The organism is Kitasatospora sp. NPDC097643, assembly GCF_040302625.1.
Classification (GTDB): Bacteria; Actinomycetota; Actinomycetes; order Streptomycetales; family Streptomycetaceae; genus Kitasatospora.
In genome coordinates this window covers 1-57671 of the sequence record NZ_JBEOSA010000051.1, presented here as the reverse complement: position 1 = coordinate 57671, position 57671 = coordinate 1, and the positions used below count along the sequence as shown (strand labels likewise).

46 protein-coding genes and 1 pseudogene (1 of these 47 running past the window's edge) are annotated in these 57671 nt (G+C 74.1%); 27 read left to right on the top strand and 20 right to left on the bottom strand.

Going from position 1 to position 57671, the window contains the following annotated elements:
* From ABTY15_RS27775 to ABTY15_RS27750, 6 genes are all read left to right on the top strand, one after another.
* Positions 1-1378, top strand: the 3' portion of a protein-coding gene (locus ABTY15_RS27775) for a sensor histidine kinase (RefSeq protein WP_350601174.1). The gene continues 131 nt to the left of window position 1, outside the view; 1378 of the gene's 1509 nt are visible here — the last part of the coding sequence; its start codon lies beyond the left edge, outside the window; the stop codon is at positions 1376-1378.
* 187 nt (positions 1379-1565) lie between these two features.
* Positions 1566-2540, top strand: coding sequence for an LAETG motif-containing sortase-dependent surface protein (locus ABTY15_RS27770; protein WP_350601171.1), 975 nt, complete (start codon positions 1566-1568; stop codon positions 2538-2540).
* A gap of 225 nt (positions 2541-2765) precedes the next feature.
* Positions 2766-3395 carry a Uma2 family endonuclease gene (locus ABTY15_RS27765; protein ID WP_502893607.1) on the top strand — a complete coding sequence of 210 codons (630 nt, stop codon included), beginning with the start codon at positions 2766-2768 and terminating at the stop codon, positions 3393-3395.
* 11 nt (positions 3396-3406) lie between these two features.
* Positions 3407-4120 (top strand): hypothetical protein, encoded by a 714-nt coding sequence (locus tag ABTY15_RS27760; protein ID WP_350601165.1) that lies wholly within the window; start codon positions 3407-3409, stop codon positions 4118-4120.
* 181 nt (positions 4121-4301) lie between these two features.
* A complete protein-coding gene (locus tag ABTY15_RS27755; RefSeq protein WP_350601163.1) occupies positions 4302-5267 on the top strand; it encodes an LAETG motif-containing sortase-dependent surface protein in 966 nt (321 codons plus the stop codon).
* A gap of 306 nt (positions 5268-5573) precedes the next feature.
* Positions 5574-6938, top strand: coding sequence for an oxygenase MpaB family protein (locus ABTY15_RS27750; protein ID WP_350601160.1), 1365 nt, complete (start codon positions 5574-5576; stop codon positions 6936-6938).
* 9 nt (positions 6939-6947) lie between these two features.
* Here ABTY15_RS27750 and ABTY15_RS27745 read toward each other — a convergent pair whose 3' ends face one another.
* Positions 6948-7733 (bottom strand): nucleotidyltransferase domain-containing protein, encoded by a 786-nt coding sequence (locus ABTY15_RS27745; protein ID WP_350601158.1) that lies wholly within the window; start codon positions 7731-7733, stop codon positions 6948-6950.
* 66 nt (positions 7734-7799) lie between these two features.
* Here ABTY15_RS27745 and ABTY15_RS27740 point away from each other — a divergent pair, with 66 nt between their 5' ends.
* The 6 genes from ABTY15_RS27740 to ABTY15_RS27715 all read left to right on the top strand — a co-directional run bounded on the left by ABTY15_RS27740 (position 7800) and on the right by ABTY15_RS27715 (position 17295).
* A complete protein-coding gene (locus ABTY15_RS27740; protein WP_350601156.1) occupies positions 7800-8465 on the top strand; it encodes an MOSC domain-containing protein in 666 nt (221 codons plus the stop codon).
* Positions 8466-8551: 86 nt separating this feature from the next.
* The gene (locus tag ABTY15_RS27735; protein ID WP_350601152.1) at positions 8552-8935 is read left to right on the top strand and encodes a VOC family protein; all 384 of its coding nucleotides are present in this window, start codon (positions 8552-8554) and stop codon (positions 8933-8935) included.
* A 375-nt stretch (positions 8936-9310) separates the two neighbouring features.
* A complete protein-coding gene (locus ABTY15_RS27730; RefSeq protein ID WP_350601149.1) occupies positions 9311-10855 on the top strand; it encodes a cytochrome ubiquinol oxidase subunit I in 1545 nt (514 codons plus the stop codon).
* Between the two features lie 36 nt (positions 10856-10891).
* On the top strand, positions 10892-11917 hold the full coding sequence (gene cydB, locus ABTY15_RS27725; RefSeq protein WP_350601147.1) for a cytochrome d ubiquinol oxidase subunit II: 1026 nt from the start codon (positions 10892-10894) through the stop codon (positions 11915-11917).
* 4 nt (positions 11918-11921) lie between these two features.
* Positions 11922-15416: a thiol reductant ABC exporter subunit CydD gene (gene cydD / locus ABTY15_RS27720; RefSeq protein WP_350601143.1), complete on the top strand. Its 3495-nt coding sequence runs from the start codon at positions 11922-11924 to the stop codon at positions 15414-15416.
* A gap of 46 nt (positions 15417-15462) precedes the next feature.
* Entirely contained in the window at positions 15463-17295 is a 1833-nt protein-coding gene (locus ABTY15_RS27715) for a sensor histidine kinase (RefSeq protein WP_502893606.1), read from the top strand.
* Positions 17296-17404: 109 nt separating this feature from the next.
* On the opposite strand, the gene ABTY15_RS27710 is transcribed toward ABTY15_RS27715, so the two are convergent.
* Positions 17405-18250, bottom strand: a complete 846-nt coding sequence (locus tag ABTY15_RS27710; RefSeq protein ID WP_502893605.1) for an HAD family hydrolase — start codon at positions 18248-18250, stop codon at positions 17405-17407.
* A 186-nt stretch (positions 18251-18436) separates the two neighbouring features.
* Here ABTY15_RS27710 and ABTY15_RS27705 point away from each other — a divergent pair, with 186 nt between their 5' ends.
* Positions 18437-18658 (top strand): hypothetical protein, encoded by a 222-nt coding sequence (locus tag ABTY15_RS27705; RefSeq protein ID WP_350601134.1) that lies wholly within the window; start codon positions 18437-18439, stop codon positions 18656-18658.
* 4 nt (positions 18659-18662) lie between these two features.
* On the opposite strand, the gene ABTY15_RS27700 is transcribed toward ABTY15_RS27705, so the two are convergent.
* Both ABTY15_RS27700 and ABTY15_RS27695 read right to left on the bottom strand, forming a co-directional pair.
* Positions 18663-19550, bottom strand: coding sequence for an LLM class flavin-dependent oxidoreductase (locus ABTY15_RS27700; RefSeq protein ID WP_350601128.1), 888 nt, complete (start codon positions 19548-19550; stop codon positions 18663-18665).
* Positions 19551-19685: 135 nt separating this feature from the next.
* The gene (locus ABTY15_RS27695; RefSeq protein ID WP_350601125.1) at positions 19686-20609 is read right to left on the bottom strand and encodes a serine/threonine-protein kinase; all 924 of its coding nucleotides are present in this window, start codon (positions 20607-20609) and stop codon (positions 19686-19688) included.
* 87 nt (positions 20610-20696) lie between these two features.
* On the opposite strand from ABTY15_RS27695, the gene ABTY15_RS27690 reads away from it, so the two are divergent.
* The 4 genes from ABTY15_RS27690 (at position 20697) to ABTY15_RS27675 (ending at position 25710) form a co-directional block, all read left to right on the top strand.
* Entirely contained in the window at positions 20697-21242 is a 546-nt protein-coding gene (locus ABTY15_RS27690; RefSeq protein ID WP_350601122.1) for an RNA polymerase sigma factor, read from the top strand.
* The gene (locus ABTY15_RS27685) at positions 21239-22096 is read left to right on the top strand and encodes a hypothetical protein (protein WP_350601119.1); all 858 of its coding nucleotides are present in this window, start codon (positions 21239-21241) and stop codon (positions 22094-22096) included. The genes ABTY15_RS27690 and ABTY15_RS27685 overlap by 4 nt, the downstream gene beginning before the upstream one ends.
* A 94-nt stretch (positions 22097-22190) precedes the next feature.
* Complete coding sequence (locus tag ABTY15_RS27680; RefSeq protein ID WP_350601116.1) at positions 22191-22880, top strand: hypothetical protein; 690 nt, start codon at positions 22191-22193, stop codon at positions 22878-22880.
* A gap of 214 nt (positions 22881-23094) precedes the next feature.
* Positions 23095-25710, top strand: coding sequence for an RICIN domain-containing protein (locus ABTY15_RS27675; protein ID WP_350601113.1), 2616 nt, complete (start codon positions 23095-23097; stop codon positions 25708-25710).
* Between the two features lie 112 nt (positions 25711-25822).
* Here the strand turns inward: ABTY15_RS27675 and ABTY15_RS27670 are convergent, their stop codons facing one another.
* Positions 25823-29161, bottom strand: coding sequence for an ATP-binding protein (locus ABTY15_RS27670; RefSeq protein ID WP_350601111.1), 3339 nt, complete (start codon positions 29159-29161; stop codon positions 25823-25825).
* 150 nt (positions 29162-29311) lie between these two features.
* Between ABTY15_RS27670 and ABTY15_RS27665 the strand changes: the two genes are divergently transcribed.
* From ABTY15_RS27665 to ABTY15_RS27625, 9 genes are all read left to right on the top strand, one after another.
* Positions 29312-29704, top strand: a complete 393-nt coding sequence (locus ABTY15_RS27665; protein WP_350601108.1) for a DUF4267 domain-containing protein — start codon at positions 29312-29314, stop codon at positions 29702-29704.
* Positions 29705-29911: 207 nt separating this feature from the next.
* Positions 29912-30838 (top strand): MarR family transcriptional regulator, encoded by a 927-nt coding sequence (locus ABTY15_RS27660; protein ID WP_350601106.1) that lies wholly within the window; start codon positions 29912-29914, stop codon positions 30836-30838.
* Positions 30839-30944: 106 nt separating this feature from the next.
* A complete protein-coding gene (locus ABTY15_RS27655) occupies positions 30945-31343 on the top strand; it encodes a roadblock/LC7 domain-containing protein (RefSeq protein ID WP_350601104.1) in 399 nt (132 codons plus the stop codon).
* Between the two features lie 82 nt (positions 31344-31425).
* Positions 31426-31857, top strand: a complete 432-nt coding sequence (locus ABTY15_RS27650) for a hypothetical protein (protein ID WP_350601206.1) — start codon at positions 31426-31428, stop codon at positions 31855-31857.
* A gap of 105 nt (positions 31858-31962) precedes the next feature.
* Entirely contained in the window at positions 31963-32574 is a 612-nt protein-coding gene (locus ABTY15_RS27645; RefSeq protein ID WP_350601101.1) for a hypothetical protein, read from the top strand.
* Positions 32575-32776: 202 nt separating this feature from the next.
* A complete protein-coding gene (locus ABTY15_RS27640; RefSeq protein ID WP_502893604.1) occupies positions 32777-33868 on the top strand; it encodes an ABC transporter ATP-binding protein in 1092 nt (363 codons plus the stop codon).
* Positions 33852-34754, top strand: a complete 903-nt coding sequence (locus ABTY15_RS27635; RefSeq protein WP_350601095.1) for an ABC transporter permease — start codon at positions 33852-33854, stop codon at positions 34752-34754. The genes ABTY15_RS27640 and ABTY15_RS27635 overlap by 17 nt, the downstream gene beginning before the upstream one ends.
* A 27-nt stretch (positions 34755-34781) precedes the next feature.
* A complete protein-coding gene (locus tag ABTY15_RS27630) occupies positions 34782-35699 on the top strand; it encodes an ABC transporter ATP-binding protein (RefSeq protein WP_350601093.1) in 918 nt (305 codons plus the stop codon).
* Between the two features lie 64 nt (positions 35700-35763).
* Positions 35764-36477 carry an ABC transporter permease gene (locus ABTY15_RS27625; protein WP_350601089.1) on the top strand — a complete coding sequence of 238 codons (714 nt, stop codon included), beginning with the start codon at positions 35764-35766 and terminating at the stop codon, positions 36475-36477.
* A gap of 35 nt (positions 36478-36512) precedes the next feature.
* On the opposite strand, the gene ABTY15_RS27620 is transcribed toward ABTY15_RS27625, so the two are convergent.
* The 15 genes from ABTY15_RS27620 to ABTY15_RS27550 form a co-directional block, all read right to left on the bottom strand.
* Positions 36513-37802 carry a CynX/NimT family MFS transporter gene (locus ABTY15_RS27620; RefSeq protein WP_350601086.1) on the bottom strand — a complete coding sequence of 430 codons (1290 nt, stop codon included), beginning with the start codon at positions 37800-37802 and terminating at the stop codon, positions 36513-36515.
* 64 nt (positions 37803-37866) lie between these two features.
* Complete coding sequence (locus tag ABTY15_RS27615; protein WP_350601083.1) at positions 37867-38598, bottom strand: FadR/GntR family transcriptional regulator; 732 nt, start codon at positions 38596-38598, stop codon at positions 37867-37869.
* Between the two features lie 108 nt (positions 38599-38706).
* On the bottom strand, positions 38707-41403 hold the full coding sequence (locus ABTY15_RS27610) for a discoidin domain-containing protein (RefSeq protein WP_350601081.1): 2697 nt from the start codon (positions 41401-41403) through the stop codon (positions 38707-38709).
* A 2-nt stretch (positions 41404-41405) separates the two neighbouring features.
* On the bottom strand, positions 41406-43208 hold the full coding sequence (locus ABTY15_RS27605; protein WP_350601078.1) for a GAP1-N2 domain-containing protein: 1803 nt from the start codon (positions 43206-43208) through the stop codon (positions 41406-41408).
* 5 nt (positions 43209-43213) lie between these two features.
* Positions 43214-44320, bottom strand: coding sequence for a TRAFAC clade GTPase domain-containing protein (locus tag ABTY15_RS27600; RefSeq protein ID WP_350601076.1), 1107 nt, complete (start codon positions 44318-44320; stop codon positions 43214-43216).
* 5 nt (positions 44321-44325) lie between these two features.
* Positions 44326-46980 carry a hypothetical protein gene (locus ABTY15_RS27595; RefSeq protein ID WP_350601073.1) on the bottom strand — a complete coding sequence of 885 codons (2655 nt, stop codon included), beginning with the start codon at positions 46978-46980 and terminating at the stop codon, positions 44326-44328.
* Positions 46981-46999: 19 nt separating this feature from the next.
* Positions 47000-48580, bottom strand: a complete 1581-nt coding sequence (locus ABTY15_RS27590; RefSeq protein ID WP_350601070.1) for an Hsp70 family protein — start codon at positions 48578-48580, stop codon at positions 47000-47002.
* A 57-nt stretch (positions 48581-48637) separates the two neighbouring features.
* On the bottom strand, positions 48638-49186 hold the full coding sequence (grpE, locus tag ABTY15_RS27585; protein ID WP_350601067.1) for a nucleotide exchange factor GrpE: 549 nt from the start codon (positions 49184-49186) through the stop codon (positions 48638-48640).
* A 120-nt stretch (positions 49187-49306) separates the two neighbouring features.
* Positions 49307-50164: an HAD family hydrolase gene (locus ABTY15_RS27580; RefSeq protein WP_350601064.1), complete on the bottom strand. Its 858-nt coding sequence runs from the start codon at positions 50162-50164 to the stop codon at positions 49307-49309.
* 66 nt (positions 50165-50230) lie between these two features.
* Positions 50231-51505 (bottom strand): serine--tRNA ligase, encoded by a 1275-nt coding sequence (gene serS, locus ABTY15_RS27575; protein WP_350601061.1) that lies wholly within the window; start codon positions 51503-51505, stop codon positions 50231-50233.
* Between the two features lie 506 nt (positions 51506-52011).
* Positions 52012-52947, bottom strand: a complete 936-nt coding sequence (gene pheA, locus ABTY15_RS27570; RefSeq protein WP_350601059.1) for a prephenate dehydratase — start codon at positions 52945-52947, stop codon at positions 52012-52014.
* Positions 52948-53058: 111 nt separating this feature from the next.
* Positions 53059-54324, bottom strand: coding sequence for an iron uptake transporter deferrochelatase/peroxidase subunit (gene efeB / locus ABTY15_RS27565; RefSeq protein WP_350601057.1), 1266 nt, complete (start codon positions 54322-54324; stop codon positions 53059-53061).
* A 5-nt stretch (positions 54325-54329) separates the two neighbouring features.
* A complete protein-coding gene (locus ABTY15_RS27560) occupies positions 54330-56402 on the bottom strand; it encodes a copper resistance CopC/CopD family protein (RefSeq protein WP_350601054.1) in 2073 nt (690 codons plus the stop codon).
* A 19-nt stretch (positions 56403-56421) separates the two neighbouring features.
* A complete protein-coding gene (locus tag ABTY15_RS27555) occupies positions 56422-56931 on the bottom strand; it encodes a copper chaperone PCu(A)C (RefSeq protein WP_350601052.1) in 510 nt (169 codons plus the stop codon).
* Complete coding sequence (locus tag ABTY15_RS27550; RefSeq protein WP_350601049.1) at positions 56928-57617, bottom strand: SCO family protein; 690 nt, start codon at positions 57615-57617, stop codon at positions 56928-56930. Before ABTY15_RS27550 ends, ABTY15_RS27555 begins: the two co-directional genes overlap by 4 nt.
* Here ABTY15_RS27550 and ABTY15_RS27545 point away from each other — a divergent pair.
* Positions 57574-57671, top strand: a pseudogene (locus ABTY15_RS27545) (3-isopropylmalate dehydratase small subunit); the annotation flags it as partial. The gene ABTY15_RS27550 and the pseudogene ABTY15_RS27545 sit on opposite strands and share 44 nt — an antisense overlap.

Genomic DNA, 57671 nt, shown 5'->3' with positions numbered 1-57671 from the left:
ACAGCTCGACGAACAGCTCCAGCGGTACGGGCTGCCGCTGTCGCACCGGGCCCCGGCCCGGACCGGCACGCTCGACCCCGCCCGGCCCGTGGTCACCGGCCGGCGCAGCATGCTGCCCAGCCAGTACCTGGTGCAGTACCTCACCCCGGACGGCCGGGCGCAGTCCACCCTGCGCCAGCCCGTCTCGGACAACGACCCGGTGCCCCAGCTGGCCGCCCTCGACCCGGCCCGCATCACCCTCGACGTCCCCTTCGACCTGCTCGAACTGCGGAGCCACCGCAGGTGGCGCGCGCTCGTCCTGCCGATCCAGGCGCCCCGCGGCAGCGCCTCCGGCACCAACGCGTACGCCTCGCCCTCGGCCACCCCCACCTACGTGATGGTCGCCGTCTCCCGCGAGGACATCGACGCCACCGTCGGCAGACTGCGCACCTCCTTCCTGGCCATCGGCGGCGCCGTGCTGCTGCTGATCGCCGCGCTCGGCTTCTTCGCCGTCCGGGCCGGGCTGCGGCCGCTGCGGCGGATCGAGGCCGGTGCCGAACGGATCGCGGCCGGCGAACTCTCCCACCGGATGCCGGAACTCTCCCCGCGCACCGAGGTCGGCCGGCTGTCCATCGCGCTCAACGGGATGCTCACCCAGATCGAGGCCGCGTTCGCCGCCCGCGCCGAATCCGAGGCCCGGATGCGGCGCTTCGTCGCCGACGCCTCGCACGAGCTGCGCACCCCGCTGGCCGGCATCCGCGGCTTCGCCGAGCTCTACCGGATGGGCGCGCTGCCCACCGACGGGGACGTCAGGCGCACCATGAGCCGGATCGAGAGCGAGGCCGTCCGGATGGGCGCGCTCGTCGAGGACCTGCTGGTGCTCGCCCGGCTCGACGAGGAACGCCCGCTCGACCTCGCCCCGATGGACCTGCGCACCCTCGCCGCCGATGCCCTGCACGACCTCACCGCCCTCGACCCCAGCCGCCCGGTCGCGCTCACCGGCCCGGCCGGCACCGGTGCCCCGGGCGCGGCCCCGGTGCTCGGCGACGAGGCCCGGCTGCGCCAGGTGGTCACCAACCTGGTCGGCAACGCCGTCAAGCACACCCCGCCCGGCACCCCGGTGCGGATCGGGGTCGGCGGCGACGACGGGGTCTGCCTGCTGGAGGTCGCCGACGCCGGCCCCGGCCTCACCGAGGAGCAGGCGCAGCGGGTCTTCGACCGCTTCTACCGGGTCGACGCCTCGCGCAGCCGGCACGACGGCGGCGGCGCCGGACTCGGCCTCGCCATCGCCACCGCGCTCACCCGCGCCCACGGCGGGACCCTCAGTCTGCACACCGAGCCGGGCGCAGGGGCCACATTCCGGGTCGAACTACCCGTCAACGGCGACCGGGCTTCCTAGGGTGCTCGTCGACTCGTCCGTCGACTCGTCAATTTCCGTGCGAACCGCGCAATGTGACGGACCTTTCGTTGCCGGGACCCGGAATGGAGGGTGCGGAATCCGTGTGCCTATGATCGGCGACGCCGGGCGGGTGATCCCTCGCCCGAACCACGGCATTTTGCTTTTTACCGACCCGAAAGGGGTCTTCGTGAAACTCCGCCGTTCGCTGGTCTCGGCCGCCCTCGTCGCCGCCGTGATCGCACCCGCAGCCATGTTCTCCGCGGCACCCGCCTTCGCGGAGTCGGCTCCGGCGGCCCAGACCCAGAACGACACTTCGATCGCCGCGCTGGAGAAGGCGGCCGCCGACGCCGCCAAGGCGTACCAGGACGCGGTGGCGGCCGACGCCGCGGAACAGGCCGCGTGCACGGCCTTCATGAACAACTCCGAGCCCTACCTGGGCCAGCTCAAGGCGGCCCAGGCCGCTGCGGAGAAGGCCACCGCGGCCAAGGCGGCCGCGGACAAGGAGGCCGAGGAGGCCTCGGCCGCGTACCGCACCGCGAAGGAGGAGGACCGCCCCAAGATCAAGGAGTGGATGGAGAAGGCGTTCGCCGCCGCCAACGCCGCCACCGCCGAGGAGACCAAGGCCAAGGCCGCCGCGACCGCCGCCGGCAAGGCCCTGGACGACGCCCGGGTCGACGAGCTCCGCAAGGTCGCCAAGGCACAGGAGGCGGTCAAGACCACGGCCGCTGCGAAGGCCGCCGCGGAGAAGGCGCTCGCGGATGCCCGCGCGGCTGCCGTCGAGAAGCCGGTGGAGAAGCCGGTCGAGCAGCCGGTGGAGAAGCCCGCCGAGAAGCCCGTGGAGAAGCCGGTCGAGCAGCCGGTGCAGCAGCCGGTCGCCGTCGCCCCGGTCTCGGACACCACCGCGGCGGCTGCCACGACCACCAACAGCAGCACCAGCACCACCACCGCGTCGACCGCGTCGACCAGCCAGGCGAAGTCGACGACCTCCGGCACCACCGCGGCCACCACCACGACCACTACGGCCACCGGCTCGACGGCCGAGCTCGCCGAGACCGGTGCCAACCCGGCCACCCCGTACCTGGCCCTGGGCTCCGGCCTGGCCCTGAGCCTCGGCGCCGCTGCCCTCTGGGTCTCCCGCCGCAAGGCCTCCAGCACCTCCTGACCCACCCGGTCCGCGCCCACTCGGGAGGAGGCCGCGTACCACCCCGCCGCAGGGCAGACCACCCGGTCTGCCCTGCGGTTTTGCAATCCCCAGCCCTCAAACCGCCTGATCGAGTGAACCTCTGACCGTTCACCCGGTCGGCCCCTCGGTCGTGTGCGACCGTGCTGCCGTTGCTTGTGCGAGCTCGCGCAGGCTCATCACACTGGACGGGAAAGAGGTGTCCCAATGAGCGTGCTCGTCGTCGAGGAGACCGTCGTGAACCTGGACCAGCAGCTGTGGCAGGCGTGGAAGTCCATGGATGTGCCCGAGGGCTTCCGAGCGGAGATCATCGAGGGGACGATCACGTTGTCACCGACCGGCAGCAGCCGCCATTTCGACGTCAACAACCGGGTCCTGGAAGGCCTGTTCGTTCACCTGCGCGGCGGTGACTGGCGGCCGGGAAACGACTGCAACGTCATTGACGGGTTCAAGGTGCTCATCCCTGATGTGTTCGTCGCTCGGAGGGACATCGAGGCGATCGACCACCCGGACGGCAAGGGCCTGCTCGCTTCCGGTGTCACTCTCGTCGTCGAGACCGTTTCCCCCGGCGCTGAGAACCGCCGTCGCGACCGCGTCCTCAAACACCGCGCCTACGCGGCCGCCGGAATCCCGGTCTACGTCATCATCGACGACTACGACGACGGCGGAGCCGTCACCATCCTCACCGGCCCCGACCCCGAGCGCCGGGCCTACGCCTCCGCGACCCGTGTCCCGTACGGCAAGGAGGCCGTGATTCCGGAGGGTCCGGTCAAGGGGTTCGTGATCGGGCCGGAGATCACCGGCGAGCGGCGGGTCGGGAGTGGCGCGGCGTCCTAGGATCGTTCGCCATGGGGGAGAGCTTTCGGGTGGGGGACGTGTTGCGGGTGGCGTGTCCGTTCACCGAGGTGAGGGTGGCGGGCTTCGGGTACGACCACGTCGCGGTGGAGTGGCCGTGGTGGGAGGTCGATCCGGACTGCGACTGGATCGTGTGGAACGGGCAGGTGGCGTTGCCGCTGGACCAGGACGGGGACGGCGGGCTGTTCCGGACCGACCCGGCGCCCGGGCGGCTGCGGGCGGGGGAGGTCTGCCGGGTGGGGATCCCGCCGACGGTCGTCCAGGTGATCGACGTCGCGCACTACGACCCGCCGCAGGAGACCGGCCGGCTGCCCCGGCCGCGGCTGGAGCTGGTGGTGCTGCCGTACGGGGAGTCGCAGCACCCGGAGTTGGAGTACCAGGGCGAGGGCCTGAACCCCGGTGACGGCATCCCCGTCGCGTACGAGCTGTTGTTCCGCCCCCACGCCTGGCTGGTGGAGGGCGACGAGGTGGCCGATGCGGCGGGCCGGGCCTGGCGGTTCGACGGGCCGTGGCGCTGGTACCCGTTCGACGGGGTCGCGGAGGAGCCGCCGAGCTGGCCGCTGACCCTGCTGACCAGGGACGGCCGGGAGCCCACCCCGGCGCAGGCCGAGGCGGTGGCCCGGGCGACGGCGGCCGGCGACCACGCAGGCGAGTCGGCCCGGTGGTCGGAGCTGACCGGGGCTACGCCTCCCCCGCCGGGGCGCTGAGCATTTCCCGCGAACGGCCAGCGGGTTCTCGCGGTCTTTGTCGACTCATCAATTCCTTCACCGTTCCGGGAATCTGAATGGAATGTGGAGATCGCCGTGTCTATGATCAGCTCGCTCCGGGCGGTCAAGAACGGCCCGGAGCACGGACTTTGCCTTTCCATTCGTCCCGAAAGTGGTCATATTGAACCTCCGCCGTACGCTGGTGTCGGCCGCCGTCGTTGTCGCCGTGGTCTCGCCCGCAGCAGTGTTCTCCGCGGTCCCCGCCTTCGCGGAGTCGGCTCCGGTGGCCCAGACCCAGAGCGACACCTCGATCGCCACGCTGGAGAAGGCCGCCGCCGACGCCGCCAAGGTGTACGAGGCTGCGGTCGCCGCCGAAGCCAAGCTCCAGGCCGAGACCACGGCCTACCTGAACGACACCCAGCCTTACCAGGGCAAGTACGACGCCGCCGCGGCGGCCGCGGTGAAGGCCGCTGCCGACAAGGCCGCCGCCGACAAGGAGCTGGCCGAGGCCAACGCCGCACTCGCGGCCGCCAAGCCCGAGGACCAGGCCGCGGCCGCCGAGCGGGTGAAGAAGGCCGACGCCGCCGCCCAGGCCGCGGCCACCGCCGCCCAGGCCGCCCAGGACGCGCAGATCGCCGCGCGTACGGACCTCGACGACGCCCGGGTCGCCCAGAGCCGCAAGCTCGCCGTGGCGCAGGAGGCGGTCAAGACCGCGGCCGCCGCCAAGACCGCCGCCGAGAAGGCGCTCGCCGACGCCCGTGAGGCCGCTGCCCAGAAGCCGGTGGAGCCGCCGGTGGAGAAGCCGGCCGAGAAGCCCGTGGAGCAGCCGGTCGAGCAGCCGGTGCAGCAGCCGGTCGCCGTTGCCCCGGCCTCGGACACCACCGCGGCCGCCGCCACGACCACCAACAGCAGCACCAGCACCACCGCGTCGACCAAGTCGACCTCGGCGACCGGCCAGGCGAAGTCGACGACCTCCGCCACCACCGCGGTCACCACCACCACGGCGGCCACCGGTTCGACGGCCGAGCTCGCCGAGACCGGTGCCAACCCGGCCACCCCGTACCTGGCCCTGGGCTCCGGCCTGGCCCTCAGCCTCGGCGCCGCTGCCCTCTGGGTCTCCCGCCGCAAGGCCTCCAGCACCTCCTGACCCACCCGGTCCGCGCCCGCCCGGGAGGAGGCCGCGTACCACCCCACGCACCCCGTACACCGCAGGGCAGACCACCCGGTCTGCCCTGCGGTTCTGTTTCCGGACCCGGAACGCCCCGATCGGGTGAACCCCGTGCCGTACACCCGCTCGGCCGCCCGGCCGTGTGTGACGGTTCTCGTGATCACGCGAGACACCAGGAGGCGGCCGTGGGCACTGATCAGAGGCGGGCGGAGACCGACGAGGTATGTCCCCTGCCACTGAGGAGTGCGACCACCTCCCGGAACGCCGCGCTCACGGGGGAGCGTCATGACTGAGCCCGCGGTGTCCTTCCGGCGGGACCTCTCCGAGTGGCGGATCGTCCTCGTCGCCTGGCGGTTGCTGGTGCTACAGGCGGCGGACCCGGTGGTGGGGGCCGGAATGAGCGAGCACTCCACGTACCGTGCGCATCCGTGGCGGCGTGTGGAGCACACCCTGGGCAGTGGACGGCGGCTGTTCTACCAGGACGCGGAGTCGCTGCGGCGGGAGGTCGCGCGGCTGGAGCGGGCGCACAAGCGGATCAGCGGGACGGCGCCGGACGGGCGGCCGTACGACGCCGGGGACCCGGCGACCCGGGCGTGGGTGCTACTGACGCTGTTCGAGTGCGTGGTGGCGATGCGGCGCCTCGGTGGTGAGCCGTACGACGGCGATCAACTGGAGGCGGTGTACGCCGAGTTCACCGAGGCGGTCGCCGTCTTCGGTCTGCCGGAGGGGGAACTGCCCCGCACCGCGGCCGATCTGCCCGGCTACTTCGCCCGGTACGCCCGCGAGCGGCTGGAGTTCACCGAGGCGGCGCGCTACCTGCTGTACGACATCCTGCGCGAGGCGCCGTGCCCGCGCCGGCTCCGGTTCCTCGGGGACGCCGGGTGGCGGGCGGTGCGCGGGGTGGTGGCCCGGGTGGTCACCGCGCTGACGGTCGCGGACCTGCCACCGGTGGTGCGGGAGCGGCTCGGGCTGGTCCGGACGCGGCGGGCCGCGCTGCTCTCCCGGCTGCTGCACCGGGGTGCCGGCGCCGTCGTCCCGCTCCTGCCGGACGGGCTGCGCTACCGGTCCCCGGAGGAGCGGCGCGGGTCGTCCCGGTGGCGTCCGCCGCGCCGGGACGCCCGCGGGCCCCGGCTGGAGCGGTTCTTCCGCGAGGTGCTGGACCAGACCGGGGACGGCTTCATCACCGTGCACGACCTGCGGGCGATGGCGCACAACGTGTGCTGGCAGCTGGAGCTGGACGAGGCCGCCGAGGCGCGGGTGTACCGGGCCTTCGACGGCTGGTGGGAGCAACTGCGCACGGCGATGGACGCGAACGGGGACGGCCGGGTCAGCCGGGAGGAGTTCGTGGCGGCCACCGTCGCAGGCTGCGACCGGGATCCGGCCTACCTGGAACAGGGGCTGCTGCCCGCGCTGCGGGCGGTGTTCACCGCCGCGGACACGGACGGCAGCGGCTTCCTGGAGGCGGACGAGTACCGGGTGGTGTTCGGCGGCCCGCGCGTTCACCCGGCCGAACTCTCGCACGGATTCCGCCAGTTGGACGTCGACGGGGACGGGCGGATCACCGTGGAGGAGTTCCTGCACGGCTTCACCGAGTTCTTCACGGCCCGCGCCGACTCCACGCCCGGCACCCAACTCCTCGGCCGCGCGTAGGCACGACCGTCACTCCCGGAGCGCCGCGATGGTGTCGGCGACCAGGGTGCGGGCCTCGGTCACGGTGGCGGTCAGTGCGGCGGGGTCGGGGCCGAGGGCGGTCAGCAGGGCCTCGGCTCGGTGGGCGAACCAGGGTGGGGTGGCGGCGAGTGCGCCCTTCTCGTTGAGGCACCAGCGGCGGGCGTCGGCGTGCAGGGCCTGCACCAGGATGCCGATGGCGCGGGAGAGGCTGAGCGAGACGTACAGGACGTCGCCGCGGGCGGCGCCCTTGACGGCGCCCGCGGTGAGGAAGTCGGCCTCCCAGGCGGCGGCGGTGAGCGCGGTGCGCAGGGCCTCCGGGTAGACCGCCATGCCGGCCCGGAGTGTCGTCAACTCCCCGGTGGGGTCGGCGAGCAGGCGGCCGAGGGCGAGCTCACCGGCGTAGCAGGGGGACCAGAAGCCGAGCGGGTGGCCGACCTGGACGCCGACCTCGTAGCGGCCCTCCCGGCAGTCGGCCCAGACCCGTTCGACCCGGTCGAGGTCGCGCAGGATCCAGTCGACGGCGACGCCGCCAACGGTGAGCCAGGCACCGCCGTTGACCCATGGCCCCCAGTCGCCGGGGCCGGCGACCTCGACCCCGGGGCCGGCCAGCGCGCGCAGGGCGGCGAGGTCGACTTCGCCGCGGTAGTAGACGCCGAGGTCCCAGTCGGAGTCCGTCCGGTGTGCGCCGCGGGCGCGGCTGCCGCCGAGGGCCACCCCGACCACTCCGGGCACCCGGGCCAGCCGCTCGGCCATCTCCGCGACGATCGTCCGCATGCGCGCGAGTCTGGCACGGACGGTAATCCGTTCGCCCGGAATTTCCGGCCGCCGTACCGTCGGGGTATGGACGTGTCCGCGCAGGTGCTCTCGGTCAACATCGGCAGGCCCCGGCCGAACCCGTGGAAGCGGGGCGTCGGCCTGACGGGGATCGACAAGCGCCCGGTGGTCGGTCCGGTCGCGGTGTCCGCGCCGGGGGTGCCGGGGACGGGTGCGGTCGGGCTGGCGGGGGACCGGGTGTTCGACGTCAAGAACCACGGCGGCGACGACCAGGCGGTGTACGCCTACGCCCGGGAGGACCTGGACGGCTGGCAGGACGAGCTGGGCCGGGAGCTCGGCAACGGCTCGTTCGGGGAGAACCTGACCACGCTCGGCCTGGACGTGAACGGCGCGCTGATCGGCGAGCGCTGGCGGATCGGTCCGGACGTGGTGCTGGAGGTGTCCTGCGCGCGGGTGCCGTGCGGCACCTTCCAGGGCTGGCTGGAACGGGACGGCTGGATCCGCCGCTTCACCGAGGCGGCGCTGCCGGGCGCCTACCTGCGGGTGATCGAGCCGGGCGAACTGCGCGCCGGGGACGCCGTCGAGGTGGTGCACCGGCCGTCCCACGATGTCACGGTGGCCCGGTCGTTCCGCGCGGTGACCACCGAACCGGAGCTGTTGCCAAGCCTGTTGGCGGCCGAGGCGCTCCCGGAGGAGATCAAGGACCTGGTGCGCCGCCGGGTCGGAGCCTAGGATCGGCGGTACGGCATCGCGTGTCGGTCACCGGCTGGGTGAGGCATGGAGGTAGCCCGTGAGTGCCTTACGGAGGCATTCCGCACATGGCAGTCCAGTTCAACCACACCATCGTTTCCGCCCGGGACAACCGGGAGTCCGCCGAGTTCCTGGCGGGGATCCTCGGGCTTGAGGTCGGCACCCCGTGGGGGCCGTTCGTCCCGGTGGCCACCGACAACGGGGTCACCCTCGACTTCGCGAGCGTTCCGCCGGAGTCGATCGTCCCGCAGCACTACGCGTTCCTCGTCTCGGACGAGGAGTTCGACGCGGCCTTCGCCCGGATCGAGGCGGACGGCGTCCGGTACTTCGCCGATCCGCGGATGGAGCACCCGGAGGAGATCAACCACCACCACGGCGGCCGGGGGCTGTACTTCCTCGACCCGGCCGGGCACGGGATGGAGATCATCACCCGGCCGTACGGGAGCCACTGAGTACCGGAGCCGCTGAGGCGTAGCGTCCGTCGTTCTGCCCCGCGTCGTCGCTGATGGCGCGGGGCACCGCCGTGTCAAGTGCCGGTACGTCCAAGATCGCGCCGACGGCTGCCCGGACGTTCGTTGTCGTGGCCGTGGACGGCTCCGCAGACTGTGCGCACCGCCCCGCACCGCCGCCACACCGCCTTCGCACGGCCACCGCCGTCCAATCCCACCCCGCCTGCGATTCCCTCGTAAGGATGATGGATACTGCTCCTTGTGAACGTGTTCACGTTCACAAGCGGACAAGCTTGCGCGGTTAGGCAGCGGTCTACGGCTATAGATGAAGTTTGTCCGAAACATGCCCATTCAAGGGCCGGTTGGAGAGAGGGCGACGTGGAACTGGCAATCGCTCACGAGACCATCGCGCGATGGCAATTCGGCATCACCACCGTCTACCACTTCCTCTTCGTTCCGCTCACCATCAGCCTGGCCGCCGTCGTGGCCGGACTGGAGACCGCCTGGGTGCGGACGGACAAGGAGAAGTACTTCCACGCCACCAAGTTCTGGGGAAAGCTCTTCCTCATCAACATCGCCATGGGCGTGGTCACCGGCATCGTGCAGGAATTCCAGTTCGGCATGAACTGGTCGGACTACTCCCGTTTCGTCGGCGACGTCTTCGGCGCCCCGCTCGCGATGGAGGCGCTGATCGCCTTCTTCTTCGAGTCCACCTTCATCGGCCTGTGGATCTTCGGCTGGGACAAGCTGCCGAAGAAGCTGCACTGCGCCTGCATCTGGATGGTGGCGCTGGGCACCGTGCTCTCCGCCTACTTCATCCTCGCCGCCAACTCCTGGATGCAGCACCCGGTCGGCTACGCGATCGACCCGGTCACCGGCAAGGCGCAGCTCACCGACATCGCCAAGGTGCTGTTCCAGAACACCACCCTCACCGTCGTCGCGCACACCCTGACCGCCGCCTTCCTCACCGGCGCGGCCTTCATGGTCGGCATCGCCTCCTTCCACCTCTGGAAGGCCAAGCGCAAGCCGGAGACCGCAGACCCGAAGAAGACCGCCGTGATGCGCACCTCGCTGCGGCTCGGCCTGGTGCTCGCGGTCGTGTTCGGCCTGGGCACCGCGCTCAGCGGCGACTCGCTCGCCAAGGTCATGTTCGAGCAGCAGCCGATGAAGATGGCCGCCGCCGAGGCCCTGTGGGACACCCAGTCCCCCGCGCCGTTCTCGATCTTCGCGGTCGGTGACGTCAGCAAGGGTCACAACTCGGTCGAGCTGGAGATCCCGGGGATACTGTCCTTCCTCGCCAACAGCGACTTCAGCTCCGCCGTCCCCGGCATCAACGACACCGCGAACGCCGAGGCCGCCAAGTACGGCGGCGACCCCAAGGACTACATCCCGAGCATCTTCGTCACCTACTGGGGCTTCCGCCTCATGATCGGCTTCGGGATGACCTCCTTCGTGGCCGGCGTGATCGGGCTCTGGACCACCCGGAAGAAGCGCTTCCTGGCCCCCGAGTTCCGCACCGGCGAGACCGAGGTGCCCCGGCTGATGCTCACCCCCAGGCGCGAGCTCGGCCCGTTCCTCACCAAGTGGAGCTGGCGGATCGGCATCCTGACCATGGGCTTCCCGCTGATCGCCAACAGCTTCGGCTGGGTGTTCACCGAGATGGGCCGCCAGCCCTGGGCCGTGTTCGGGCTGATGACCACCGCCAACGCCGTCTCCCCCAACGTCGGCGTCGGCACCCAGATCGGGGCGCTCACCACCTTCACCGTGCTGTACGCGATCCTCGCCGTGGTCGAGGTCCGGCTGCTGGTCAAGTACGCCAAGGCCGGCCCGGTGGTGACCGAGCGGCCGCCCGCCGAGGACCCGTCGCTGCGCGGCCCGTCCTCGGGCGAGGACGCCGACAAGCCGCTCGCCTTCGCGTACTGACGCCCACCGGGACCCCTGCGGAACTGAGGATCTGACATGCAACTCCACGACGTCTGGTTCGTGCTGATCGCGGTCCTGTGGATCGGCTACTTCTTCCTGGAGGGCTTCGACTTCGGGATCGGCATCCTGACCAAGCCGCTCGCCCGCGACACCGCCGAGAGACGGGTGCTGATCAACACCATCGGCCCGGTCTGGGACGGCAACGAGGTGTGGCTGCTGACCGCCGGCGGCGCGACCTTCGCGGCCTTCCCGGACTGGTACGCGACGCTGTTCAGCGGCTTCTACCTTCCGCTGCTGGCGATCCTGGTCTGCCTGATCGTGCGCGGCGTGGCCTTCGAGTACCGGGCCAAGCGCTCCGGCGCGCGCTGGCAGCGGAACTGGGAGGAGGCCATCTTCTGGACCTCGCTGATCCCGGCCTTCCTCTGGGGCGTGGCCTTCGCCAACATCGTGCGCGGCGTCGACATCGACGCGCAGAAGAACTACGTGGGCGGCCTCGGCGACCTGCTCAACCCGTACGCGCTGCTCGGCGGGCTGGTGACGCTCAGCCTGTTCACCTTCCACGGCGCGGTGTTCGCCGCGCTCAAGACGGTCGGCGACATCCGCGAGCGGGCCCGCCGGGCGGCGCTCGGCGTCGGTGTGGTGACGGCGGTGCTGGCGCTGGCCTTCCTGATCTGGACCCAGCACGACAGCGGCAACGGGCGCAGCCTCGTCGCGCTGGCCGTCGCCGTGCTCGCCCTGGTCGGCGCGCTGGTGGCCAACCAACTGGGCCGCGAGGGCTGGGCGTTCGTCCTCTCGGGCGCGACCGTCGTGGCCGCGGTGGCGATGCTCTTCCTGGCGCTCTTCCCGAACGTCATGCCGTCCACCCTGAACCCGGCCTGGAGCCTGACCGTCGGCAACGCCGCGTCCTCGCCGTACACGCTGAAGCTGATGACGGTCGTGGCCGCCGTGTTCACCCCGCTCGTGCTGCTCTACCAGGGCTGGACGTACTGGGTGTTCCGCAAGCGCATCGGCGTCCAGCACATCCCCGGGCACGACCCGGCGGCCGCACTCGACCAGGCCTGACGCCGTGAAGCCCGTCGACCCCCGACTCCTCGGGTACGCCCGCACCACCCGGGCCTTCCTCGCCGGTTCCGTGCTGCTCGGCGCGGCGGGCGCGGCCCTGGTGGTCGCGCAGGCCGGACTGATCGCCGAGATCGTCGTCCGCGCCTTCCAGCAGCAGGCCGGAATCGGCGAGTTGAGCACCCCGCTGGTGCTGCTCGCGCTGACCGCGGTCGGCCGCGGGCTGGTCGGCTGGCTCACCGAACTCACCGCGCACCGGTCCGTCGCCCGGGTGAAGTCCACCCTGCGGCGCCGGCTGCTCGACCACGCCACCGCGCTCGGCCCGGCCTACCTGGCGGGCCGGCGCACCGGCGAACTCACCACCCTCGCCACCCGGGGCGTCGACGCCCTGGACGACTACTTCGCCCGCTACCTCCCGCAGTTGGCGCTCGCCGTGGTCGTCCCGGTGATCGTGCTGCTGCGGATCCTCGGTGCCGACCTCACCTCGGCCGCGATCATCGCCGGGACGCTGCCGCTCATCCCGCTGTTCATGGTGCTGATCGGGATGGCCACCCAGGCCCGGATGGACCGGCAGTGGGACACCCTGGCCCGGCTCTCGCACCACTTCCTCGACGTGGTGGCCGGGCTGCCCACCCTCAAGGTCTTCAACCGGGCCCGCGTCCAGGCCGCCACCATCGCCCGGATCACCGCCGACTACCGCCGGGCCACCCTGCGCACCCTGCGGATCGCCTTCATCTCCTCCTTCGCGCTGGAGCTGCTCTCCACCCTCTCCGTCGCGCTGGTCGCGGTCTCCATCGGCTTCCGGCTGGTGGACGGCACGCTCGACCTGGAGACCGGGCTGCTGATCCTGATCCTCGCCCCCGAGGTGTACTTCCCGATCCGCCAGGTCGGCGCGCTCTACCACTCCAGCGTCGAGGGGCTGACGGCGGCGGACGGCATCTTCCAGGTGCTGGAGACCCCGCTGCCCGCCGCCGGTACGGTGCCGGCGCCCGCCCTCGCCGGGGCGGTCGTCGCGGTGGACGGCCTGGTCGTCCGCCACCCCGGGCGGACCGAGGCCGCGCTGGACGGCGCCGCGCTGACCCTGCGCCCCGGTGCCACCGTCGCGCTCACCGGCCCCAGCGGCGCCGGCAAGTCCACCCTGCTCGCCGTCCTGCTCGGTCTCGTCGCGCCGGAGGCCGGCACCGTCCGGATCACCGCCGCCGACGGGCGGACGTACGACCTGGCCGAGCTGGAGCCGGCGAGCTGGCGGCGGCAGATCGCCTGGGTGCCGCAGCACCCGCACCTGTTCGCCGGGACGGTCGCCGAGAACCTGCGGCTCTACCGGCCGGAGGCCGGCGACGAGCAGCTGTGGGCGGCGCTGCGGGCCGCGCACGCGCTCGACTTCGTCCCCGCGCTGGACGCCCGGCTCGGCGAGGACGGCGCCGGGCTCTCCGCCGGGCAGCGGCAGCGGCTCGCCCTCGCCCGGGTGCTGCTCGCCGACGACCGGCCGCTGGTCCTGCTCGACGAGCCCACCGCCCACCTGGACGGCGCCTCCGAGGCCGCGGTGGTGGACACCGTCCGGGCGCTGGCCGCCGACCCGGGGCGCACCGTGCTGCTGGTCGCGCACCGACCCGCGCTGCTGGCGGCGGCGGACGAGCGGGTCCGGCTGGCGGGTCCTGCTCCGGAGGCGAGCGGGCGCGTCACCCCGCGGCTCGCGCACAGCGGGCGGCCGGTGCCCGCCACGGTGATCGAGGACGAGCCCACCGGGGCGACCGGTGCCAGGCCGAGGCTGGCGCTGTCGATCCTGCTCGGCGCGCTGGCCCTCGGCTGCGCCGTCGCGCTGATGGCCACCTCCGGCTACCTCATCTCCTACGCCTCCGAGATGCCGCCGGTGCTCTACCTGATGATGGCCGTCACCTCGGTGCGGGCCTTCGGCATCGGCCGCAGCGTCTTCCGGTACGCCGAGCGGCTGGTCTCGCACGACGCGGTGCTGCGCACCCTCGGCACCGTCCGGGCCGCCGTCTACCGGCGGCTCGGTGCGCTCGCCCCGGCCGGGCTGCCCGCCTTCCGGCGCGGCGACCTGCTCTCCCGGCTGGTCGCCGACGTGGACGCGATCCAGGACCACTACCTGCGCTGGCGGTTGCCGGCCGCCGTCGCGGGCGTGGTGTCGCTGGCCGCGACCGTGGCCGTCGGCGCCTTCCTGCCCGCCGCCGGGCTGGTGCTCGGCCTCGGGCTGCTGCTCGCGGGCGCGGTGGTGCCCGCGCTGGCCGCCCGCTGGTCGGCGGGCGCCGAGCGGCGGCAGGCCCCGGCGCGCGGCCGGCTCGCCACCACCGTCGTCGACGCCTTCACCGGCACCGCCGAACTCACCGTGGCCGGCGCGCTGCCCGGCCGACTGGCCGCCGTCCGGACCGCCGACGAGGCGCTGACCCGGCTGGCCGCCCGCTCGGCCGCCACCACCGCGCTCGGTACCGGGCTGGTCGCGCTGCTCACCGGGCTGACCGTGACCGGCGCGGCGGCCGTCGGCATCCAGGGGGTGCGCGGCGGCGCGCTCGCGCCGGTCTGCCTGGCCCTGGTGGTGCTGACCCCGCTGGCCGCCTTCGAGGCCGTCACCGGGATGCCGCTCGCCGTCCAGGCCCGCCAGCGCAGCCTGGCCGCGCAGGCGCGGCTGGACGAGGTGCTGGGGGCGGCGTCCCCGGTCACCGAACCCGCTGCCCCCGTGCCGCTGCCGGCGCGGCCGCTGCCGGTCGCGGTGCGCGGGCTGACCGTCCGGTACCCCGGGCAGGCCGTGGACGCGCTCGCCGGGGTGGACCTGGACCTCGCCCCCGGGCGGCGGATCGCCGTGGTCGGCCCGTCCGGCTCCGGCAAGACCACCCTCGCCCAGGCGTTGCTGCGCTTCCTGGAGCCGGGGGCCGGGACCGTCACCTTCGCCGCCGGTCGTCCACAGGCTGTGGACAGCCGCGCGCTGGCCGGCGAGGACGTCCGCCGGGTGATCGGTCTCTGCGCGCAGGACGCCCACGTCTTCGACAGCTCGCTGCGGGAGAACCTGCGTCTCGCCCGCCCGGGAGCCGACGAGGACGAGCTGCGCGCGGCCCTGGCCGCCGCCCGGTTGCTGGAGTGGACCGAGCGGCTGCCCGACGGCCTGGACACCATGGTCGGCGAGCACGGCGCCCGCCTCTCCGGCGGCCAGCGGCAGCGGCTCGCGCTCGCCCGGGCGCTGCTCGCCGACTTCCCGGTGCTCGTCCTGGACGAGCCCGCCGAACACCTCGACCTGCCCACCGCGGACGCCCTCACCGCCGACCTGCTGGCCGCCACCGAGGGCCGCAGCACCGTGCTGATCACCCACCGGCTGGCCGGGCTGGACGACGGCACGGTTGACGAGGTGCTGGTGCTGGACGGCGGCCGGGTCGTCGAGCGCGGCCGCTGGTCGGAGCTGCTGGCCGACGAGCAGGGCCGGCTGCACGCGATGTGGCGGCGGGAGCGGGAGGCGGACGGGCGGCTGGAGCCGGTGGGGGCGGGCGCGTAGTCGCGCCGCCCTTCGGGGGAAAACCGTACAAACTAGGCTCGGCTCCATGGACCCCACGCCAGACCGCCCCGCTGCCGCCCCGGAGGCCCCCGCCCCCGAGCCGACCCCCCACCGGGTGCCCGAGATCGCCTCGCTCGGCCTGGACACCCTGGTCACCGAGGTCGCGGAACGCCTCCAGTCCGCCGCCGCGGTCACCGACCGGATGCAGCGGCTGCTGGAGGCCGTGGTCTCGATCGGCGCCGGGCTCGACCTGCACGCCACCCTGCACCGGATCGCCACCGGCGCCGCCGAACTCGTCGACGCCCGGTACGCGGCGCTCGGGGTGATCGCCCCCGGGGGGACCGGCCTGGCCGACTTCATCCACGTCGGCATCGACGACCCGACCGCCGCCGCGATCGGCGAACTGCCCGCCGGGCGCGGCATCCTCGGCGTGCTCATCGACCGCCCCGAGCCGCTGCGCCTGGTCGACCTCGGCGCCGACCCGCGCTCCTCCGGATTCCCGCCGCACCACCCGGAGATGCGGACCTTCCTCGGGGTGCCGATCCGGGTCCGCGAAGAGGTCTTCGGCAACCTCTACCTCACCGAGAAGAAGGGCGGCGGCGCCTTCACGCCCGAGGACGAGCAGGTGGTGCACGCGCTGGCCGCGGCCGCCGGCGTCGCCATCGAGAACTCCCGGCTGTACGAGGAGGGGCGGCGCCGCGAGCGCTGGATCGCCGGCGCCGCCGCCGTCACCACCGCGCTGCTCTCCGCCGAGCAGGCCGAGGCCGCGCTGACCGTCGCCGCCGAGCAGGTGCGGGAGTTGGCGGACGCCGCGCTCGGCATGATCCTGCTGCCGACCGAGCCCGCGGACGACGGCCGCGGACAGTACGGGCAGATGCGGGTCGCGCACGCCTCCGGCGAGGCGGCCGACTTCGTCCGCGGCGAACTGCTGCCCGAACACAGCTTCGCGGCCCGGCTGTTGGAGGGGGAGAGCGTCTACCTGGACGACATGTCCAGCGACCCGACCGTGGTGATCCGGCTGGCCCGCAACTTCGGCCCGTCCATGGCCGTGCCGATGGTCTCCGCCGGGCGGGTGCTCGGCGGGCTCTGCGTCTGGCGCCCGCGCGGCGCCGTACCGTTCACCGAGGCCGAGAAGCAGCTCGCCGGGACCTTCGCCTCGCAGGCCGCGCTCGCCCTGCGGCTCGCCGAGGGCCAGCGCGACCAGCAGCGCCTCGCCGTCTTCCAGGACCGCGACCGGATCGCCCGGGACCTCCACGACCTGGTGATCCAGCGGCTGTTCGCCACCGGGATGATGCTGGAGAGCGCCGCCCGGCGCAGCGTGGTGCCGGAGGTGAAGGTCGGCATCGGCAAGGCCGTGGACGAGCTGGACGCCACCATCCAGGAGGTCCGCACCACCATCTACGCCCTCCAGCACGACAACCACGGCGACGCACCGGACACCCTGCGCACCCGGGTGCTGCGGGAGGCCAGCCAGGCCGCGGCGGCCCTCGGCTTCAAGCCGAGCGTGAGCTTCGTCGGGCCGGTGGAGAGCCTGGTCGGGGAGAAGACCGGGCGCCAACTCCTGGCGGCCCTACGGGAGATGCTGTCCAACACGGCCCGGCACGCGCGGGCCTCCCGGGTCGGTGTCGAGGTCGACGCGACCGTCCACCTGGGCGATGCCGGGCGGCCGGTGGGCGGCGACCCGGAGTCGCCGGACCGGGTCGGGCGGCCGGGGGTGCTGCTGACCGTCACGGACGACGGGATCGGCATCCCGGAGGGCGGCCGGCGCAGCGGTCTGCTCAACCTGACCCGGCGGGCCGAGGTGCTCGGCGGCGACGCCTGGCACGAGGTCGGGCCGTACGGGAAGGGCACGATGGTGCGCTGGACGGCCCGGCTCTGAACGGCGTTCAGCAGGGCTCGGGCCGGATCGTCGAGGCCGGGCCGACCGCGCGGATCTTCGGCGACCCGCGCGACCAGCGGACCTCCGACTACGTCAACGGGCGCTTCGGCTAGGAGAGTTGCAGGAGCTCTTCGAGCACCGCCGCGACGCCGTCCTGCTCGTTGCTCACGGTGTGCAGCGGCACCGCCGCCAGCACCTGCGGGTGCGCGTTGGCGACGGCGTAGGCGGTGCCGGCCCAGGCCAGCATCTCCAGGTCGTTCGGCATGTCGCCGAAGGCCACCACCTGGCTCCGGTCGATCCCGTGCCCGGCGCACCAGCGGGCCAGCGTGCTGGCCTTGGTGACGCCGGGCGCGCTGATCTCCAGCAGCGGGATCGGCGCCGAGCGGGTGATCTCGGCCAGCTGCCCGGCCGCCTCCCGGGCCTGCGAGAGCAGCTTGTCCGGGTCGAGGTCGGGATGCTTGGCCAGCAGCTTGAACAGGCCGCGCACCGGCCCGCCGGCCCCCAGCAGCTCCTCCGCCGGGCCGATCGGATGGTCCACGTCCTCGCCCCACATCGGCACCTCGTACCCGGGCTCGCGGGCGAACCCGGCCGGGTACTCGAAGGCGAACGCCGTCCCGGGCAGCTTGGCCCGCAGCGCCTCGACCACCGCCAGCGCGGTGTCCGCCGCCAGCGGGAACGACTCCAGCAGCTCCCCGCGCCGGACGTCCACGACCGCGCCGCCGTTCGAGCAGATCGCCACCCCGTGGCCGCCGATGTGCGCGCTGACCTGCTGCATCCAGCGCGGCGGCCGCCCGGTCACGAACACCACCTGCACCCCGGCCGCCTCCGCCGCCGCGAGGGCCGCGGCGGTGCGTGCGGTGACGGTGCCGCCGGCGCAGAGCAGGGTGCCGTCCAGGTCGGTGGCGATGAGGCGGGGGGCGGTGCGGGCTCGGGTCACCGGTCCATCTTCGCCCATGGGTGCGGCCCGGTCACCGGTGCGGTGGGCGCCCGGTGGGCTCCAGGTGGGCTCCCGGTGGGTGTCGACGGCCGCCGGTTTCGGCCCCCGAGGCGCCGTTTCCGGCCGATTCGGGCCCGGCCGGGGTGTTCCGCGTGCAGCGGACGGGCAGGACTGTCCCCGGCCACCCCGTCGGCAGGAAGAGCCATGCCCACTCGCCAGCTCCGAGACGAGCCGCTCCCGACCGCCCCGCCCGCCGCCTCCGCGACCTCTCCCTCCCCCGATGCGCCTCGGGCCGCCCCGCGGGAGCCCGTCCTGCTCGGCGACGTCCTCCTCGACACCCTCGCCGAGATCGCCCGCCGCGCCCCGGAGCAGGCGGGCGGCGCCGCGCCCCGTCTCCCGGCCCAGCGCACCCGCCCGCACCCGTGAGTTCCTAGCGCAGCTGCGCCAGGCCCTCGGTGGCGATCCTCTCGAAGACGTCGAGGTCGTTCTCGAAGACCGAGTCCGGCACCGGCCAGTGGATCACCAGCTCGGTGATCCCCAGCTCCTGGTACGTGCCGGCCCAGTCCACGAAGGCGTCCAGCGAGGCCAGCGGCTGCTCCGCCGTCGAGCCCTGGAGCAGCACCTTCTCCAGCGTCGCCACGTCCCGGCCCTGGGCCTCGCAGGCCGCCGTGAGCTTCTCGATCTGCTTCGCGATCACCTCGGGCGCCTGCTCCACCGGCACGTCCGCCGGCCCGCGCGGGTCCCCGTACGTCACCCAGCCCTGCCCGTACTCGGCCGCCAGCTTCAGCCCGCGCGGCCCGGTCGCGGCGACGTAGAACGGCAGCCGCGGCTCCTGCGCGCAGCCCGGGATGTTCCGCGCCTCGACGGCCGAGTAGTACGTGCCCTCGCGGGTCGTGGCGTCCTCGCGCAGCAGCTCGTCCAGCAGCGGCAGGAACTCCCCGAACCGGTCCGCGCGCTCCTTCGGTGACCACGCCTCCTGCCCCAGCGCCGTCGCGTCGAAGCCCACCCCGCCGGCCCCGATGCCCAGCGTCACCCGCCCGCCGGAGACGTCGTCCAGGGTGATCAGCTCCTTCGCCAGCGTCACCGGGTGCCGGAAGTTCGGCGAGGTCACCAGGGTGCCCAGCCGGAGCCGCTCGGTGGCGGTGGCGGCCGCCGTCAGGGTCGGGATCGAACCGAACCACGGCTCGTCCCGGAACGACCGCCAGGAGAGGTGGTCGTAGGTGTAGGCGGCGTGGAAGCCGAGCTCCTCGGCCCGCCGCCAGATCTTCTGCCCTTCGCTCCACCGGTGGATGGGGAGGATCACGGTGCTCAGTCGCATGCCCCCGACCCTACGGGAGCCGTCAGTGGTCAGCGCCCTCCGACTGCACGACGCCGGCGGCGACCGTGGGGCGGGCGTCGGCGAGTTGGTCGGCGGTGACCTCGACCGCCGGTGCGGACCGGCTCCCCGTCGGATTCAACGCGGTAGCCAGCCCAGCAGGGTCGTCGCCGTGAACACCGCGCCCGACGCCAGGCAGACCGCGCGCGGGGTCAGCCACCCGGGGCCTGCCGGGGGCTGTGCCGGGGGCTGGGACTGCGGGACCGGAGCCAGCAGCGCGTCCGCGAAGGCCTGGGCGGTCGGCGGTCGGTCCGCCGGCTCGACGGACATCGCGGTCCGCAGCAGCAGAGCGACGTGCGGCGGGAGCTCCGCTCCGGCCGGGAGCGTCGGCAGCGTCGAGGCGGTCGACTGGTCGGTCATCAGGGCGGTGGCGCGTCCGCCCGGGCCGAACGGCTTCTGCCCGGTCAGCAGCTCGTAGGCCACGACGGCCAGCGCGTAGACGTCGGCCCTCCCGTCGAACCCGCCGGTCTGGAAGGCCTGTTCCGGCGCCATGTACGCGGGCGTGCCCGTGGTCACCGTCAGCCCGGATGCGTCGGCCAGCTGCTTCGCGCTGCCCAGATCCGCCACCAGCACCGCGGCCGGCGCGGGGCCGGTGGCGAGCAGCAGGTTGGACGGCTTGACGTCGCGGTGCACCACGCCCGCCTCGTGCAGGACCTGGACCGCGTAGGCCGACTCCGCGGCCAGCCGCAGCGCCTCCTGCGGGTCGCACTGCCCGACCCGGTCCGCCAGGGTGCCGCCGCGTACGTAGTCCATGACGAAGTAGGGCCGGTCCTCCTGCACCCCGACGTCGTGCACCCGGACCACCCGCGGGCTGGCGATCCGGCGCAGCAGTCTCGCCTCCGCCAGGAACCGCTCGCGCACATCGGCGTTGGCGGCCCAGTTCTCGGCCAGCACCTTCACCGCGACCTCGGTGTCGAGCTCCGGATCGTAGGCCTTCCAGACCGTGGCGAAGGAGCCGGCTCCGAGCCGCTCCAGGAGGAGGTAACGGCCGAGCTTGCGCATGTGGCAGCATTCTGCCGGAGCCGGGGGGAGTGCGGAACTCCCGGTCGGCGGGTGGGGTGCCAGACGGGACGAAACGGGGGGAACCGGGTGTTCGAGGAAGCCGAGCTGGAACGGCTCGTGACGGCGGCTCAGGCCGGGGACCCGGGGTCGATGGAGCACCTGCTGGCCAAGCTGCGGCCGATGGTGCTGCGCCGCTGCGCGCGCTTCCTGCCCCACCACTCCGACGCGGAGGAGGCCGCGCAGGACGCGCTGCTGTCCATCAGCACGCACCTGGGCACGTACGGCGGCCACGGCTCCTTCCAGGGCTGGGTGACGGTGATCGCCTCGAACGCCGCCCGGTCCACCTACCGCTCGATGCGCCGGCGCGCCGAGGACAGCCACGCCGACCTGCCCGAGTCCGTCGACCCGCGCACCACCAGCGTCATCGCCGGGACCCGGCTCGACGTGATGGAGGCGCTGGCCGCGCTGGAGCAGCAGCACCCCGCCCTGGTGGAGTCCTTCGTGCTGCGCGACCTGGGCGACCTGACCTACGTCCAGGTGGCCGAGCAACTGGACGCCCCGTTGGGCACGGTCAAGGACCGTATCCACCAGGCCCGCCGCTTCATGCGCGAGCGCCTGGTCGCCGGTCTGTGAACGGCGGTCCCGCGGCGGGCGGCGGTCGCACCGTCGTCCGGCGCCGGTCCGCCGTCGCCGCCCTGGTGGCAGCCGCCGCGCTCGGGCTGGCGACCGGCCGGTTCGTCCTGCCACCGCCCGCCGGCGCCACCGCGCCCCCGGCAGCGCGGTCGGATGCCGCGGTCGGCGGGGCGTCCCAGGGCGCGTCCGCTCTCGCGACGCCCGGCGGGTCCGTCCCGACGCCCGCGTCCTCGGCCTCCGGCTCCGCCTCGCCGACCGGTGCGACCGGTGCGACCGGGCCGATGACGACCGCGAACCTGCTGGAACCCGCGGCGTTCAGCCCGGAGTTCGGCAGCGGGAAGATCCACGTCACCGACCGGTACGGCGACGGGGCGTACGCCAACGCGGCCTGCACCGGCGAGAAGACCCTCGGTCAGACCCTGGGCGGGCGCGGTGCCCACTTCCGCGGGCTGATGACCGGCCCCCGCACCAGCCCGGACGACCCGACGGTGGCCGCCGACCGCGACGGCCAGGTCGCCCGCGAGGTCGCCGCCGAGACCCCGAGCCCTTCCCTGGCGCAGAACTTCAGCGAGCGCCTGCTGCTGGAGGAAGTGCCCTGCCAGGAGGAAACGCCAGGGCACTGGGTCTACGGAAGGACCACGACGGTGCAGCTCGCCCCGGACGTCACCGCGAGCTGGATGGGCTACTACCAGGGATCGCTCAACACCACCGGCAGAGCGCCCGAGGGCAAGGAGCCCTGCGGCGGCATCGCCGTGCTGCGCAGCGGCAACCACTACGGAGTGCTGGAGGTCCACGCCTGCCTGGGCACGGCCGCGATGGACCGCGTCGTCAGGACCGCTCTGTCACAGCTGTGAAACAGCCGGTCAGGGCTCCAACTTTCCCTCCAGCGGCGGCATCTCCCCGGTTGTACGAGGACGCAGCAGGCGTCCCGACCAGCAGGGGGACCAGATGACCGAGAACCAGCCCGTCCAGAAGTCCGTCCGCCGCAACCGGCTCGCCGCCGCGGCCTGCTTCGCCGCCGCACTGATCACGGCCAGCGTCGTCGGCACCCAGTCGGCCACCGCCGACGGGGCCGCGCACAACGCCGCGCAGCGCAACGCGGTCGCCGCCCGCCCGGCCGCGGTCGCGGTCGCGGCGCCCGGACTCGGCTCCGCCCACCTCGTCCAGAGCGAGGACATCCCGAAGGGCATGAACCCGGTCGGCGCGACCATCGAGCTGACCGGACGCGACGCGCTGTCCGCGTGCTCCGGCGAGGAGACCATGCGCGACCTGACCAAGGGCCAGGCCAGCGCGTACGCGTCCGTGAACTGGACCTTCGACAACCACGGCATGCTGCGGGAGTCGGCCGCGAGCGCCCCCACCGGGACCGCGGCCGACACCTGGGAGAAGCAGCTCGTCGCGCTCGTGCAGGACTGCCAGGACGAGCCCGCCGGCCACTGGCACTACGGCGCGGCCCACACCCTGACCGTCACCGGCGGCACCGCCCGCTGGTACCCGGCCTACAACGGCGACGGCGGCGCCGCCGGCGGGGTCGCGGTCCTGCGCAGCGGCACCAAGGTCGCCATCGTCGAGGTCACCGGCCAGGCCGGCTCCGTCGAAGGCACCGCCACCGCAGCACTGAACCGCCTCTCCTCCTGAGCGGCAGCCCCGCTCCGCCCGCACCGCCGGGCGGAGCGGGCCCCGAACAACGAGGAGGGCGCCATGGTCCACCCGAACCCGAGGTGATCGGAAAGTTTTTTCGGCGCGCGGCAACCTTTGCGGAGCCGGTGACCACAAGGGAGTGGATCCGGCCGGTTTCGCCGGCCGGATCCGCACCTCTACCGTGACCGGTTCGCAAGGAGAACGTCTACCCATGAGCACTCCTCCGAAGGGCAGCCGACGCGGGCGCCACCGCCGTCGTGTGGGCGCCACCGCTCTGCTGCTCGGTGTGCCCCTCGCCGCCGTGTCGTACTTCTTCGTCCACGAGGAGTCCCAGGCCGCGACGGTCGACAGCGATGCCTACTACCGGCTGGTCTCCGTACGCAGCGGCCAGGTGCTGGACGTCAACGCCTTCGCCACCGCCGACGGCACCCGCATCCAGCAGTGGACCGACCAGAACACCGCCAACCAGCAGTGGAAGCTGCGGTCCACCGGGGACGGCTACTACGAGCTGGTCAACCGCAACAGCGGCAAGGTGCTGGGCATCGCGGGCGACTCGACCGCCCAGGCGGCCGTCGCAGAGCAGCAGACGGACCGTTCCGCCGCCTCCCAGCAGTGGAAGGTCGACAGCGTGAGCGGTACCGACGCCGTCACCCTCACCTCCCGCAGGAGCGGCCAGGTCCTGGACGTCTCCGGAAGCTCCACGGCCCAGGGCGCGCAGGTCATCCAGTGGCCCGGGTGGGGTGGTGCCAACCAGCAGTGGAAGCTGGTCAAGTCGGGCGGCACCCAGACGTCCGGGAACGGCTCGTACGTGTGGCAGAACGCCCCCGTGGCGGGCGGCGGTTACGTCACCGGGCTGGTCTTCAACCAGAAGGAGAAGGGCCTGCTGTACGCGCGCACCGACATGGGCGGCGCGTACCGCTGGGACACCGGCGCCGAGCAGTGGATCCCGCTGACCGACTGGGTCGGCCAGAAGGACTGGAACCTGCTGGGCATCGAGTCGCTGGCCACCGACCCGGTCGACCCGAACCGGCTCTACCTCGCGGCCGGCACCTACACCAACGAGTGGGCCGGCAACGGTTCGATCCTGCGCTCCACCGACCGCGGCCGCACCTTCCAGCGCACCGACCTGCCGTTCAAGCTGGGCGGCAACGAGGACGCCCGCGGGGCGGGCGAGCGCCTGGTGATCGACCCCGCGAACCACGACAACCTGCTGCTGGGCACCCGCAAGAACGGCCTGTGGCGCAGCACCGACGCGGGTAAGACCTGGAACCAGGTCTCCTCGTTCCCGGTCAAGGACGGCGCGAGCTTCGGCACCGGCATCTCCTACGTGACGTACGGCCCGGCCGGCAGTAACACGATCTACGTCGGCGTCGCCGACAGGTCCACCAACCTGTACCGGTCCACCGACGGCGGCAACTCGTGGCAGGCGGTCTCCGGGCAGCCCACCGGCCAGGTGCCGCAGCACGGCGTGCTCTCCGGTGACGGCTCGCTGTACGTGTCGTACTCCAACAACACCGGCCCGAACAACGTGTCGGGTGGTTCGGTGTGGAAGTACACCGGCGGGGCGTGGAAGAACATCTCGCCGTCGCAGGGCAACTACGGCTTCGGCGGTCTGGCCGTCGACCCGCAGAAGCCGTCCACGGTGATGGTCGCCACGCTGGACCGCTGGTGGCCGCAGGACGAGGTCTACCGCAGCACCGACGGCGGTGCGACCTGGAAGACCCAGTCCGACAGGTCCGTGCGGGACGCCTCCATCGCCCCGTACCTCGGCACCGGCATCGGGCACTGGATGACCGCGCTGAGCATCGACCCGTTCGACTCCGGGCACGTGATGTACGGCACCGGCAACGGCATCTGGGCCAGCAAGGACGCCAACGCGACCGACAACGGCGGCACCAGCCACTGGTTCATCGGAGCCCGCGGGCTGGAGGAGACGGCGTACTACGACGCGGTCTCCCCGCCCGGCGCCGCCGCCCTCATCACCTCGCTGGGCGACCAGGGCGGCTTCGTGTACGACGACCTGACGAAGGAGCCCACCGGGCGGCTGACCAACCCGGAGATCTACAACAGCACCTCCGTCGACTTCGCCCAGTCCAACCCCTCGCTGGTGGTCCGGGTCGGCCGGGGCGGCAAGCAGGACGGCGCCCTCTCCACCGACGGCGGCCACACCTGGAACGGCTTCAAGGGCGAGCCGGTGCCCAGCGCGGACAGCGGCCACATCGCGATCGCGGCGGACGGCTCCAGCTTCGTCTGGGCCGAGGCCGGCCAGGCCCCGTACCGCTCCACCGACCGGGGCGCGAGCTGGTCGAGGGTCAACGGCCTCGGCAACGATGCCGTGGTCGTCGCCGACCGGTCCTCGGCCAACACCTTCTACTCGCTGAGCAACGGCACGCTCTACGCCAGCACCGACGGCGGCGCGAACTTCACCGCCCGCTCCGGCAACCTGCCGGGCGGCAAGCTCAGCGCCGTCCCCGGCATCGCGGGTGACCTGTGGCTCGCCGGCGACGGCACGGGTCTGCTGCACTCCACCGACGGCGGCCGCAGCTTCAGCAAGCTGTCCTCGGTGGAGTCCGCCTCCGCCGTCGGCTTCGGCAAGGCCGCCCCGGGCACCTCGTACCAGGCGCTGTACCTGATCGGCACCGTCAAGGGCGTCGCCGGCGTCTTCCGCTCCACCGACCAGGGCGCGAGCTGGGTTCGGATCAACGACGACGCCCACCAGTGGGGCAACTTCGCCGGCTCGCGCATCATCACCGGTGACCCCGACACCTACGGCCGGGTGTACATCGGCACCAACGGACGCGGTCTCCAGTACGGCGACCCTTCCTGATCACGATCCCGGTACCCGAGCGGGGCCGCAGGCGCAACTGCCTGCGGCCCCGCCGTGGTTGAGGGACGTACGTGAGCTGCCGCAGCTCCACGGGCCACCTCCCCGCCCACCGTCATTCCGGGCCGCTCCCGCCGCGCCCCAGGGCGGTGCCCCACCGTTCGGCGACGGTGGCCGCGTGCGCGAAGTGCGCGGCGGCCTCGGCCTCGCGGCCGAGCAGACGGGCGAGTTCGCCGAGCGTGTGGGCGACCGGGCGGATCGCCAGGGTGAAGCCCGCGGCGGGCGGCGGTGCGTCGCGGTGGGGGAGCAGGGTGCGGTACAGCTCCTCGGCCCGCTCCTTCTCGCCGAGCGCCACCGCGGCCGTCGCGCGGAAGGTCGCGAGGACCGTGAGGAGGTAGTCCGTGCGCAGCGGGCGGACCCGGGTCAGGACGGCGCGGGCCTCGTCCTGTTGCCCGGCGGCGCACAGGGCCGCCGCGAGCACGTCCGCCGTCCCGTACTCCTCGGCCAGCCGCCGGGCCTGCGGGACGAACTCCCCGAGCCTGCCCTGGGCGGCCCGGATCGTCGCCGTCGCGATCCGCAGGAAGCCGTCGGCGTGCGGGGAGCCCTGCCTGGCCATTCCCGCGGTGGCTTCGGCGTACAGCTCCTCGGCGTCCTCGCCGCGTCCTTCGATCAGCGCCCGGGTCGCCAGTGCGGTCTGACCGACCACGATGGGCCCCGGCATGCGGTACGCCCGGGCCAGTTCCATGCAGGTGTCGATGTGGCCGTACGCGCCGGCGGCATCGCCTTCGGCAGCGGCGGCGGTCGCCAGGGAGAGCAGGCCGAACCAGCGGAAGGCGGGCAGGTCGTGCTCGGTGGCGAGCCGGACGAGCTCCTCGCTGCGCTGCGCCAGTTCGCGCCCCTCGTGCTCGGGGCCGAGCTCGCGGAGCAGCGCCGCGAGCGCCCGCGCGCGAAGGCCCGGGTCCCCCAGGGCCGTTGCGAGCTCGACGGCCTCCCCGGCGGCGGTCCGCACCCGCGGGTCATGGACGTCGGACAGTTCGGCGCAGTAGGCGAGCAGCAGCCCGCACCGGGCGGCGGGTGCCAGGTCAGGCAGGTCCAGCGTCCGGCCGAGCAGCGCGACGACGGGCTCGTCGACCGCGCCGTACGGCCGGGTCTGCCACGGGGTGGGCTCGGACCACGCGGTGAGCGCGCGGGTCACCAGCTCGCTCCGGCCGGTGCCGACCGCGCAGTTGATCGCCCGCTGCCGGGTCGCGCGGGCGGCCATGACCGCCCCGGCCCGCAGCTGGGCGCGCAGCAACCTGCCCAGCAGGTCGACGCGTTCCGCCTCCCGGTCCTCCGCGGGGGCGGCCGGGGTGCGGTCGAAGCAGTCCAGTGCCGCGGCGAGCAGCTCGGCCGCCGCGTCGTGGGCGTAGCGGCTGATCGCCAGGTCGGCCGCGCGCAGCCCGTAGCGGACGCCCTTGGCGGCCGTCGCCGACGCCGCCGCCCGCGCGAAGTGGTGGGCCAGCGCGGACACGTCGCTCGACCCGAGCGCCTCCAGGCCGGCCGCGATCCGTCCGTGCATGCGCCTGGCCCGCAGACCGCCGAGGTCGGCGAGCAGGGTGTCGCGCACCAGGGCGTGGGTGAACCGGACGCGGCCCGGGGCGGGTTCGGTCAGCAGCCCGGCGACCAGGCCGGCGTCCAGTGCGCCCAGGACTGCGTCCTCGTCGGTGTCCGCGGCGCCGATCAGCAGCTCGACGTCCGCCTCACGACCGACGACCGCGGCCAGCCGCAGCACCGCCACCACCGTCTCGGGGAGGCGCCCGAGCCGGCGGCGCACCACGTCCCGGACCCCCTCCGGCACCTCGGACAGGGCCACCAATGCACCTTCGCTGCCGAGCAGTCGGGCGCTCTCCCAGACGTAGAAGGGGTTTCCGCCGGTGCGTTCGGCGAGCGCGGCGACCGTCCCGGCGTCCACCGGCCCGGTACCCGCCGCCCTGATCACCTCGGCGACGGCCGAGGTGGGCAGCCCCGGCAGCGGCAGCCGCAGCGGTGACCTCCCGGCGAGCACGGCGAGTTGCTCCGTGAGCGGGCCCTCGATCTCGTTCGGACGGTAGGCGGCCACGACCAGGACGGGTGTCCCCGGGGGCAGGTCGGTCAGACCGGTCAGCAGGGCGAGCGTCTCGGCGTCGGCCCAGTGCAGGTCGTCCAGCAGCACGGCCAGCGGCCGCTCGCCGGCTACCGCCGCGAGCCACTGCGACACCGCGCGGTTCAGCCGGAACCGGCCGGCGGCCACGTCCTCGTCGGGGCCGTGGCCGGATGCGCGGTCGGAGAGCAGCGGGGCCAGGACCTCGGCGGACCCGGCCGGGGGCGGTGCGGCGGCGGCGATCGTCCGCAGTGCCTCCACCCAGGGCCAGGCGGGCGGCGCGCCCTCGTCGTCGGTGGCCTGGCCGACCGCGACCAGCCAGCCGTCGGCACGGAGCCGGTCGCCGAGCCGCTCCAGCAGCTCGGACTTCCCCAGGCCCGCCTCGCCGGTGACCAGTGCGACCTCGGGCCCCGCGGCGGCCGCCCGACCGGCGGCCGCCACCAGCCGGGCGAGTTCGGCCTCGCGGCCGACGAACGGGCGCGGGTCGGTGGTGGGTCGGTGCGGTGGTGCCGGGAGGTGCCGGCCTTCGGGCGGGGTCGACGGCCGGTGCTGCGGAGCCTCCGTCGCGGCCAGCAGTACCGCGGTGCGACCGCCCAGGATGGCCGCTTCGAGGTCGTTCAGCGCGGGCCCCGGGTCGAGACCGACCTCGGCCGCCAGGACGGCGCGGGCCCGGCGCAGCGTCGCCAGCGCGTCGGCCTGCCGGCCCGCCGCCCACAGCGCCAGCGCGTGCAGCCGCCAGCCCTCCTCCCGCAACGGCTCGTCGAGCGTGAGCAGTTCGGCCTCGGGAACGGTCACGGCGGCATCCGCCGACCGCAGTCCGGCGACCACGTTCAGCTCGCGTGCGAGCAGCCGCAGCTCGTCCAGCCGGGCGATCTCGGCACGGGCCCAGGACTCGTCGACGAACTCGGCGTACGCCGAGCCCTGCCACAGCGACAGTGCCTCGCCGAGTAGGCGCCGCACGGTCTCCGGCTGCCGCTCCGGGACTTCGCGCGCCTCGCGCAGCAGCCGCTCGAACCGCCAGGCGTCGACGGCCCCGTCGGGCAGGCGCAGCGCGTACCCGGGCGGTGCGCTGACCAGCAGGGTGGCCGGGGTGCGCGGTGCCCGGCCGGGCTCCAGCAGCCGGCGCAGGTTCGACACGTACGCCTGAAGCGACGTCACCGCCCGTGCGGGCGGGGCGCCCTGCCAGATCTCCTCGACCATCCGGTCGACCGAGACGACCGCGCCGCGTGCCACCGCCAGCCGGGCCAGGACCGCGCGCTGCCGCCGGCCGCCGAGCGGGACGGGCCCGCCGTTCCACTCGGCCGCGAAGGAGCCGAGCACGCGTATGGAGACCATCACCAGGCACAGCGTAGACGGCCCGGGCGTCTTTCCAAGTCGCTTCCAAATGCCCTCCAGGAGCCCCCGGCGAGGCTTCTCGCACGGACACGCCGCCACCCTCACGGCGGCCCCTTCTCCCCGGACCCCCTCCGAAAGGCAGCAAACGTCATGAAGCGCTTCACCACCGTCCTCTCCGTCCTGAGCGGCCTGTTCCTGCTGTACATCGGCCTCCTCTACCTGCTGGACCCGCAGACGGCCGCGTCCGGGTTCGGCCTGCCGAGCTGGCCCGAGCACGAGGGCACCGGCTTCCTCACCGTCAAGGGCGGGCGGGACATCGGGATCTGCCTGGGCGTCTTCGGGCTCCTGCTGACCGGCCACCGCAAGGCCCTCGGCTGGGTGCTGCTGGGGCTCACCGCCGCGCCCGTCACGGACATGCTGACGGTCCTGGGCAACCACGGGTCGACCGCCACCGCGTTCGGCGTCCACGGCCTCGCCGCCGCGGTGGTCGCGCTGAACGCCGTGCTCCTGCTGCGCGAACGCCCCGCCCCGGCCGCCGCCTGAGCAGGGCCGTGCACCGACTCGAACAACTTCGATGGGAAGTCGATCCGATTGTGCAACCGATCGCCAGTTTTCGCCGGTCGTGCAAACAATTCGCGCCGTCTCGATTAATGATTCGGACGGCTCGACTACAGTGCGATTTCCGGTGCCGGACATTCGATCGATACCGGCGGTGGATTTCCCTGGCGGAATGCGGCTGATTGCAGAGGCATGTCAGAACTTGCTCTACCGGCGACCGCGTGGTCGGGCGGCACGAGACTGGACTTCGCCCGAATACTGGCGGGCAGCTCCCACGACCTGCTGTCCGGCAGCCTGCTCGTGGCCGGGGATCCGGGCGGCTCCTTCCATCTCCGGAGCGGGGCCATCGTGGAGGTCACCTCCCCCGGCGCCCCCGGTGTCGACACCCTGCTGCTGCGCTCGGGCCGGGTCAGCGAGGCCGACTGGGCCTCGGTGGTCCGGGCCGCGGCGGCCGACGGCGCCATCGGCGTCGAGCTGGTTTCCCGGGAACTCATCGGTGCCGCGGAATTGCAGCTGATCTGCGTGATGGCGGCCCTGGACGGGGCGCTGGCCGTGGGAATGGGCCGGATCGACGGACTCACCCTCGATCACGATCCCGGTGACCGCGGCCTGGCCGCACCGGAGGGAATCGAACCGGAATGGCTGCTCCGGGAGACCGAACGGCGCATCACCGCACTCAATTCCTCGGGATTGTCGATCTCCCCCTTCCACGACCGGCTGACCCGGACGAACGCCGGCGCCGCCTGGCTGAGCGGCTGCACCGCCGGCGAGCGGCGGGAGATCCTGCGCCGGGCCGACTGCCGGCGCAGTGCGCGGGACATCGCCTTCCTGCTCGGGCGCAGCCTCTACGCCGTCACGGTGGAGGTCTCGCGGATGCTGAACGAGGGCCTGATCGAGACGGTGCCCGCACTCGGCAATCCGCCCGCGTCAGCCCTGGGGAGCGATCCGGGTCCGACCGCTGAGCGGCCGCCGGGCGCCGCGCAGGCCCCCCGGCTGCCGCACCGCCTCCCGGGGGCGAGCGGGATCAACGACGTCCTCCCGCTGCGGCCGGTGTCCGCCCGCTGGCAGCCGCCGCCGGCGCTGCTGCGGAGGTACGGGGCGGCCGACGAGCAGGGATGAGGCCTCCCACCGGGCGTCCGGCGTCGCTGGGCGCGGCTGCGAGCAAGGCGGCTCGACCGAGGTCGAGCGCGAACCCGAACGTGAACGTGAAAGTGACAGGAGAACCGTGGCTGACAGGGACGACCGGCTGGCTGCCGAGATGCGGGTGCTACGGGAGCGGGTCGTCGGCATCACCGACGTCGTGGTGGCGTCCGCCGACGGTCTGCTGATCACGGCCGACAGCGGCGAGACCGAGAGCGCGGAGGGCCTCGCCGCGCTCACCGCGGCGACCCTCAGCATCGCGCGCCGCGCGGGCACCATCGCGAGCAAGGGCCTGCTCCACCACACCGTGGCGCGGTTCACCGACGGCTTCCTGGTCGCCCAGGCGATCGGCGAGATGGCGCTGATCGGAGTGCTCGGGGACGCCGGGCTGGACGTGAAACGGCTCCACATCGAGGCGCAGGTGTCCGCGGACCGGATCGGGGACCTGCTCACCGCCGGGGGCCCGGCGGAGCCGGCCGGCTGACCGCGCCCCCGGCCCCGTCACCACGACAGGACCACAGGACAAACAGGACCACAGGACAAGAGGACGAAGGAGAAGCATGAGCATGGCGGAAGCCCGGGACTCCCGGAGCATGACCGATCGGATCGTGAGCCTGGTCAAAGGCCTGCGCGACGAGGTCCCGGACTGTGTGGCCGCCGGGGTCATCGATATGTCGACCGGCATGCTGCTGTCGGTGGAGACCGTCGACTCGCACCCGCCGGAGGTCCTCGACATGCTCGCGGCGGCCACGCTCGACCTGTTCCAGGGCCGCAACGTGGTGATGATCGAGGGCATCTTCAAGGAGCGGCGCGGGGTCGTGAGCGACCGGCACTACTTCCAGGAGATCCTCGTCAACAGCGACAACCTGGCCCACCTCTTCCTGCGGGTCGACAGCAATGACGAGGTGGTCGCCGTGGTCGTCTGCCGCAAGACGGTGAACGTGGGCATGCTCTTCGCCCAGGCCAGGCGGGTGCTGAAGGACCACGGGCGGGTGTGACGGCCGGGCGGTGGCCTGCCGGAAGGCGTGGGGTGACGGGGCGAGGCGCTAGTCTGTGCGCCGCACCGTCAGTCTGATCATGCGTTACACGGGGGTTCATTCGTCATGTCGCATTCCAAGAGGCTGCTCGCCACCGCCCTGGTCGCCACCGCCGCGCTCGGGCTCGCCGCGTGCGGGCCGGACAACTCGTCGGACCAGGCGGGCGGCGGCGGTTCGACCACGGCCGCCACGGCCGCCCCGACGGCCGCCACCGCCGCCCCGACGGGTGCGCCGGCCGGCACCGGGACGGCCGCCCCGACCGGCAAGCCGAACCCGACCGGGAAGCCGTCGGGCGGCGCCACCGACGAACCGGAGGGCTTCTGCTCGCACGGACCGATGCCGGCCGGCCAGAAGTGGATCTATCCGGGGAAGGGCACCAGCACGACCGCGCTGGTCTACAAGGACACCAAGGACGTCTGCGGGGTGAACGACGTCGGCTTCGAGCCGGTCGGCGCCGACAAGACCGCGCAGTTCGCGCCCACCGCCAAGGGGCACCTGAGCTCCGTGCTGGCCCCGCCGAAGGACGTCAACCTGGCCGACCTGGTCAAGCACATCAACGAGTGCCTGGCCTCGCCGCACAACGAGAAGGGCTCCTACCCCTGCTCGGCGGGCGACTACAAGGTGGCGATCGACGCCTCCGGCAAGGTCACCGAGCTGTGGGAGCGCGCGCACTCCTGACGGACCGGTACGGACGGTACGGGCGGATCGGCGGCGACGCCGGTCCGCCCGCCGCGGTTCGATCGCGACGTGCTCCGTTCGGCGTGCATCGGGCCGGAGTGCGGTGGTTGATCGCGTTGGCGGCGCCGGCCTGACGGATCCCCTAGGGGAGAACGGCCCGGACGTCATCCCGGAGGATCACCAGGGCTCGTCATTCCAGCTCATGGTCCTTTTCCCGCAGGGCCATTACGTTGAGCGCGTGTCCACTGCTGTCATCACGACGGACGGCCTCACCAAGAGGTTCCCCCGGGTCACCGCCCTCGACCAGCTCACCGTCGAGGTGCAGCCCGGGGTCGTCGGCCTGGTCGGAGCCAACGGGGCGGGCAAGTCCACGCTCATCAAGATCCTGCTCGGACTCGCCCCGGCGACCTCCGGCAGCGGCCAGGTCCTCGGCCTGGACATCGCCACCCAGGGCCCGCAGATCCGCGAACGGGTCGGCTACATGCCCGAGCACGACTGCCTGCCGCCGGACGTGTCCGCCACCGAGTTCGTGGTGCACATGGCCCGGATGGCGGGGCTGCCCGCCACCGCCGCCCGCGAACGCACCGCCGACATCCTGCGGCACGTCGGGCTGTACGAGGAGCGGTACCGGCCGATGGGCGGGTACTCGACCGGCATGAAGCAGCGGGTCAAGCTCGCCCAGGCGCTGGTGCACGACCCCCGGCTGGTGCTGCTGGACGAGCCCACCAACGGCCTCGACCCGGTCGGCCGCGACGAGATGCTGGCGCTGATCCGCCGGGTGCACAGCGACTTCGGCATCTCGGTGCTGGTCACCACCCACCTGCTGGGCGAGCTGGAGCGCACCTGCGACCACCTGGTGGTGATCGACGGTGGCAAGCTGCTCCGGTCCTCCTCCACCGCCTCCTTCACCGGGGCGACGGCCGTCCTCGCGGTCGAGGTCACCGACCTTCCGGAGGAGGCCGGCGACCGCCTGCCGGCGCCGGGCGCCGCCGTCCGCGAACGGCTGGCCGCCGCCGGCCTGTCCGTCCAGCAGGAGGGCTCGCACCTGCTCCTGGTCCGGCTGGCCGGCGACGACACGTACGACGTCATCCGCGACACCGTCGCCGACCTCGGCCTCGGCCTGGTCCGGCTGGAGCAGCGCCGCCACCGCGTCGCCGAGCTCTTCACCGGCGACGGCTCCGGCGACGCCTCCGGTGATGACTCCGGCGACGGCTCCGGCGGCGGAACCGATGCCGCGGACACCGACCGTCCCACCGACGAGAGGGGAGGGCCGGACGATGTCGCTGCCTCCTGAGACCAGGCCCGCCGACACCGGCGTCATCCACGACATCGGCTACCGCGGCTACTCCGGCCCCCGGCTCGGCCGCGGCTACGCCACCCGCTCGCTGTTCACCCAGAGCCTGCGCGCCGCGTACGGCCTCGGCCGCTCCGGCAAGTCCAAGGTGCTGCCGATGCTGGTGCTCGGTGTGGTGACCGTGCCCGCGGTGATCATCGTGGCGCTGGCGCTCACCACGCAGCGCCCCGAGCTGCCGGTCGAGTACCCGGGCTACCTGGCCTCGCTCAACCTGGTGATCTCGATCTTCCTCGCCTCCCAGGCGCCGGTGCTGCTCTCCCGGGACCTGCGGTACCACACCGTGCCGCTCTACTTCTCCCGCCCGATCACCCGCACCGACTACGTCCGGGCCAAGTTCGCGGCCATGGTCTGCGCCCAACTGCTGCTGATGGCGGCCCCGTTGCTGGTGCTGTACGTCGGTGCGCTGCTCGGCGGGATGGACTTCGGGGACAACACCCAGCAGTTCCTCCAGGGCCTGGCCACGGCCGCGCTGTACGCCCTGGTGCCGGGCTCGGTGGCGCTGGCGATCGCGGCGGCCACCCCGCGCCGGGGCTTCGGGGTGGCCGCGATCATGGGCTACCTGACGGTCAGCACCGCGGTGGCCGGCGTGCTGGTCGGCATCAGCCAGGCCGGTGCGCCCGGCGGCTCCGACTCCGCGCAGTGGGCGGCGCTGATCTCGCCCAACGGCCTGGTCGAGGCGCTGGCCAACGAGGTGTTCGACCTCGGGTACGGCCTGGACCGGCGGCACGCGCCCGGCGGGCTCGGGGTGACGGTCTTCGCGCTCGTCGCCGTGTTCCTGGTGGCCGGTTCGTACCGGCTGCTGCTGCGCCGCTACAGCCGCGTCTGATCAACCGCAGAATCCGAGAGAGGCGTCATGGCCACCATCACCATCGACAAGGTCTCCCGTTGGTTCGGGAACGTGGTCGCCGTCAACGACATCAGCATGACGATCGGCCCGGGCATCACCGGCCTGCTCGGCCCGAACGGCGCCGGCAAGTCGACGCTCATCCACATGATGAGCGGCTTCCTCGCGCCCTCCAGCGGGGCGGTCACCCTGGACGGCGCGCAGATCTGGCGCAACCAGGAGGTGTACCGGCAGATCGGACTGGTCCCCGAGCGGGAGTCGATGTACGACTACCTGACCGGCTGGGAGTTCGTGCTCGCCAACGCCGAACTGCACGGACTCCCCCACCCCGGCGCCGCCGCCAGGCGCGCGCTGGACCTGGTCGAGATGGCGTACGCCAAGGACCGCCGCACCGGCACCTACTCCAAGGGCATGAAGCAGCGGGTCAAGATGGCCTCCGCGCTGGTCCACGACCCGGCCGTGCTGCTGCTCGACGAGCCGTTCAACGGCATGGACCCGCGCCAGCGGATCCAGCTGATGGAGCTGCTGCGCCGGTTCGGCGCGGACGGCCGGACGGTGCTGTTCTCCTCCCACATCCTGGAGGAGGTCGAGCAGCTCGCCCGGCACATCGAGGTCATGGTGGCCGGCCGGCACGCCGCCTCCGGCGACTTCCGCCGGATCCGCCGGCTGATGACCGACCGCCCGCACCGCTACCTGGTCCGTTCCAGCGACGACCGCCGGCTGGCCGCCGCGCTGATCGCCGACGGCTCCACCAGCGGCATCGAGCTGGACGCCCGGGAGCAGGCGCTGCGGATCCAGGCGGTGAACTTCCAGGGCTTCACCACCCTGCTGCCCCGGGTCGCCCGGGACGCCGGCATCCGGCTGTACACCGTCTCCCCGGCCGACGAGTCGCTGGAGAGCGTCTTCTCGTACCTGGTCTCCGCGTGAGACCGGCCGCCGGCGCCTCCGCCGTCGAACTCCCCCACCGGACCCAGGAAAGGGCCGACCGACCATGAACCCGACCGTCGCCAGGCTGACCCTGCGCGGCCTGCTGGGCCGCCGCCGCGGCATCCTGCTGCTGGTGGTCCCCGCCCTCCTGCTGCTGGTCTCGGCCATCGCGAGCGGGACCGAGGGGAGCGAGCACACCCTGGCCACCAGGATCCTCGGCCAGCTGGACCTCGGCACCCTGGTGCCGATCCTCGGCCTGGTGGTCGGCACCGGCGTGATCGCCACCGAGATCGACGACGGCTCGATCGTCTACCTGCTGGCCAAGCCGCTGCCCCGCTGGCGGATCGTCACCACCAAGCTGGCCGTCGCGATCGGCACCACCTGGGTGCTCGCCGGCATCCCGACACTGCTCTGCGGCCTGCTGCTGATCGGCCGCGAGGACGGCATCGCGCTCGGCTACACGGTGGCCGCGCTGGCCTCCGGGGCCGCGTACAGCGCGCTGTTCCTGCTGCTCGGCGTGGTCACCCGGCACGCGGTGGTGGCCGGGCTCGGGTACGCACTGATCTGGGAGGCGCTGATCGGCAACTACGTCTCGGGTGCCCGGACGCTGAGCATCCAGCAGTGGGGCCGGGCGGTGGCCGAGACGGTCTCCGGCGCGGACCTGAGCGCCGAGGTCTCCGTCGGGGTGGCCGCCACGCTGCTGCTGACGGTCACCGTCGCGGCCGCCGTGCTCGCCTCGGTCAAGCTGGCCGGGCTGACCCTCGCAGCGGAGGAGTGAAGCCGCCCCTCGCAGCGGAGGAGTGAACCGGCGGGTCAGAGCGTCCGGTTGCGGCCCGCGCCCCAGCCGGCCGCGCCGACCACCACGACCAGCACCAGCATCAGCGCCAGCGTGGTCGTCCAGCCGCCGGTCAGCTGGTGCAGCGCACCCGCGCCGACCGGGCCGGCCGCGGCCACCAGGTAGCCGATCGCCTGCGACATCCCGCCCAGCTGGGCGGCGCCGGCCGCGCTGCCGGTGCGCAGCACGATGAACGCCAGGCCCAGGCCCAGCGAACCGCCCTGGGCGACGCCCAGGATCGCCGCCGACACCCAGGCACCGGACACCGGCGCCACCAGCAGCAGGGCGATGCCCAGCCCGTTCAGCCCGGCCATCACCACCGCCAGACCGCGCTGCCGGGTCATCCGGCCGGCCAGCAACGGCACCAGGAACGCCCCGGTCACCTGGAGCAGGTTGGAGAACGCGAAGACCAGACCGGCCTCGCCGCGGTCCATGCCGTGCTCGGCCAGGATCGTCGGCATCCAGGCGACCAGGATGTAGACCAGCAGCGACGAGATGCCCATGAAGAGGCTGATCTGCCAGGCCAGCGGCGAGCGCCAGATCCCCTCGATCGGCTTCTCGAGGGACGCGCCGGCAAGCGGGTGGGACGCGCCAGACCGGCCCGCGACGGGCTTGGTGGCCGACCGCTCCTGCCGGGCCCGCAGCACCTGCGGCAGCCAGGCCACGCCCGCCACCAGGGCCAGCACCGACCAGGCGCCCAGCGAGGCCTGCCAGCCGCCGCCGAGGGCGTGCTCCAGCGGCACCGACAGCCCGGCCGCCATGGTCGCGCCGACCAGCATGGTGGTCGAGTAGACGCCGGTCATCACGGCCGCGCGGTCCGGGAACTCGCGCTTCACCAGACCCGGCATCGAGACGTTCAGGACGGCGATGGCCACGCCGATCCACACGCACCCCGCGTACAGCGCCGCCACCGAGGGCAGCACCCGCAGCAGCACGCCCGCGCCCAGCAGCAGCACCGCGCCCAGCACCACCCGCTCGGTGCCGAACCGCCGGGTCAGCCGGGGGGTGAGCGGCGCGCCGACGCCCTGGAACAGCACCGGCACGGTGGTGATCAGCCCGCTGGCCGTCGCCGAGAGGCCGAAGGCCCGCTGGATCTCGCCGACCATCGGCGACACCGCCGCCAGGCAGGCGCGCATGTTCAGGGCGACCAGCAGGATGCCGGCCAGCAGCAGGGCCGGGTGGGCCAGCCGGGTCCGGAGCGGCAGCGGGGAGGTGGCGGACGCGGAGGAGGAGGTGACAACCGGCTGGTGGGCACGGGTGACGGCCATGGGTGTGCGGTTCTTTCGTGAATCGAGGAGGGCGCGGACGGGCGGAAGCGGGGCCTGCGCCGTCCTACTTCCGGGCCGCGATGGCCGCGAGGAGCTGCTCGACGGCCGCGGTCGGCCCGGCGAGCAGCTCACGACACGCCGTCTCGGCGCGGTCCGGGTCGCCGCTCTCGATCGCGTCGACCAGCGCCGCGTGGGTGGCCACGACCACCTCGGGCATGTCGTGGTCGCCGAAGGCCGTCCGCATCGACTCGCGCACCGAGGCGCCGAAGTAGCGGTACACCTCGGCGAGCGCCGGGTTGTGCGCGGCCTCGACGACGGCGGTGTGGAACTCCAGGTCGTGCTCGACGGTGGCCTCGCGGCCGGTCCGCTCGGGGTGCGCCGCGATCACCTCGGCCTCGCGGGCCAGCGCGGCCCGCATCCGGGCGATGTCCTCGGGGGTGTGCCGCAGCGCGGCCAGCCGGGCGCCCTCGGCCTCCAGCGCCGCGCGGACCTCCAGGACGTCCCGGACGCCCGAGCGCTGCACGCCCCGCAGGACGGCGGCCGGGTCGCTGGTGCTGCGGACGAAGGTGCCCTCGCCCTGCCGGGAGACCAGCATGCCGGCGTGCACCAGCACCCGGATCGCCTCCCGGACGGTGTTCCGGCCCACCTGGAGCCGCTCGGCGAGCTCGTGCTCGGTCGGGATCTTCGACCCCACCGGCCAGGCCCCGGCCGCCAACTGCTCCCGCAGCTGGTCGATCGCGGTGTCCACCAGGGAGCGCCGCCCGGCCGCCTGGAGGCTGCTGCCGTCGCTGGTCATGCCGGTCCTCCCTCCGCTGGTCGTCCTCGCCGGTCGTCGGTCATCCTACAACTACTTGCCCGGTCATCCTACAACCGGCCCCCGGCGGCGCGTCGCCGCCGGAGAGGGTTACGGAGCGGGCGTCGGCGTGAAGCCCTCGGTCTTGTCGGGGACGGGGGTCCGGGTCTTGGAGCCGCAGGCGGTCGGGAGCAGGTGGTAGACCGCGCTGTGCTCGCGATCCGGGTCCAGGACGGCCCGGCAGTAGGCCGTCGCCGTGCGGCCGTCGTCGGTGATCCGGACCGAGAAGTCGATCGGGCCGGGCGATCCCGTGGTGGGACGGCCGGGCGGGGCGACCAGCCAGTCGAGGGTCAGCCCGTCGCCGCCGCCGATCGTGGTCGGCGGCGGCGACGGCTTGGCCGGGGTCTGGAGCGTCCAGCCGGGCGGCAGCTGGGGCTCGGCCACCTGGATCGACAGGTCGTGGGCGAAGGTGTTCTTGATCCGGAGCCGGACGGGCGCCGGGGCGGTGTCCGACACGGTGCCGTCGGGGGCGAGGCTCAGCGCCGTCGAGTCGGCCGTCCAGACCCGGACGCGCTTGATGCCGTAGGCGTTCTGCTGGTCGGGGTTGCCGGGGAGCACCACCCGGACGGCGTCGGTGGTGACCGGGGTGGGGAGCCGGACGTCCCGGCCCGACGGGGCGCTCTGGGCCAGCGGCTTCCAGTCGGCGCCGAGCCGGTAGTCCAGCCGGTAGGCCGCCGGGGGCCTGATGGTCGCCTTGAAGTACCCCGGCGAGTTCACCGGGACGAAGGCCGGGCTCAGCTCCCCCCAGGCGAACTCGACCGTCACCCGGGTGACCGGGACCGGCCCGCCGAGGTCGACGGCCAGCCAGTTCTCGTGGGCGCTGCTGGCGAAGGTGGTCCAGTAACGCTCGGCTTCCTTCAGAGAGGCCGGCTCGACCAGGACCAGGTCGGGTTCGAGCGCCACCTCGTTGTGCGGCGTGTACACGTAGCCAGCCGAGGCGTGCGGGTTCCAGGAGAGGGCGCGGGTGGCGTCGGCGGCGTCGATCTCCCGGGTGGACTTGTCCAGCCGGTGGAACTGCCGGTCGATCGCCGTCCAGATCCCACCCGGGTCGAACGACGGCAGCGGGGTGAACACCGGGAGCACCAGCACCGCGGCCAGGGCGGCGGACAGCAGGGCGCGGCTGGCGCGCAGGGAGACCGGGTTGCCGTGGCGGCGGCCGGCCGGGATCCAGCCGTCGGGGCGGCGGGTGGGGTAGTCGAGGCCGACGTCGGTGAGCAGGTCCAGCCGGGGCGAGGACTTGGCGCCGGCTGCCCGGTGGGCGCGGTGCAGCCGGCGGGAGAGCCGGGTGGAGGCGCTGGGGCGGTGCACCGGCGGGCGGGGCAGCCGGCGGCGTTCGGCGGGGCGGCCGCCGGCCCAGAGCAGCAGGCGGGCGAGCGGACGGGGATCGTCCGGCTCGCCCGCACCGCCCACGGCGCCGTACCGCACCCGGGCGCCGCTCTGCCCGAGCAGGGAGTGCAGGTTGCTCGCGTAGTGGCCCAGCCAGTCGCTGATCTGGTCGGGGGCGGTGCCGAGCGGGGCGAGCTCGGCGGGCAGCCGTTCGGGGCGGTCGAGGAGCAGGACGATGCGGCGGGTGCGGCGGCGGGCCGGCTCCTTGAGTTTGAGCAGCACCCGGCCGAGGGTGTCCGGGGAGTCCTCGCCGAGCGGCCGGGCGGGGCCGCCGCCGGCGCGCCGGACGTCCTCGATCGCCAGCGGGTCGAGGACGAGGACGACCCCGTCCGCGTGGTCGAGCAGGCCCGCGTGGTCGATCCGGTCCTGGTCGGTGTAGACGTCGCCCTTGGGGGCGAGCACGGCGAGCAGGGTGGCGCGGCCGCGCAGCCCGGTGAGTTCGGCGGTCCGGCCGGCGGGTTCGTCGGTGCGGAAGTGGCCGCCCGATGCGGCGGCGAGGTCGTCGAGCTGGTCGAGGGCCAGGGCCTGGACGGCGCTCCGGTCGGCGCTCGGGCCGCCGGCGATGACCACGGTGCGGATCCGGTTGCGGGCCCAGCGGCGGGGCAGTCGGCGGGTGCAGTGCGGGCAGTGGGCGTCGAGCCGGTGGGCGCCGAAGAGCGGCGAGGCGGGCAGCCGGGCGCCGCAGCGGCAGGCCCGGCGGATCAGTCCGTAGCGGCCGGAGCGCAGGTCGCGGTGCTCCTGGCCGCAGGCCGGGCAGCGGTGCACGGGCCGGCGGACCAGCTGCTCGCAACCGGGGTGCGGGCAGCGGGTGGAGCCCCGCGGGAGCAGCTGGTGGGCCCGGTCGGCGACGACCACCGCGATCCGGGCGAGCTGCCACCCGGCCCAGAGCAGCAGGACGGCCGGGAGGTGGGCGAGCAGGGCGACGGCCCGCAGCAGGACGGCGAACGGCACGGTGAGCCGGAGCATCAGGAACGCGACCGGGTAGCCGAGCGCGCACCAGTTGGCGCGCCGGCCGCCGCGGAACCAGTGGTCGAGCCGGAGCAGGAAGGCCCGCCGGTGTTCGGTCTGCTCGGCGCGGAACCAGCGCCACTCCCGGCCGAGGTCGTCCCAGAGCCCACGGCGGAAGTGCGCCAGGTACGCGGGGTCGGCGCCGAGCTCGGGCCGGTCGGTGACGGGGAGCCAGAGCAGGCCGACGAGCTGGTACAGGGTCAGCAGGACCAGTTCGGCGGGGAACGCCAGCAGCGCGAGGACGCCGGTGAGCAGCTGGCACAGGAGCAGCGCCGGTGCCCAGACCGGGAACAGCAGCACGACCAGGATCCGGATGAGCACCCGCTGCCCGGTGGGCTCGGGGGAGTGCGGCACGCTCACCCCTCGCCGCGGCCGCTGAACCAGCCGCGGCTCCGGCCGGACCGCCCGGGCCGCTCGGCCGGCGTGGGCGAGTCGGCGGTCGGCTCCGCCGGCTGCTCCGGGAGCGGGCTGAGCAACCGGCGCAGGGCCCGGGTGACCTCGGTGGTGTCGAGGCCGGGGTGCTCCCGGTGCAGCTTCAGGAGGGAGCCGACGGCGCGGTCCAGGGCGGGCTCGGCCGCGCCCTGGAAGCCGACGGAGAACACCCGGACGGCGGTGCGCGGCACGGCCGACCAGGCCTCCGGCGGCTGGGGCGGACCGGACACCAGCTGTACGCAGGTGGGCCGGTCGAGGGCGAGGTGGTACAGCTCGGGGCAGGTCTCCAGGGCGTCCAGCACCCCGTGGAAGACCGCCCAGCGGTACGCCTCCGGCAGCTCGGCACCGGGCCCCTCGCCGGGCGCGGGCCGGGCCGCCGGGGGGAGCAGGCCGAGCGCCGGGCCGAGCGGCGCGGGGGCGGCGGCCAGCCGGTGCCGGGTGGCCGAGCGGATCTCGGCGGGCGCCGGACCGTACCCGGTGGCCTGGAGGGCGTCGAGGTCGTGCAGCAGCTCGCCGAGCACGGTGCCGTCCGCCCGGCGCGGTCCGGGGGTGTGCAGTCGGGCGGCCAGGGCGCGCTGGGCGAGCGGTTTGAACTCCGGGTAGCGCTGGGCGAGTTCGACGGCGAGCCGGTGGTCGATGCCGGGCGGGGCGGGCTCCCGGGCGAGGGCGGCCCGGAGGGCGTCGGGCAGCGGTTCGCCGCGCGCGGCGGTGCGGTCGAGCAGGGCGGTCAGGGCGGCGTGGTCGGCGGGGTCGAGGGCGCCGTGGGCGAGCTCGCCGCGGGCGGCGGCGACCAGCGCGCAGGCGCCCTGCAGGGCGGTGACCGCCTGGTCGGGCCGGTCGCGGGTGCTGCCGGTGAGCTCCCAGAGTTCGGCGACGCCGTCCAGCAGGTCGACGTCCCCGCTCACCCAGGCCCGGGCGAGCAGCCGGGCGGCGAGGCCGGGCCGGGTGCCGGTGTCCTCGCCGGCGCCGTCCCACTCGGCGGTGTCGATCAGCAGGGCGGGACCGCGGCCGCGGTCGCGCTGCCAGACCTCCGGGACGGTGCCGGCCAGGTGGTGCCGGGCCTCGCCCGGGCGGTCGGTGTAGGTGGTGAAGGAGAGTTCGGCGGCGAGCGGGGCGGGCAGCGCGTAGGAGACGGCGGCGATCCAGGCGGCGGTCCGGTCGGCGTCGGCGGAGACCAGCGCGATCGGCCGGTCCCGGTCGGGCCGGCGCAGCCGGTCGAGGACGGCGGAGAGCAGGTCGGTCAGCGGGCCGACGCAACGCGCCGCGGCGGCCCGGAAGCCCTCGGCGACCCGGTCGGGGGCGACGGCCGGGCCGGGCGGGAGCTCACGGAGGTCGGGCAGGGCGGTGCCGTCCGGGGCGGCCGCGCCGGCCCAGAGCGGGGAGCGCCAGAGTTCGACCGGCCGCAGCCCGGCCAGCTCCTCGGGCAGGGCGTGCACGGCGTGGCCGAAGTAGTTGCCCCAGCGGCCGGTGTAGTCCTGGCCGGTGTAGCGGCACTGGGCGAGGACGGCGGCGTCCGGCAGCCGGCGGTAGCTGAACGCGAGCGGGAAGGCGGCGATGTCCTGCGGGGTCGGGGCGCTCGGCGCACCGGGCGGCGGCCCGTACCCGAGCAGCGGGGTGAGCGCGCCCAGCGCCGGGTGGGCGGTGGGTGACACGGCGGTGAAGCGGAATCCGGCCTGGGTGCTGCCGGGCTGCGGCGGAGCGGAGGTGAAGTGTGCCTGGCCGGCCATGGCCTTCAGCCCTTTCCTCGGTCGAGCATCCCGAATTTGTGCAGGAGCCAGATCAGCGGGTCCTCGATCCGGTGCGGCCGGATGCCGCCCGGGTCGATCGCCTCGCCGCGCGGTGCGGTGCCGAGCATGGAGATGCCGAACAGCTGGTAGTCGGCGCAGTAGTGGTCGAGTTCGCGGCTCACGCCGTCGGCCTGCCACTGGTCGAGCCGGGCGCGCAGTTCGGTGTGCACGGCCTCCCGGTCGTCCGCGTCGAAGCGCGCGCCGGCCGGACGCTCGCGGCGCAGCGGGGAGTTGTCCTCGATGCCGGTCAGCAGCAGGTCGAGTTTGGTGATGGCGACGGCGATCGGCAGCCTGAGCTTGCGGTTGGGCTTCACGTCGTGCACGGCCGTGAGGTGGCGCAGCACCCGGCTGAGCACGTCGGTGGAGGCGCCGCCGCTGACGGCCCGGCCGGGGCCGGCCGGACCGGCGGTGCCGGGCAGGTCCTGCGGGTCGAGCAGCAGCACCAGGGCGTCGGCCTCGGCGAGGTACCGGGCCTCCCGTTCGACCTGGTCGTCGCTGCCGTAGTGCTCGCCGGCCGCGTCCAGGAAGACCAGGGTGAGGGTGGCGTGCTTCTGGCCGAACAGGCCGCGGCGGCGGCGCTTGAGCTGGTAGACCAGTGGGCGCCCGGCCACGCTGTGCCGGTTGAGCCGGGTGTCGGTCTTGCGGACGGTGCGGTGCTCGTCGAACAGGACGCGCCCGTAGCCCTCCTCGTACTGGATGACGGTGTTGTCGTCGCAGGGCTGGAGCGCGGCGTCGAGCTCCTTGCCGACGCCGTGCCGCAGCTCGTGCACCAGCACGCCGATGTAGGTGGACTTGCCGGAGTTGGGCGGCCCGACCAGGGCGACCAGGGTGCCGGGCTGTTCCAGGTAGCCGGAGGGCAGCAGGTCCCCGCAGTGGGCGCAGAGCCGCCGGCTGGTGACCCGCCCGCAGCTCCCGCAGCCCGCCCGGTCGGCCCTGGGGTCGGTGGCGACGGGCGGTTCGCCGCCGCGGCAGGCCGGGGTGGCGCACTCGAACCGGGTGTCGGCGTGGGTGATCCGCCGGAAGCAGTGCGGGCAGACGCATTTCCGGGCCACGGGCCTCACTTCACCTTCAACGTGCGGGCGGCCGGGTCGCGCAGCACCACGCCGCCGCCGGTCGCGAAGCATCTGAGCCAGTAGCCGCCGCGGTGGGCCGGGGCGGCGACGGACAGTTCGACGGGGGTGCCGGGCGGGAGCTCGACGTCGCGCAGTTCGCCGAGCGCGGTGCCCTCCTCGGGCCGCAGCGGCCAGCCGGGGCCGGTGCCGAGGACCAGGACGATCCGGTCGGCGCGCAGCCCGGCGGGGGCGTCCGGCGGGGCGGTGAGGACGGCGGTGATCCGGCGCCGGCCCGGCAGGCCGGTGCGGGTCACGGTGTAGTCGACGTCGATCCGGGCCGGCAGCTCCACGGTGCTCGGCGGGCCGAGCACCCTGCGCCGGTCGACGGTGGCCACCGCCCGGGCCTCGATCCGCAGCGCGCGCCCGTCCGGGGCGGGCAGCCGGACGCCGCCGTGGTGCAGGTAGTCGCCGCGGGTGACGACCTGGGTCCGGGGCGGTTCGCCGGCCGGGGACCAGCCGAGTTCGATCGTGTCGACCTCGTGGGCGGGCCAGTCGAGGGCGAGCAGGACCTCGCCGCTGCGCCGGGTCGCGGTCAGCCGGCCGAGGCCGGGCAGGGCGAGGACGGGCTGGTGGTCGCCGATGACGGCGTCCTCGCCCGCGACGGTGACGGCCAGGACGACGGCCCGGCCGCCGGGCGCGGTGAAGCCGAGGCCGCCGTCCCGCTCCGGGCGGGCGTCGACGCTGCGGGCGGCGGCCCGGACCCGGGCCACCGGCAGCCGGTGGCCGGCCGGCCAGGGCGGCTCGCGGTCCAGCAGGTACAGCTCGACGGTGCCGCTGCGCGGCCGGGCGAAGTGGGCGACCAGCCGGCCGGGCTGGCCGGGCTGGGCCCGGACGGTCAGCGCGCCCACCGGGCTGGGCGGTGCGCTGGGGACGGCGGTGAGCCGCAGGCCGGCGGTGGCCGCGCGGGCACCGTCCGGGCCGCGGTAGACGGCGCGGATCCGGTAGCCGTACGCGGTGGCGTTGCTGAGGCCGGTGTCGGTGAAGCCGTCCCGCCCGGCCGGCACCGGGACGCCGCCGGGATCGCGGGTGACCTGCACCGACTCCGCCTCGGGCGGGCAGCTCCAGCGGGCGGTGACCACGCCGCTCCCGGCCCGCAGCCCGGCGCCGGACACCTCGGGCCGGTGGAAGACCGGCGGGGAGACCGCCAGCCGGGACGGCTGCCCGTTCGGCTCGGCCGCGCGGCGGACCGAAACCCCGTAGTGGAGGAGGGCGTTGACGGGCGGGTCGGGGTCGCGCAGGCTGTCCGCGCCGGGGGCGGGCGGCGGCAGCTCGGTGCCGTCCCGCTCGGTGCGCGGCGGCCGTCCGACGGTGCGGACGATCCGGTACACCGGCTCGCCGGCGGTGGACGGGGTGGGCCGCCAGCCGACCAGGACGCCCGCCCCGTCGGGGTGCGCGGTGACGGACGGCACCGGGTGCGGCGGCAGGGCGCGCCGCAGGTCGTCGACGCCGGGCAGGTCCTTGACGGCGGCTTCGATCTCGTCGAGCAGGTACCAGGCCCGGTCGGGGTCGGTGCCGCGGATCCGCTCCGCCTGCCGCCGTTTGGCGAGCGCCCGGTCCAGTTCGGCGCCCAGGTGGTCGCGCAGCTGCTCGGCCTCGGGCGGCAGGGTCCCGGCGGGGGCCCGGCGGGCGGTCTCGACCGCGGCGGTGAGCCGCCCGGCGGCGGCCAGCCGGCGCAGTTCGGCCAGGACCGGGTCCTCCCGGTCGGGGTGCTCGTGCAGGACGGCGAAGACCAGCCGGCGGGCGTCGCCGCGGTCGAGGCCGAGCCCGTCGACGGCGTGGCCGAGCAGTTCGGGGCCGGTGCTGCGGCTGGTGCGGCGCCGGCGCAGGGCCGTGAGCAGCTCGTACCGCAGGGCGGCGGCCAGCCCGTCCGGACCCTGTTCGCGCAGCACCTGGCGGGCGGCGGCGACGACGGTCTCGGCGGCGGTCAGCACGGCGCCGTGCGGCTGCCGGCCCCAGGCGTGCGCGGCCCGGTCGACCACCGCGGTGTCGGTCCGGGGCGGGGCGAAGTAGCGGACCGGCCCGGCGCAGCGGCCGCCGGTGGTGGCGGTCTCCAGGAAGTCGGCCAGGTGGCGGAGCTTCAGGATCTCCAGCTGCCGGGCGACCGGCGCGTACGCGGGGTGCGGCGGTTCGACGGGCAGGGTCTCGGGCTCCGCGAGGGTGATCCCGGAGCCGTCGAGCAGGGCCCGGAGCGCGTCCGGGGTGGAGTCGTGGGCGCGGGCCAGTTCGGCGAGGGCGGCGGGGGCGAGCAGGCCGAGACCGTCGGCGGCCTGCTCCAGCGCGGCCCGCAGCCGGGCCCGGGCGGTGTTCTCGGCGCTGTCCTGGCTGGCCAGTTCGGCCCGCAGCGGCCCGAGGTCACCGCCGGCGGCGGCGTCCAGGACGGGCCGCAGCGCGACGTCCGCGGCGCGCAGTTCGGTGATCACCGGCTTGTACTTGAGCCGCGAGTACAGCCGCGCCCAGCAGGCCCGGACGGCCGCCACGGTGGTGGCGACCTCCTCAGCGGTCAGCCGTTCGGGCAGCTGGTAGCGCCACCGCAGGTTGTCCCGGACGGGTAACCCGGCGTCCAGGACCTCGCGGCGGTAGCGCTGTTCGTCGAAGGCCATCGGTGCGTTCCGGTCGGGCTCAGCTGATCCGGACCCGGCTGAGGTGGGCGCGGGCGTCGTCGACCTGCTGGTCCGTCATCCCGGTCGTGATCTGGACCGAGATGTGCAGCTCCTCGCCGGTCTCCCGCTCGATCGCGACCACCGACAGCAGACCGGAGACGCTGAGTGTGTACGTCACCTGGATCGGCCAGTTGGCGGGCTTGCCGGGCGGGATGGTGAGGTTCCCCTCGGCCACCGACACGTTGTGCGCGAGCTCGGCGGACTCGACCGCGCCGGCCTGCTCGTGGACCTGGACGTGCACCCCGGTCTGGTTGGGCCGGATGGTGTAGAAGTCCTCGGTCCGGGAGGCCGGCAGGCTGTCGTTGGCGTGCACCAGGTGGTAGATCGAGGAGACCTCGGTCTCCGGGTCGTGGACCAGGATGCCGTAGCCGCGCGAGGCGACCGTGGCGATCTCCAGCGGCGGCCGCTGGGAGATCGGGCCGAGGTCGGGCACCTCGGGCGGCGGGCCGTCCAGCTCGGCGCCGCTCTCGACGATGAACCGGGCCCGGTCCAGGGCGTACAGCGCGGCGCCGCGGGCCACCGCCAGGTCGGGGTTGTGCAGCCTGGCCTCGAAGCCGAACTCCTCCGCCAGCCGCCGGGCGACGGCCGGCATCTTGGCCGAGCCACCGACCAGGAGCGCGTCGTCGAACCGGACGACGCCCCGGCTGCGGGCCAACTCCACGGTGCGGCGGGTCAGTTCGATGGTGCGGTCGAGCAGGTCGGCGGTCAGCTCCTCGAACACCGCCCGGGTCAGCTCGACACTGTGGACCAGGCCCTGGTGCATCACCCGGACGGTGTAGCTCTCCCGGAAGGAGAGCGCCTGCTTGGCGGCCTCGGCGTCCTTGCGCAGCTGGGTCTCGCTCTGCGCGTCGGAGAGCGGGCTGCCGGCGTCGGGGTGGGCGCGCAGGAACTCGTCCACCAGGTGCAGCACGATCCGGTCGTCCCAGTCGGCGCCGCCCAGCTCCTTGGAGCCGTCGGTGCAGACGACGGTGAGCCGGTTGCCGTCCAGGGTCAGCACGGTGGTGTCGAAGGTGCCGCCGCCCAGGTCGTAGACCAGGACGGCGCGTTCGCCGTCGGCCGGGTCGAGGGCGCCGTAGTCGAGGGCGGCGGCGATCGGCTCGGCCACCACGTCCAGCACGCGCAGTCCGGCGATCTGCCCGGCCCGGCGGGTGGCCTCCCGCTCGGCGAGGCCGAAGTACGCGGGCACGGTGATGACCACGTCCAGCACCTCGTGGCCGCCGGACACCTGGGCGTCCGATCCCAGCTTGCGCAGGATCCGGGCGGAGATCTCCTCGGGGGTGAACTCCCGCCCGTGGAAGGAGCGGACGACGCCCTCGCTGCCCATGTCGCGCTTGATCAGCGAGACCACGTGCTCGGGGTCGACCACGGCGGCGTCCTTGGCGCTCTGGCCGACCACGGTGGAGTCCGGGCCCTCGAAGTACACCACCGAGGGGGTGGTGTCCGTCCCCTCCAGGTTCCGCAGCACGGTGGGGCGGCCGACGTCGTCGATGCACGCGATGCAGGAGTAGGTGGTGCCGAGGTCGATGCCGTACACGGCCATGGCTGTCTGTCCCCCTCTGTGGGCGCTCTGGCTCTCCGGGCTCGGGTTGACGTGTCGTCAGGACGCCGAAGGCGCCCGGCCCGGTTCGCCGTCGGCCGGTGGTTCACTCCAACGGGCCACCACGACTTCGGACTTGCGGACGATCCGGTCGTCCTGCCGGAATCCGGCGGCGCGCACCTCGGTGACGCTGCCGTCCTGTTCGGGTGCGGCGGCCGCCACCCGTCCGACCGCGCGGTGCAGTTGGTGGTCGAACCCGGTGCCCGGCACGGGATCGTAGCGGTCGACCCCGGTGGTGGCCAGCGTCTCCGCCGCCTCCTGCGCCAACGCCTCCAGCAGCGCGCGGAGTTCGGGGAGGTTGAGCGGGGCGTCCAACTGCCGGGCCTGGACGGTGATCCGGTCGTGCAGCCGGATCAGGCCGTGCCGGACGAGGTCGACCGCGGCGGCGATCTCGCCCCGGCGCAGCCGCTGGTTCTCGTCGTGCAGCCGGGTGATGATCTCCTCGCGGCGGGCGGCCTGTTCGGTCTGGGCCGCGAGGCTGCGGCCGAGCGCCCGGACGGCCTCGTGCAGCTCGGCGGGCCCGGTGGCCTCCGGCGGCGTCTCGTCCATGGCGGTCCCCCCGTGTGCGCGCCGACGTGCCGACCCGTGGGTGATCGGCGCGCTTACTCTGGCACAGCGGGGGCGGGCCCGGGGGTCATTCGCCCAAGAATCAGTGCCCCAGGGCCTGTCTCAGCGGGCCGGGTAGAGCCGTTCCAGGACGGCGGCCACGCCGTCCTCGTCGTTGCTCGCGGTGACCTCGTCGGCGACCGCGAGCAGTTCCTCGTGGGCGTTGGCCATCGCCACGCCGTGCGCGGCCCAGGCGAACATCGGTATGTCGTTGGGCATGTCGCCGAAGGCGATGGTGTCGGCGGCGCGCACGCCCAGGCGGCGGGCGGCGACGGCCAGCCCGGTGGCCTTGGACAGGCCCAGCGGCAGCAGCTCGACCACGCCGGGCCCGGCCATCACGACGCCGACCAGGCCTCCGGCGGCGTGGCGGGCGGCCTCGGCGAGCGCGTCGTCGGTGAGGCGGGGGTGCTGGATGTAGAGCTTGGCGACCGGGGAGTCGAGCAGCTCGAAGCGCTCGACCCGGACCACCGGGAGGTCGGAGCCGATCTGCAGCTCGTACCCGGGCCCGGCCAGCACCTGGCCGTCCAGCCCGTCCTGGTTGGCGGCGACGGCCAGCGGGCCGGTCTCGGCCTCGATCTTCTCGATGGCGAGCGCGGCGAGCCGGCGGTCCAGGGTGAGCGAGGTGAGCAGCTTGTGGGCACCGGCGTCGTACACCTGGGCGCCCTGGCCGCAGACGGCTATCCCGGTGTACCCGATCTCGTCGAGGACCGGGCGGGCCCAGACCGCCGAGCGGCCGGTGACGACGATGTGCAGCGCGCCCGCCTCGACGGCCGTGGCCAGGGCGGCGCGGGTGCGCTCGGAGACGGTCTCCGCGCTGGTCAGCAGCGTGCCGTCGAGGTCGGTGGCGACCAGCCGGTAGGGCAGGTCGCCACCGCTCGGGGCGGCACCGGGGGAGACGGGGCTGGGGCTGGTGGTGCTCATGGGCCGGACGTCTCCCGGGAGTCGCGGGTGGTGCGGTGGTGCTGGGGTCGGCTGACCCGGCTGGGGCTACTTGACCGGTTCGAGGACGGCCCGCCCGCCGAGGAACGGCCGCAGCGCCTCGGGCACGACCACCGAGCCGTCGGCCTGCTGGTGGTTCTCCAGGATCGCCACGATGGTGCGCGGGACGGCGACCAGGGTGCCGTTCAGGGTGGCGAGCGGGCGGGTCCTGCCCTCCTCGCGCATCCGGATGGCCAGTCGGCGGGCCTGGTACTCGGTGGTGTTCGAGGTCGAGGTGACCTCGCGGTACTTGCCCTGGGTGGGGATCCAGGCCTCGATGTCGAACTTGCGCGCCGCCGAGGCGCCGAGGTCGCCGGAGGCGACGTCGATCACCCGGTACGGCAGCTCCAGCGCGTTGAGGAAGTCCTTCTCCCACTGGAGCAGGCGGCGGTGCTCGTTCTCGGCGTCCTCGGGCGTGGTGAAGACGAACATCTCCACCTTCTCGAACTGGTGGACGCGGATGATGCCGCGGGTGTCCTTGCCGTAGGTGCCGGCCTCGCGGCGGAAGCAGGACGAGTAGCCGGCGTAGCGAAGCGGCAGCTTCTCGGCGTCGATGATCTCGTCCATGTGGTACGCGGCCAGCGGGACCTCGCTGGTGCCGACCAGGTACCGGTCGTCCTCCGCCAGGTGGTACACGTTCTCGGCGGCCTGGCCGAGGAAGCCGGTGCCGTCCATGGCGGCCGGGCGGACCAGGGTCGGGGTGATCATCGGGATGAAGCCCGCGGCGGTGGCCTGGGCGATCGCCATGTTGACCAGGGCGAGCTCCAGCAGCGCGCCGACGCCGGTCAGGTAGTAGGACCGGGCACCGGCGACCTTGGCGCCGCGCTCGGTGTCGATCGCGCCCAGGATCTGGCCGAGCTCGACGTGGTCGCGGGGCTCGAAGCCCTCGGCGGCGAAGTCGCGCGGGGTGCCGATCTCCTCCAGGGTGACGAAGTCCTCCTCGCCGCCGACCGGGGCGGCCGGGTCGATGAGGTTCGCCAGCGAGCGGAGCAGGCGCTCGGCCTCCTCCTTGGCCGCACCCTGCTCGGCGTCCGCGGCCTTGACCTCGGCGGCCAGCTCCTTGGTGCGTTGCAGCAGGGCGGTCTTCTCCTCGCCCTTGGCCTGGGCGACCTGCTTGCCGAGCGTCCGCTGCTCGCTGCGCAGTTCGTCGAAGCGGCTGCCCGAGGACCGGCGCCGCTCGTCGGCGGAGAGGAGGGCGTCGACCAGGTCGACGTCCTCGCCACGGACGCGCTGCGAGGCGCGCACTCGGTCAGGGTCCTCACGGAGCAGGCGAAGGTCAATCACGGGCCCAAGCCTACCGGGCGGGCGCTCGTCCACCGGTACCGGTTTTCCCCTGGGGATAACTCACCACAGCCTGTGGATAACTTTTCGGGGGAGCGGCGCGGTGTGAGGTTATCCACAGGCGCGGCTCCGGGGCTGTGGATCCCTGGGGGCGGCAGGCCGCCGCTCACCGAAACCAGGGAATTGAGGTTTCAAACCTCATTTGACCTTCTCGGGTGAGGGAATTGAAGCACTCGGACGGGTGATTTGCTGGCAAGCGGGTGACTCTGGTCCGATTAGTCATCTCTGCGACGCAAACCGATGATCCGACCGATCTGTGCAGTGGCTATACCGGTTTGTCGACTCGTCCCCAGGCCTGTGGATAACTCTCGGCTGTGGACAGTGGGCGGCCCTGTGGACAGCGGCCCGGCATCGAGGTGGGCCTGTGGACAGCGGGTGCGGTCACTCGCCGTGGTTGGGTGGACCGGTCGAAAACAGTCGCAAAAGGACGGGAAAACGAAAGTCGGCGGTCAGATGTCCGCGCGCCCGTCGAGGCACCGGGAGAGCCAGTCGGCCGCCGCGGCGAAATCGGCGTCCGAGGTCCCCGGCCGCCGGTGCGTGGACACCTGCTGGTCCGCCCGCGGATAGGAGCCGAGGAACCGCACCTGCGGACAGATCCGCTTGAGCCCCATCAGCGCCTCGGCCACCCGGCGCTCGGACAGGTGCCCCTCGCAGTCGATCAGGAAGCAGTAGCTGCCCAGCCCCTCGCCGGTCGGCCGGGACTCGATCCGCATCAGGTTGATCCCGCGCACCGCGAACTCCTGGAGCAGCTCCAGCAGCGCACCCGGGTGGTCGTCCGGCAGCCAGACCACCATCGAGGTCTTGTCCGCGCCGGTCGGCGAGGAGACCCGCCCCGGCCGGCCGACCAGGACGAAGCGGGTGGTCGCGTTCTGCGCGTCCGCGATCTCCTTGACCAGTGGGTCCAGCCCGTAGATCGGCGCCGCGAACTCACCCGCGAACGCCCCGTCGTACCGGCCCTCGGCGACCAGCCGGGCGCCGTCCGCGTTGGAGGCGGCCGCCTCCCACCGGGCGTCCGGCAGGTTGGCCGCCAGCCAGCGGCGCACCTGCGGCTGGGCCACCGGGTGGCTGGTCACCGTCTTGATCCCGGACAGCTCGGTGCCCGGCCGCACCAGCAGCGCGAAGGAGATCGGCAGCAGCACCTCGCGGTAGATCATCAGCGGCGCCCCGGAGGCCAGTTCGTCACTGGTCGCGGTCACCGCGCCCTCGACCGAGTTCTCGATCGGGACGAACGCGCCCGAGGCCTCCCCGCCGCGCACCGCGTCCAGCACCAGCGGCACCGAGGCCAGCGGCACCAGCTCCCGGGTCGCCGCCTCCGGCAGGGTGCGCAGCGCCGCCTCGGTGAAGGTGCCCGCCGGGCCGAGGTAGGTGTAGCGGGTGGCGGACATGGTGGCGCCTCCAGACGGAGCGGAAGGGTCTTACCGAAGCAGTCACCATAACCACTCGGTTCACCGTCCATGAAAGCGTTTCAGTGGACGGAACGGGCGTGCGCGCGGGCCTCAGCCCTCCAGGAGCTGCTGGCCGAGGTAGCCCCCGGCCGGCACCCCCGGGGGCACCGCGTACAGGCCGCCGGCCTCGTGCCGCAGGAAGCGGGAGAGGCCGTCGCCCCGGGAGAGCTTGCGCTGCACCGGGGTGAACCCCTTGCGCGGGTCGGTCTGGAAGGCGAGGAAGAGCAGCCCGGCGTCCGGCGCGCCGTCCGGCAGCAGGCCGTCGTGGTACGAGAAGCCGCGCCGCAGCATCGCGGCCCCGCCGTTGGCGGCCGGGGCGGCGACCCGGACGTGCGCGTCGGCGGGGATCGCCAGGGCGCCGTCGGGGCCCTGCGCGGCCAGGTCCACCGGCGTGTGCTCCGCCGCTCCGGGGGGCGCGGACAGCGGTGCGCCGTCCGCCTTGCGCCGTCCGATCACCCGCTCCTGCCGGTCCACCGGCAGCGCCTCCCAGCTGTCCAGCAGCATCCGGATCCGCCGGTAGACCAGGTACGAGCCGCCGGCCAGCCAGGCCGGCTGGTCGCCTCCGGCGGCGCAGAAGACCTTGGCGGCGAAGCCGTCCTCGGTGGGCTTCGGGTTGTTGGTGCCGTCGATCTGGCCCATCAGGTTGCGTCCGGTCACCGGCCGCGCGGTGGCGCCGGGCGTCCGGGCGAAGCCGGCCGTCTGCCAGCGCAGCGCCGCCGTGCCGGCCGCCAGCCGTTGCAGCACCCGCAGCGCGTGCACCGCGACCAGGGCGTCGTCGGCGCCGATCTGGACGAACAGGTCGCCGTCGCCGCGGGCCGGGTCGAGCGCGTCGGCGGGGAAGGCGGGCAGCGGTTCGAGCGCGGCCGGCCGGCGGTCGGCCAGCCCGGCCTTGTCGAACAGGGCGGCGCCGAAGCCGACGGTGAGGGTGAGCGAGCAGGGGCCGGCGTCCAGGGCGACCTGGTTCTCGAACTCCTCGGCCGGCTCCCCCGCGGTCAGCCGCTCGGCCGCCCCGGTCCAGCGCTTCAGCAGCGCGCGCAGCCCGTCCCGGCCGGCGCCCTCGGCCAGGTCGAAGGCGGCCAGCTGGACCCGGGCCTGCTGCGGGTCGAGGATGCCGGCCTGGTGCTCGCCGTGGAACGCCACCCGGGCCGCGCCGAGCGCCCCGCCGGGGGCGGCGGCGGGCGTGCCGCCGGGGCCGCGGTCCAGGGCGACCGCCCCGGCGACCCCGGCGCCGGCCCCGGCCAGCAGCCCGGCGCCGGCGGTGCCGAGCAGGGCCCGGCGGGTGAAGCCGCCGCGGTCGGGCGCTTCGTCGTGGTTCATCGCGGTCAGCCGATCTTGAGCTGCTGGGTGGGGGTGGTCTGGTCGATGTCGGAGGAGCGGATCTGCACCGACACCACCCAGTTCCCGGCCAGCGGCAGCTGTGCGGTGCCGCTCCAGCGGCCGGTGCCCTCCGGGGTGAGTGCCACCGGCAGCGGGCCGAGGTCGCGGTCCGGCAGGGTGAAGGCGAGCTCGACCTCGGGGACCTCGACCGGCCGGCCGTCCGCGCCGTCCAGCTTGAGGTGCACCTCGTTGGGGCCGGTCCGGGCCGGGTTGAGGGTGACGGTCGCGGTGCCCTTGGCGTTCGGCGTCCGGCCCTTGGTGTCGTACGGGAGCTTGAGCTCCAGGGTGCGGCCCGGCTCGGTCTGCGCGGCGGGCGCGCCCCCGCCCGCCGGGGCCGGGGCCGGGGCGGCGGCGCCCGCCCGGACCTCGCTCGCGACCCGCCCGGGCGGCGAGTTGGTGAGCATCGTGGTGACCGCCAGCACGGCGACCGCGACCAGCGCCTCCACCAGCACCGAGCGGCGCAGCCCGGCCCGGGTCGGGGTCAGTCCGCGGTCGCGCCCGGCGCTCTCCCGGGCCGCCCGCTGGCGGGCCAGCTGGGCCTGCCGCACCCGGTCCTCGGCGGGTGCCGGGGCCGGCTCCTCGGCGTGCGCGGCGACCGCGACCGGCTCCGGCAGCTCGGCCGGTTCGACCTCCGCCGCCTCGGCCGGGGCGGCCCGCAGCCGGGCCAGCCAGGAGCGGGAGATCCAGGCGACGCCGAGCATCGCGACCACGCAGCCGGTCTTCACCAGCAGCAGCCGCCCGTACTCGGTGCCGGTCAGTGCGCCCCAGCTGCCGAGGCCGCGCCAGGACTGGTAGAGCCCGGTGGCGGTCAGCACCGCCACCGCGCCGAAGGCGATCCGGGAGAAGCGGTCGACGACCTCCGCGCCGACGCCCGCGCGCAGCGCGACCAGCAGGGCCGCCAGGCCGCCCAGCCACAGGGCCATCGCGATCAGGTGCAGCATGCCGAGCGGCAGCGCCAGCCAGACCTGGATGCCCACCGCGGCGTGGTCGGCGCCGACCCAGGTCGCGGCGAGGGCGACCGCCAGCACCAGCCCGGCGACGCCGAGGCCGAGCCGGGCCTCGCGCTGCGGCCGTTCGGCGGCGCGCTGCTCCAGCTCCCGCAGCTCGGCGGCCTCCTCGTCCCCGCCGTCGTCGGCCGTCGTCGGCTTCGCGGTCGGTTGAGCGGCGGGCTGCGTCGTCGGCTGCCCCAGCTGGCCGACCAGCAGCGACAGGAACACCCCGCCCGCCGCGAGCAGCAGCAGCCGGGCGGCCAGCGCGGTGCCGATCCGCTCGTCCAGGGTGGCGCGCACCAGCGACAGGTCGAAGGCCTGCCCGATCCCCGAGCCGCGCTCGTACGGACCGCGCAGCATCAGCACCGCGACGGTGGAGACCAGCAGCCCCACCCAGCCGGTCATCAGCAGCCGCTGCACCGGTCGCCGGGTGGCCCCGCCGGGCCAGCAGACCAGCACGAACGCGGCAGCTCCGGCGAGCAGCGCGAACGCCGCGTACGCGACGGTGCGCCCGGTGCCGTAGAGGGTGGCGACCAGGCCGTCGGCCTTGGCGCCCTGGAGCGCGGTGGCGGACACCGAGGTGTCCGAGGGCGCGCCGATGGAGAAGGTGAAGGCGCCGCCGATCGGGTGCGAGTCCTCCGAGACGGCGCGCCAGGCCACCGTGTACGTGCCGTTGGCGAGGCCGCCGGTCAGGCCGACCCGGGCGGTGTTGGCCCGGCCGTCGGCGTGCCCCGGGTTGCCGGCGTCCACCGCCCGGCCGGCCGGGTCGAGCACCCGGACGGAGTCGGCGGACAGCGAGACGGACTCGCTGAAGGTCAGCGTGACCGCCTGCGGCGCGGCGGCGACCACCGAGTTCTGGTGCGGGTCGGTGGACTCCAGGGTGGCGTGCGCGGCGGCCGGTCCGGCCCCGGCGAGCATCAGCGCGAGCAGTGCGCCGAGCACCCCGAGCGCACCGGCGATCCGGCGGGCGGCGGTCCGGTGGACGGCCGCCCGGCGGTGGGCGGTCCGGTGGTGGGAGGCCTTCTCCATGCTGGCGGGTCCCCTCGTCTCAGCTCTGGTCGGGGCGGTACGTGAGCTCCTTGACCGGCACCCTGACCGCGATGGTGCCGGACTTGGCGAAGGTCAGGTCGAGTTCCAGCTCGTCGCCGAGGGCGGGGGCCTTCTGCCAACCCATGATCATCAGATGGGTGCCGCCCCGGGCGAACCGCAACGCGCCGTGCGCGGGCACGTCCAGCCGGTCGACCTGCTCCATGCTGGACGGGGTCGAGCGGTGCATGGTGATCGACTCGGCGCCCGGGCTGCTCACCTTGACCAGCTGGTCCTGCCCGCCGTCGTTGCGGACGGTCAGGTAGCCGGCCGCCATGCCGCCGGCCGGCGGCAGCGGGATGTAGGAGTCGGCGACGCTCAGCCGGGCCGGTCCGTCGCCGGCGGCGCCGTCCTGACCGCCCGCCCCGCAGGCGACCAGGATGGCGCCGCCGCCCAGGGCCGTCGCCAGGACGGCACCCGTGAGCGCCGTCCGCCGGAAGCCGAGCGGCGCGCGGCCGATGCCCCCCTTCATGCCGCGACCCCCTTGGCCAGCAGCGGCAGGTCGTGCTCGTACGTCTTCTCCTCGGTGCCGCTGAGGTAGAGCACGTGCGCCTTGTCGTCGGACGGGAGGAAGGCCAGCACCTGCGCGCCGTGGGTGGAGGTGACGGTGCCGTCCGGGTTGACCACCGGATCCTCGATCATGATGCCGAGGGACTTCGCGGCCGTCTTCACCTTGGCCAGGTCACCGGTGAGGCCTATGAAGTCGCTGCCCATCGAGTCCAGCCAGGTGCGCAGCACCTTGGGGGTGTCGCGCTGCGGATCGGTGGAGACGAAGACGACGTTGATCTTCTTGCGGTCCTCGGCGGAGAGGGCCTTCATCGCCACGCCGATGTCGCCCATGGTGGTCGGGCAGACGTCCGGGCAGCTGGTGTAGCCGAAGAACAGCAGGGTGGCCTTGCCGTTGGTCTGCTGCCGCAGGTCGTACGGCTGTCCCGAGGTGTCGGTCAGCTGGAGGTCCGGCTTCTCGAAGTTCTTGCTGAGCTTGGTGCCCTGGTACGGCGAGTCCTGCTTCTGCTGGACGACCTTGGCGGGGCCCGGGCCGCCGCCGGAGGATCCGCAGGCGGTCAGGGTCAGCGCGGCGGCCAGTGCGACGGCGGCCGCGCCGACCAGGCGGGTGGTCCCGCTGCGCCGCAGCAACGTCGACACCGACCAGATCATCCCGGCGCACTGGCTGAAGAAGGTCACCCGGTCCGGCTTCGAGGGCGGCCTGTT

What these genes read in the sequence shown, in the direction of transcription:
- ABTY15_RS27765 (WP_502893607.1), top strand. Translation starts at nt 2,766, where the DNA reads ATGAGCGTGCTCGTCGTCGAGGAGACCGTCGTGAACCTGGACCAGCAG.
- ABTY15_RS27760 (WP_350601165.1), top strand. Translation starts at nt 3,407, where the DNA reads ATGGGGGAGAGCTTTCGGGTGGGGGACGTGTTGCGGGTGGCGTGTCCG.
- ABTY15_RS27750 (WP_350601160.1), top strand. Translation starts at nt 5,574, where the DNA reads ATGACTGAGCCCGCGGTGTCCTTCCGGCGGGACCTCTCCGAGTGGCGG.
- ABTY15_RS27745 (WP_350601158.1), bottom strand. Translation starts at nt 7,733, where the DNA reads ATGCGGACGATCGTCGCGGAGATGGCCGAGCGGCTGGCCCGGGTGCCC.
- ABTY15_RS27740 (WP_350601156.1), top strand. Translation starts at nt 7,800, where the DNA reads ATGGACGTGTCCGCGCAGGTGCTCTCGGTCAACATCGGCAGGCCCCGG.
- ABTY15_RS27735 (WP_350601152.1), top strand. Translation starts at nt 8,552, where the DNA reads ATGGCAGTCCAGTTCAACCACACCATCGTTTCCGCCCGGGACAACCGG.
- cydB (WP_350601147.1), top strand. Translation starts at nt 10,892, where the DNA reads ATGCAACTCCACGACGTCTGGTTCGTGCTGATCGCGGTCCTGTGGATC.
- ABTY15_RS27715 (WP_502893606.1), top strand. Translation starts at nt 15,463, where the DNA reads ATGGACCCCACGCCAGACCGCCCCGCTGCCGCCCCGGAGGCCCCCGCC.
- ABTY15_RS27710 (WP_502893605.1), bottom strand. Translation starts at nt 18,250, where the DNA reads ATGGGCGAAGATGGACCGGTGACCCGAGCCCGCACCGCCCCCCGCCTC.
- ABTY15_RS27705 (WP_350601134.1), top strand. Translation starts at nt 18,437, where the DNA reads ATGCCCACTCGCCAGCTCCGAGACGAGCCGCTCCCGACCGCCCCGCCC.
- ABTY15_RS27700 (WP_350601128.1), bottom strand. Translation starts at nt 19,550, where the DNA reads ATGCGACTGAGCACCGTGATCCTCCCCATCCACCGGTGGAGCGAAGGG.
- ABTY15_RS27695 (WP_350601125.1), bottom strand. Translation starts at nt 20,609, where the DNA reads ATGCGCAAGCTCGGCCGTTACCTCCTCCTGGAGCGGCTCGGAGCCGGC.
- ABTY15_RS27680 (WP_350601116.1), top strand. Translation starts at nt 22,191, where the DNA reads ATGACCGAGAACCAGCCCGTCCAGAAGTCCGTCCGCCGCAACCGGCTC.
- ABTY15_RS27675 (WP_350601113.1), top strand. Translation starts at nt 23,095, where the DNA reads ATGAGCACTCCTCCGAAGGGCAGCCGACGCGGGCGCCACCGCCGTCGT.
- ABTY15_RS27670 (WP_350601111.1), bottom strand. Translation starts at nt 29,161, where the DNA reads ATGGTCTCCATACGCGTGCTCGGCTCCTTCGCGGCCGAGTGGAACGGC.
- ABTY15_RS27665 (WP_350601108.1), top strand. Translation starts at nt 29,312, where the DNA reads ATGAAGCGCTTCACCACCGTCCTCTCCGTCCTGAGCGGCCTGTTCCTG.
- ABTY15_RS27660 (WP_350601106.1), top strand. Translation starts at nt 29,912, where the DNA reads ATGTCAGAACTTGCTCTACCGGCGACCGCGTGGTCGGGCGGCACGAGA.
- ABTY15_RS27650 (WP_350601206.1), top strand. Translation starts at nt 31,426, where the DNA reads ATGGCGGAAGCCCGGGACTCCCGGAGCATGACCGATCGGATCGTGAGC.
- ABTY15_RS27645 (WP_350601101.1), top strand. Translation starts at nt 31,963, where the DNA reads ATGTCGCATTCCAAGAGGCTGCTCGCCACCGCCCTGGTCGCCACCGCC.
- ABTY15_RS27640 (WP_502893604.1), top strand. Translation starts at nt 32,777, where the DNA reads ATGGTCCTTTTCCCGCAGGGCCATTACGTTGAGCGCGTGTCCACTGCT.
- ABTY15_RS27635 (WP_350601095.1), top strand. Translation starts at nt 33,852, where the DNA reads ATGTCGCTGCCTCCTGAGACCAGGCCCGCCGACACCGGCGTCATCCAC.
- ABTY15_RS27630 (WP_350601093.1), top strand. Translation starts at nt 34,782, where the DNA reads ATGGCCACCATCACCATCGACAAGGTCTCCCGTTGGTTCGGGAACGTG.
- ABTY15_RS27625 (WP_350601089.1), top strand. Translation starts at nt 35,764, where the DNA reads ATGAACCCGACCGTCGCCAGGCTGACCCTGCGCGGCCTGCTGGGCCGC.
- ABTY15_RS27620 (WP_350601086.1), bottom strand. Translation starts at nt 37,802, where the DNA reads ATGGCCGTCACCCGTGCCCACCAGCCGGTTGTCACCTCCTCCTCCGCG.
- ABTY15_RS27615 (WP_350601083.1), bottom strand. Translation starts at nt 38,598, where the DNA reads ATGACCAGCGACGGCAGCAGCCTCCAGGCGGCCGGGCGGCGCTCCCTG.
- ABTY15_RS27605 (WP_350601078.1), bottom strand. Translation starts at nt 43,208, where the DNA reads ATGGCCGGCCAGGCACACTTCACCTCCGCTCCGCCGCAGCCCGGCAGC.
- ABTY15_RS27595 (WP_350601073.1), bottom strand. Translation starts at nt 46,980, where the DNA reads ATGGCCTTCGACGAACAGCGCTACCGCCGCGAGGTCCTGGACGCCGGG.
- ABTY15_RS27590 (WP_350601070.1), bottom strand. Translation starts at nt 48,580, where the DNA reads ATGGCCGTGTACGGCATCGACCTCGGCACCACCTACTCCTGCATCGCG.
- grpE (WP_350601067.1), bottom strand. Translation starts at nt 49,186, where the DNA reads ATGGACGAGACGCCGCCGGAGGCCACCGGGCCCGCCGAGCTGCACGAG.
- ABTY15_RS27580 (WP_350601064.1), bottom strand. Translation starts at nt 50,164, where the DNA reads ATGAGCACCACCAGCCCCAGCCCCGTCTCCCCCGGTGCCGCCCCGAGC.
- pheA (WP_350601059.1), bottom strand. Translation starts at nt 52,947, where the DNA reads ATGTCCGCCACCCGCTACACCTACCTCGGCCCGGCGGGCACCTTCACC.
- efeB (WP_350601057.1), bottom strand. Translation starts at nt 54,324, where the DNA reads ATGAACCACGACGAAGCGCCCGACCGCGGCGGCTTCACCCGCCGGGCC.
- ABTY15_RS27560 (WP_350601054.1), bottom strand. Translation starts at nt 56,402, where the DNA reads ATGGAGAAGGCCTCCCACCACCGGACCGCCCACCGCCGGGCGGCCGTC.
- ABTY15_RS27555 (WP_350601052.1), bottom strand. Translation starts at nt 56,931, where the DNA reads ATGAAGGGGGGCATCGGCCGCGCGCCGCTCGGCTTCCGGCGGACGGCG.
- ABTY15_RS27550 (WP_350601049.1), bottom strand. Translation starts at nt 57,617, where the DNA reads ATGATCTGGTCGGTGTCGACGTTGCTGCGGCGCAGCGGGACCACCCGC.